Source organism: Bifidobacterium sp. LH_424, assembly GCF_056356895.1.
Window position 1 is genome coordinate 1 of the sequence record NZ_JBKEVC010000005.1, and the last position, 57,671, is coordinate 57,671.

Annotated in this window: 37 protein-coding genes and 2 tRNA genes; 15 read left to right on the forward strand and 24 right to left on the reverse strand. The window is 65.4% G+C overall.

The features are described 5' to 3' along the window. Nucleotides 1–291: 291 nt before the first annotated feature. From AC1AYP_RS05640 to AC1AYP_RS05650, 3 genes are all read right to left on the reverse strand, one after another. The gene (locus AC1AYP_RS05640; RefSeq protein ID WP_476502244.1) at nt 292–936 is read right to left on the reverse strand and encodes an anthranilate synthase component II; all 645 of its coding nucleotides are present in this window, start codon (nt 934–936) and stop codon (nt 292–294) included. Nucleotides 937–1,126: 190 nt separating this feature from the next. Continuing rightward, on the reverse strand, nt 1,127–2,314 hold the full coding sequence (locus AC1AYP_RS05645; protein WP_476547087.1) for a class E sortase: 1,188 nt from the start codon (nt 2,312–2,314) through the stop codon (nt 1,127–1,129). Nucleotides 2,315–2,318: 4 nt separating this feature from the next. Further along, nucleotides 2,319–3,167 carry a DUF881 domain-containing protein gene (locus AC1AYP_RS05650; RefSeq protein ID WP_476502242.1) on the reverse strand — a complete coding sequence of 283 codons (849 nt, stop codon included), beginning with the start codon at nt 3,165–3,167 and terminating at the stop codon, nt 2,319–2,321. Between the two features lie 162 nt (nt 3,168–3,329). Here AC1AYP_RS05650 and crgA point away from each other — a divergent pair, with 162 nt between their 5' ends. Beyond that, the gene (crgA, locus tag AC1AYP_RS05655) at nt 3,330–3,797 is read left to right on the forward strand and encodes a cell division protein CrgA (RefSeq protein WP_476502241.1); all 468 of its coding nucleotides are present in this window, start codon (nt 3,330–3,332) and stop codon (nt 3,795–3,797) included. A gap of 752 nt (nt 3,798–4,549) precedes the next feature. On the opposite strand, the gene AC1AYP_RS05660 is transcribed toward crgA, so the two are convergent. Then, entirely contained in the window at nt 4,550–5,257 is a 708-nt protein-coding gene (locus AC1AYP_RS05660; protein ID WP_476502240.1) for a rhomboid family intramembrane serine protease, read from the reverse strand. Nucleotides 5,258–5,389: 132 nt separating this feature from the next. Between AC1AYP_RS05660 and AC1AYP_RS05665 the strand changes: the two genes are divergently transcribed. Next, nucleotides 5,390–5,629 carry a hypothetical protein gene (locus tag AC1AYP_RS05665; protein WP_476502239.1) on the forward strand — a complete coding sequence of 80 codons (240 nt, stop codon included), beginning with the start codon at nt 5,390–5,392 and terminating at the stop codon, nt 5,627–5,629. A gap of 262 nt (nt 5,630–5,891) precedes the next feature. Here the strand turns inward: AC1AYP_RS05665 and AC1AYP_RS05670 are convergent, their stop codons facing one another. Further along, nucleotides 5,892–8,336 carry a glycogen/starch/alpha-glucan phosphorylase gene (locus AC1AYP_RS05670; protein WP_476502238.1) on the reverse strand — a complete coding sequence of 815 codons (2,445 nt, stop codon included), beginning with the start codon at nt 8,334–8,336 and terminating at the stop codon, nt 5,892–5,894. A gap of 307 nt (nt 8,337–8,643) precedes the next feature. Here AC1AYP_RS05670 and AC1AYP_RS05675 point away from each other — a divergent pair, with 307 nt between their 5' ends. Further along, nucleotides 8,644–9,114, forward strand: coding sequence for a sterol carrier family protein (locus tag AC1AYP_RS05675; protein ID WP_476502237.1), 471 nt, complete (start codon nt 8,644–8,646; stop codon nt 9,112–9,114). A gap of 15 nt (nt 9,115–9,129) precedes the next feature. On the opposite strand, the gene AC1AYP_RS05680 is transcribed toward AC1AYP_RS05675, so the two are convergent. Then, nucleotides 9,130–9,537: a DUF3073 domain-containing protein gene (locus AC1AYP_RS05680; protein WP_476502236.1), complete on the reverse strand. Its 408-nt coding sequence runs from the start codon at nt 9,535–9,537 to the stop codon at nt 9,130–9,132. Nucleotides 9,538–9,722: 185 nt separating this feature from the next. Here AC1AYP_RS05680 and trpS point away from each other — a divergent pair, with 185 nt between their 5' ends. Continuing rightward, a complete protein-coding gene (gene trpS / locus AC1AYP_RS05685) occupies nt 9,723–10,835 on the forward strand; it encodes a tryptophan--tRNA ligase (protein WP_476502235.1) in 1,113 nt (370 codons plus the stop codon). Nucleotides 10,836–11,276: 441 nt separating this feature from the next. Here trpS and AC1AYP_RS05690 read toward each other — a convergent pair whose 3' ends face one another. Next, nucleotides 11,277–12,293 carry a hypothetical protein gene (locus tag AC1AYP_RS05690; RefSeq protein ID WP_476502234.1) on the reverse strand — a complete coding sequence of 339 codons (1,017 nt, stop codon included), beginning with the start codon at nt 12,291–12,293 and terminating at the stop codon, nt 11,277–11,279. A 241-nt stretch (nt 12,294–12,534) separates the two neighbouring features. On the opposite strand from AC1AYP_RS05690, the gene AC1AYP_RS05695 reads away from it, so the two are divergent. Next, complete coding sequence (locus AC1AYP_RS05695; RefSeq protein ID WP_476502233.1) at nt 12,535–14,040, forward strand: amidohydrolase; 1,506 nt, start codon at nt 12,535–12,537, stop codon at nt 14,038–14,040. Between the two features lie 247 nt (nt 14,041–14,287). Here the strand turns inward: AC1AYP_RS05695 and AC1AYP_RS05700 are convergent, their stop codons facing one another. Together AC1AYP_RS05700 and AC1AYP_RS05705 are read right to left on the reverse strand one after the other, a co-directional pair. Beyond that, nucleotides 14,288–15,964 carry a sodium/proline symporter gene (locus AC1AYP_RS05700; RefSeq protein WP_476502232.1) on the reverse strand — a complete coding sequence of 559 codons (1,677 nt, stop codon included), beginning with the start codon at nt 15,962–15,964 and terminating at the stop codon, nt 14,288–14,290. Nucleotides 15,965–16,176: 212 nt separating this feature from the next. Next, nucleotides 16,177–17,985: a threonine/serine exporter family protein gene (locus tag AC1AYP_RS05705; RefSeq protein WP_476547164.1), complete on the reverse strand. Its 1,809-nt coding sequence runs from the start codon at nt 17,983–17,985 to the stop codon at nt 16,177–16,179. Between the two features lie 423 nt (nt 17,986–18,408). Here AC1AYP_RS05705 and AC1AYP_RS05710 point away from each other — a divergent pair, with 423 nt between their 5' ends. Both AC1AYP_RS05710 and AC1AYP_RS05715 read left to right on the forward strand, forming a co-directional pair. After that, nucleotides 18,409–21,165: a phosphoenolpyruvate carboxylase gene (locus tag AC1AYP_RS05710; RefSeq protein ID WP_476547089.1), complete on the forward strand. Its 2,757-nt coding sequence runs from the start codon at nt 18,409–18,411 to the stop codon at nt 21,163–21,165. Nucleotides 21,166–22,056: 891 nt separating this feature from the next. Further along, nucleotides 22,057–23,373, forward strand: a complete 1,317-nt coding sequence (locus AC1AYP_RS05715) for an OFA family MFS transporter (protein WP_476547091.1) — start codon at nt 22,057–22,059, stop codon at nt 23,371–23,373. A gap of 178 nt (nt 23,374–23,551) precedes the next feature. Here AC1AYP_RS05715 and AC1AYP_RS05720 read toward each other — a convergent pair whose 3' ends face one another. Together AC1AYP_RS05720 and ahpC are read right to left on the reverse strand one after the other, a co-directional pair. Beyond that, entirely contained in the window at nt 23,552–25,498 is a 1,947-nt protein-coding gene (locus AC1AYP_RS05720; protein WP_476547093.1) for an FAD-dependent oxidoreductase, read from the reverse strand. A gap of 64 nt (nt 25,499–25,562) precedes the next feature. Further along, nucleotides 25,563–26,126 carry an alkyl hydroperoxide reductase subunit C gene (gene ahpC, locus AC1AYP_RS05725; RefSeq protein ID WP_476512595.1) on the reverse strand — a complete coding sequence of 188 codons (564 nt, stop codon included), beginning with the start codon at nt 26,124–26,126 and terminating at the stop codon, nt 25,563–25,565. Nucleotides 26,127–26,998: 872 nt separating this feature from the next. Here ahpC and AC1AYP_RS05730 point away from each other — a divergent pair. Further along, nucleotides 26,999–27,643 (forward strand): carbonic anhydrase, encoded by a 645-nt coding sequence (locus AC1AYP_RS05730; protein ID WP_476547166.1) that lies wholly within the window; start codon nt 26,999–27,001, stop codon nt 27,641–27,643. A 207-nt stretch (nt 27,644–27,850) separates the two neighbouring features. Further along, entirely contained in the window at nt 27,851–30,601 is a 2,751-nt protein-coding gene (locus tag AC1AYP_RS05735) for an FHA domain-containing protein (RefSeq protein WP_476547095.1), read from the forward strand. 144 nt (nt 30,602–30,745) lie between these two features. Here the strand turns inward: AC1AYP_RS05735 and AC1AYP_RS05740 are convergent, their stop codons facing one another. From AC1AYP_RS05740 to AC1AYP_RS05765, 6 genes are all read right to left on the reverse strand, one after another. Beyond that, nucleotides 30,746–31,882 (reverse strand): ATP-binding protein, encoded by a 1,137-nt coding sequence (locus AC1AYP_RS05740; protein WP_034525585.1) that lies wholly within the window; start codon nt 31,880–31,882, stop codon nt 30,746–30,748. A 332-nt stretch (nt 31,883–32,214) separates the two neighbouring features. Next, on the reverse strand, nt 32,215–33,366 hold the full coding sequence (locus tag AC1AYP_RS05745; protein ID WP_034525589.1) for a glycoside hydrolase family 172 protein: 1,152 nt from the start codon (nt 33,364–33,366) through the stop codon (nt 32,215–32,217). A gap of 122 nt (nt 33,367–33,488) precedes the next feature. Next, entirely contained in the window at nt 33,489–34,367 is an 879-nt protein-coding gene (locus AC1AYP_RS05750) for a carbohydrate ABC transporter permease (protein WP_034525592.1), read from the reverse strand. A gap of 78 nt (nt 34,368–34,445) precedes the next feature. Then, entirely contained in the window at nt 34,446–35,387 is a 942-nt protein-coding gene (locus AC1AYP_RS05755; RefSeq protein WP_034525595.1) for a carbohydrate ABC transporter permease, read from the reverse strand. Between the two features lie 228 nt (nt 35,388–35,615). Then, a complete protein-coding gene (locus tag AC1AYP_RS05760; protein WP_034525599.1) occupies nt 35,616–36,920 on the reverse strand; it encodes an ABC transporter substrate-binding protein in 1,305 nt (434 codons plus the stop codon). A 200-nt stretch (nt 36,921–37,120) separates the two neighbouring features. After that, on the reverse strand, nt 37,121–38,206 hold the full coding sequence (locus AC1AYP_RS05765) for a LacI family DNA-binding transcriptional regulator (RefSeq protein ID WP_084686004.1): 1,086 nt from the start codon (nt 38,204–38,206) through the stop codon (nt 37,121–37,123). A gap of 316 nt (nt 38,207–38,522) precedes the next feature. Between AC1AYP_RS05765 and AC1AYP_RS05770 the strand changes: the two genes are divergently transcribed. Next, nucleotides 38,523–39,857, forward strand: coding sequence for a hemolysin family protein (locus AC1AYP_RS05770; protein ID WP_034525602.1), 1,335 nt, complete (start codon nt 38,523–38,525; stop codon nt 39,855–39,857). A 96-nt stretch (nt 39,858–39,953) separates the two neighbouring features. Continuing rightward, nucleotides 39,954–40,433, forward strand: coding sequence for a Dps family protein (locus AC1AYP_RS05775; RefSeq protein ID WP_476502225.1), 480 nt, complete (start codon nt 39,954–39,956; stop codon nt 40,431–40,433). A 178-nt stretch (nt 40,434–40,611) separates the two neighbouring features. On the opposite strand, the gene AC1AYP_RS05780 is transcribed toward AC1AYP_RS05775, so the two are convergent. Beyond that, complete coding sequence (locus tag AC1AYP_RS05780) at nt 40,612–42,264, reverse strand: peptide ABC transporter substrate-binding protein (protein ID WP_476547099.1); 1,653 nt, start codon at nt 42,262–42,264, stop codon at nt 40,612–40,614. Nucleotides 42,265–42,426: 162 nt separating this feature from the next. After that, on the reverse strand, nt 42,427–43,242 hold the full coding sequence (locus AC1AYP_RS05785; RefSeq protein WP_476547101.1) for a M48 family metallopeptidase: 816 nt from the start codon (nt 43,240–43,242) through the stop codon (nt 42,427–42,429). A 439-nt stretch (nt 43,243–43,681) separates the two neighbouring features. Here AC1AYP_RS05785 and AC1AYP_RS05790 point away from each other — a divergent pair. Next, nucleotides 43,682–43,755: transfer RNA gene (locus AC1AYP_RS05790), tRNA-Ile, on the forward strand. Between the two features lie 80 nt (nt 43,756–43,835). Continuing rightward, nucleotides 43,836–43,911 (forward strand) — tRNA-Ala (locus tag AC1AYP_RS05795). A 541-nt stretch (nt 43,912–44,452) separates the two neighbouring features. Here AC1AYP_RS05795 and gnd read toward each other — a convergent pair. The 3 genes from gnd to AC1AYP_RS05810 all read right to left on the reverse strand — a co-directional run bounded on the left by gnd (nt 44,453) and on the right by AC1AYP_RS05810 (nt 47,437). After that, nucleotides 44,453–45,328, reverse strand: coding sequence for a phosphogluconate dehydrogenase (NAD(+)-dependent, decarboxylating) (gene gnd / locus AC1AYP_RS05800; RefSeq protein ID WP_101622138.1), 876 nt, complete (start codon nt 45,326–45,328; stop codon nt 44,453–44,455). A gap of 151 nt (nt 45,329–45,479) precedes the next feature. Further along, complete coding sequence (locus AC1AYP_RS05805; RefSeq protein WP_476547103.1) at nt 45,480–46,808, reverse strand: GntP family permease; 1,329 nt, start codon at nt 46,806–46,808, stop codon at nt 45,480–45,482. Between the two features lie 101 nt (nt 46,809–46,909). Then, on the reverse strand, nt 46,910–47,437 hold the full coding sequence (locus AC1AYP_RS05810; protein ID WP_034525623.1) for a gluconokinase: 528 nt from the start codon (nt 47,435–47,437) through the stop codon (nt 46,910–46,912). A gap of 307 nt (nt 47,438–47,744) precedes the next feature. On the opposite strand from AC1AYP_RS05810, the gene AC1AYP_RS05815 reads away from it, so the two are divergent. Together AC1AYP_RS05815 and gdhA are read left to right on the forward strand one after the other, a co-directional pair. Beyond that, complete coding sequence (locus AC1AYP_RS05815) at nt 47,745–48,446, forward strand: FadR/GntR family transcriptional regulator (RefSeq protein WP_034525765.1); 702 nt, start codon at nt 47,745–47,747, stop codon at nt 48,444–48,446. Between the two features lie 155 nt (nt 48,447–48,601). After that, nucleotides 48,602–49,948: an NADP-specific glutamate dehydrogenase gene (gene gdhA / locus AC1AYP_RS05820; protein WP_034525626.1), complete on the forward strand. Its 1,347-nt coding sequence runs from the start codon at nt 48,602–48,604 to the stop codon at nt 49,946–49,948. 408 nt (nt 49,949–50,356) lie between these two features. Here gdhA and AC1AYP_RS05825 read toward each other — a convergent pair whose 3' ends face one another. Next, nucleotides 50,357–54,031, reverse strand: coding sequence for an FN3 associated domain-containing protein (locus tag AC1AYP_RS05825; protein WP_476547105.1), 3,675 nt, complete (start codon nt 54,029–54,031; stop codon nt 50,357–50,359). Between the two features lie 197 nt (nt 54,032–54,228). Next, complete coding sequence (gene lacZ / locus AC1AYP_RS05830; RefSeq protein ID WP_476547106.1) at nt 54,229–57,495, reverse strand: beta-galactosidase, LacZ type; 3,267 nt, start codon at nt 57,493–57,495, stop codon at nt 54,229–54,231. Nucleotides 57,496–57,671: the final 176 nt, after the last annotated feature.

Sequence of the window (57,671 nt, forward strand, 5' to 3'; positions counted from 1 at the left end):
GACACCAACGACGAGCCGCATGAAACCATCGTCATAACGACGCCTGCGATTCCCGGACATGAGAAACCGCACCTCCAATCATCGAATCCGAATTACTTCAGTCCAACAATCAGGGTGCGGTTCAGACGAGGGGGCTCCCGGCGAAGCCGGGTGGGGGAGAGACAGCAGCCGCAGGCCGCAGGAAATGGAATCGGCTTCAGCCGATGCAGTATTTCCCGCGGCCTGCGGCCGCTCCTCTACTCTCCCCCAGTCAGCCTTCGGCTGACAGCCCCCTCGTCAGAGGGGGCCTATTTACTTCACTACTTTGGGTTGGAGGCCTTGGGCGTTGGCTACGGCGGTGGTCTGGCCGCAGACGGCGAGCCAGTTGGCGAGCAGACGGTAGCCGTCCTGCGTCATCACCGATTCGGGGTGGAACTGCACGGCGAACATCGGCTTGCCCTTCACGCGGATGCCCTGCACGATGTGGTCGCCCTGCGTCCACGCGGTCACTTCGAGCGTATCCGGCACGGAATCGGGCTCGACGGCGAGCGAATGGTAGCGGGTCGCGGTCATCGGATTCGCGACGCCGGCGAAGATCTCGTCATCGACATGCTCGACGAGGCTCGTCTTGCCGTGCATGATCGTCGGCGCATGGTCGACGGTGGCGCCGTACACCTCGGCGAGCGCCTGCAGACCGAGGCACACGCCGAACATCGGCTTGCCCTGCTTGGCGCACAGTCGAATCATGTCCTCGCTGGCGCCGGAATCGGCGGGGGCGCCGGGGCCGGGGCTGATGAGCACGCCGTCGTAGCCGTCGGTCACGTGCTCGTCGGACGGGTCGATGGCGTCGTTGCGCACCACGTCCACGGTCGCGCCGAGCGTCTTCAGATAGCCGACGATCGTGTAGACGAACGAATCATAGTTATCAATCACCAGAATATGCGCGGAATCGGTCACGATGGCTCCTTTACGGCATCCTCACGGGCGTCCTGTCGCAAGACTCCCGTCGCGGGAAATAGGGACGTACTGACCGCCAGTCTACCGCCGCGCGCGCGACGTGGCCGCGGGCTTCCCGCGCCACGGACGCGACGCGCGCATCGTGCGCGGCCGGCGCGTGGCGACGCCACAGCCGCGCACGAGCGCGACGTCACGACGACACCGCGAAATTGCTCATCTGCTGGAGGAACGGGATGTTGGTGGCCGCCCACGGGAACGTCCACTCGAACAGGGACGCCGCGGCGGCGACGCACAGCAGGCCGAGCAGGACAAGACGGACCGGCAGCACGCCCGGCTGAAGCCGCAGCAGGCCGCCGTAGATGCTCGCGTCGGGGCGCGGGCGGAGGCCGGCGCGGATCGCGGCGCGCGCCGGCCAACGCCACGCGACCGCGGCGGCGATGAACAGGATGAGCCACGCGACGAGCGCGACGATCACGACCGGCTTCATCGAGCCCATGCGCGCGGGCAGCGACATCGCGGTGGTGCTGTTGCTCGCGAACTTCACCTTGCCGGACGAGTCGGTGGTGGCGAGCTCCTGCGGGATGCCGTCGGACACCTTCGCCCAGTACTTGAGTTCGCCCCAGACGATCCAACGATGCGTCGGCGTCGAGTATTTCGGCTCGCAGGTGGTGAGCGTGATCATGCGCTTCGTGGCCTGCTGGCCACTGTTGAACGGGTCGGGGGCGATCACGTAGACGTCTTCGGGCAGCACGATCTTGTACTTCGTGAACGTGTAGACGTACCAGTAGTCCTTCGTGCGCACGACGATTGGATCGCCCTCCTTGAGCTTGTCGACGTCGCCGAGCGGTTCGCCGTAGCCGTTGCGGTGGCCGGCGATCGCGAAGTTGCCGACCTGGCCGGGCAGCTGCGTGTCCTCGTAGTGGCCGAGACCGTGGCGGGCCAGCTGGGCGGCGTCCGTGCCCTCGACCACGTTGCGCTGCCAGCCGGCACCGAAGCGCGGCACGTACAGCTGCGCGATCAGGTCGCCGTAGCTCGCCGACTCAGGCTGCACGGGGGCGTCGCCCTGCTGCGCCTGCGCGATCTTCGTGTCGTTTCCGCTTGCGGACGGGTCGGACCAGGAGACCTTCTGACGGGTCTCGACCTGCGTGCGTTCCGCCTCGACGCCGGTCCACCACATCTGCCACACGATGTAGAGCGCGCAGATCGCGGCGAGCGTGATGAGGATCTCGGCGAGGATGCCGACCGCCTGCCAGACGGGGCCGTTGCGGCGGGAGGGGGGTGTCGCGGTTGCGGGATTCGCCGCGGCGCCGGGGGGCATCGGTACCGGTGGCATGCCTGCGTTGCGTGAGGCGCGTCCGTGCTGTGCGCTGTGCTTCATCTGGTCATTCCCCTTCCGTCGCGGATTGGCCGGCCGTGGAGCCGGCCGCCGACTGCGTATCGTTCGTGGTATCGGTGGTATCGGTGGCGTCCGTGGTATCGGTGCCGCTGCCCTTGGTGACGGCCGCGTACTTGAGCGGCTGCAGCAGGGACGGCGTCTCGTCGAACGTGAGGCTCTTCTTGCGCTCCACCTTCCAACCGAGGCCGAACGCGCTCACGTACTGCTTGTAGATGGCGATCGCCGGCGACTCGTCAAGTGCCTCGATGAGCTGGTCCGGATCGCCGATCGCCGAGATCGTGAACGGCGGCGAATACTTCTTGCCGTGCAGCGAGACCACGTTGCCGGAGCAGATGACCGCCGAATTGAACAGCATGCGCTGGTCCATGAACTGCATCGAATCGGCTCCGCCCGCCCACAGGGCGTTGATGACCGCCTCGAGATCCTGCTGATGGATCACGTACTTGTCGATGTCGCTGCTGGAACCGGACGAATCGACCGCCTGCTCCCACATCGGCGAATCGTTGAGCGTGACGGTGATGCCGGGGCCCTCCACCTTCGGCAACGTCGTGCCGGTGCCGGAATCCTCGCTGGTGGACGGGGTGTCGCTGTTCTTCGCGGTGAGCTCGGTGAGCGTGCTCACGTCGGAGCTGAGCTTCTTCACGTCGGCGGACAGGCCGTCGACCTCCTTGACGCGCTGTTCGACGAGCTGCGCCGTATCCGAATTGACGACGGTCGTGCGGTTCGCGCGCAGATTCGTCGCGAACAGGTAGCCGGTGAGCGCCACGACGACCATGATGGTGACGCTGCCCCACAGGGAACGTTTCGCGATATGCTTGCCGCCATGTCTGGCCATACGCGCGCCTTTCGTCTGTGTTCCGGCTGTTCCCGGTCATTCCGGCTGTTCCGGCTGTTCCGGCCATGGCTCCACCCGGATTTCACCAGATTGCGAACGTCATGGCGGGCATTGTTCGCCGCTTTCGAGTGTAGCCACTATTATGACTCCTAGCCTATTGAAATGGAGACTACGCTGATGGCTGACGAAGAGCTCAACGAGAACGACGCGAAGGACCAGAAGGACTGGCAGTCCGAGACCGCAACGACTGCGGACACGAAGGCGGACACGAAGGCCAAGTCCGATTCCTCCGATGATTCCACCGACAACGGGTTCACCGTGGACATGGATCAGGTCGAGGCCGTCCTGAACGCCACCGCCGACAAGTCGGCCATGACGCCGCAGATGAAGCGCATGATGGCCCGCCAGGAGGAGAACACGAAGCGCGTCGAGGAGACGATCAAGGGCACCAAGTCGAACCCGCGCTGGTTCGTGCCGCTGTTCTGCATCCTCATGGTGATCGGCCTCGTGTGGGTCGTCTGCTACTACCTGACCAGCAACTACCCGATCCCGAACATCGGCGCCTGGAACCTGCTCATCGGCTTCGTGATCATCATGATCGGCTTCCTCATGACCATGTGGTGGCGCTGAGCGCAGAGCGACGCGCGCCCAGCGTGCTCGTGCCCGAAGGGGGTGTGGCCATTGGCCACACCCCCTTCGTCATATCTCCGCGCCCCCTCAGGGGAAGCTGCACATGCCCCGATACGCCGTCCCCCTGCGCCCCCTTCAGGGGGAGCTGTCCGGCTTCGCCGGACTGAGGGGGTTCGGGGCCGAGGGACTGGGGACTGAGGTACTCGCCTCCCTCTGACGAGGGAGGTGTCAGCCGCAGGCTGACGGAGGGAGAGACCCCGCGCCGCGGTGGACGACTGTGGATAACGGATGTGGAAAGTTGTCCACAGTTATCCACAGGACCTCAGATATTGGAAATACTGGGATTGCGGACGATGTTCACGGAGTTATCCACAGGTTATCCACAGTTGTGCACAACTTATCCACTGGTTATCCACCGAAATCCACAGGTTATCCACCGTGCAGCGTCCACACGCATCCACAACGGCGTAATCCACGGTGGAAAGCAACGTTGTGGATAACTTCGGACGCACGTTGTCCACAGCGCACAATCGTTGCAAAATCAACGATTACGCGACTTATCCACGGGATATATCCACTGTTGTCCACCAGTTATCAACTGGTTATCCCCAAGTTATCCACACTCTTTTCCACATTTGTGGAAAACTACATATGTGTGATTACCCACCGAATCACCCACATATAGGGAATACGGGAATCACCGATAGACAATCACCGCTCACCACATCACCGCACTCACCACATCACCGCACTCACCACATCGGCGCGCACAGCAGCATGACCGCGACCAGAAGCACGACCATCGCACCGCCGTAGAGCCACATGCGCTGGGTGAAGGAGCGACGCCGCAGCGCCGGAATACCGGCGACGAGCAGCCAGGTGAGCACGCCGCCGACCACGAACCCGCCGACGTGCGCCTGCCATGCGATGCCGCCGACCACGAACGGCAGCAGGAAGTTGACCGCCATCCAGATCATCATCGAACGGATGTCCTCACCGACGCGACGGTATACGACCAACACGGCCGCGAACAAACCGAACAACGCACCGGACGCGCCATAGGCGGCGGTCATCCAGTCGCCGGTCACGCGCGACCAGACGAGCATGCCGACGGCGCCGCCGAACCCGGAGATCAGATAGAGCGCGAGGAAGCGCCAATGGCCCATCAGCCGTTCGAGCATCGGGCCGACGGACCAGAGCGCGATCATGTTGAACAGGATGTGCATGAGGTTCGGCGCATGCAGGAACATCGACGTGAGAATCGTCCACGGCTTGGCGAGCATCGTCAGCGGCATCACCATGCCCGCGCCGACGAACGTCTGGAACGCGGCAGGCGCGACGAGACGCAACAGCATCTCGACCGCCCACACGGCCACGCACAGGCCGATGATCGACCACGTGACGACGGGCCCGCCGTTCCTCCACTCGTACTGGATCTGCCGTTTCGTCGGGAAGCTCATACGCATGCTGCCATCGTAGCGGGCGGGGAGAATCCCGGTGTCGTTCCACCCAATCCACACATAAGCACGCCTATGATGGGTTGCAGGGTTGGCTTGGACGGACAGGCCGACGAGAATGGGAAAGGAGCCGTCATGGAGAACAAGTCTTCGAACGGTTGGAAGTTCTTTGCGCTGCTGTTCGGTGCGTTGCTCGCAGGTCTGGTCGGCCTGTACATCTACAAGCAGCAGAACCCGGATTACGATCCGTGGGAGGAACCGTGGGAGAACAGCTCCTCTCCGGTCGATCTGGGCCTGAACAAGGGCAAGGACAAGGACGAGGAGGCCGATGAGGCTCCCGCCGAGGACGCTCCGGAAGCCGCTGCCGAGGCCTGAGTTCTTTTTCTTCGAGCGGGCGCGTGCGGCCGTGACGCGCGCCTGTGAACCACGTGAGCAACATGAAAGCCCCGCAACCTGACGAAGGTTGCGGGGCTTTCATGTTCATTGGCTTGAGCCGGCCAGCTGGCCCCTTCGGATGAGGGGGCTGTCCGCGCAAGCGGACTGGGGGCGACGACGGAACCACGTTGCGTTCGGCGCTGTCTACCCCTCAGTCCGCCTGCGGCGGCCAGCTCCCCTGCAAGGGGAGCCAAGGAAAAGGTCAGGCGAGGGGGCCGGTCTTCCAGATGCGCTCCAAGTAATCCTCGATGGAGCGGTCCGAGCTGAAGAAGCCGGAGTTCGCGACGTTGAGGATGGCCTTGCGGTTCCAGTCGAGCTGGTGGGTGTACAGCTCCTCGATCTGGGCCTGGATGTTGGCGTAGGAGGAGAAGTCCGCGAGCGTCATGAACCAGTCCTTGGTCAGCCAGTCGGAGACGAGCGGCGCGTAGGCGTTGCGGTCGCCCTCGGAGAAGGTGCCGCCGGCGACGAGGTCGATGGCCTGCTTGAGTCGCGGATCGGCCTCGTAGTACTTGGCCGGATCGTAACCGGACGCGTAGAGGGACTCGACCTCCTCGACGTTCATGCCGAAGAGGAAGAAGTTCTCGGCGCCGACGCGTTCGCGGATCTCGACGTTCGCGCCGTCGAGGGTGCCGACGGTGAGCGCGCCGTTGAGGGCGAACTTCATGTTGCCGGTGCCGGAGGCCTCCTTGCCGGCCTGGGAGATCTGCTCGTCGAGCTCGGTGGCCGGGATGAGGTTCTGGGCCATCTCGATGTTGTAGTTCGGGAGCATGTGGACGGCCAGCTTGCCCTTGACGTCCGGATCGTTGTTGACGACGCGGGAGACGTTGTTGATGAGCTGGATCGTCATCTTGGCCAGGTAGTAGCCCGGGGCGGCCTTGGCGCCGAAGAACACGGTGCGCGGCAGCACGTCGTCGGCGTTGATGGTGCCGTTCTTGATGCCCGCGTAGCGGGAGATGACGGCGAGGATCTTCAGGCTCTGACGCTTGTACTCGTGCAGGCGCTTGACCATCGTGTTGAACATGGTGTTCTCGTCGATGTCGATGCCGTAGTGGTCCTTGGCGAAGCCGACGAAGGAGTGCTTGTTGGCCTGCTTGACGGCGGCGAACTTCTTGACGAACTCGTCGTCCTGGGCGAGCGGGGCGAGGCCCTGCAGCAGCTCGAGGTCGGACAGCCACTTGTCGGTGCCGAGGCCCTCGGTGATGAGGTCGGACAGCGCCGGGTTGGCGAGCTTGATGAAGCGGCGCGGGGTGACGCCGTTGGTCACGTTGGTGAACTTGTCCGGGTAGGCGTCGGAGAAGTTCTTCAGCGTGACGTCCTTGAGCAGCTGGGAGTGCAGCTCGGCCACGCCGTTGACGTGGGAGCCGCCGTAGGTGGCGAGGTAGGCCATGCGCACGGCGTCGCCGGTGTAGATCGCCATGTCGTTGATGGTGTTCTCGGCCACGCCCTTGTCCTTGAGCTCGGCCTTGAACTGGTCGCTGATCTTCTCGATGATCTCGAGGTGGCGCGGCAGCAGCTCGCCGATCAGGCTGGACGGCCAGACCTCGAGGGCCTCCGGCAGCAGCGTGTGGCAGGTGTAGTTGAAGGTCTTCTGCGTGATGGACCACGCGGTGTCCCAGTCGTAGTCGTACTCATCGATGAGGATGCGCATGAGCTCGGGGATGCCGATCACCGGGTGGGTGTCGTTGAGCTGGAACGTGATCTTGTTCGGGAAGGTGGTCAGGTCCGGCTTGGCCTCGCCCGGGTAGAAGACGCGGATCGCGTCGTGCAGGGAGGCGGACACGAAGAAGTACTGCTGCTCGAGGCGCAGCTCCTTGCCGACCTTGGTGGAATCCTCCGGGTAGAGGATCTTGGAGATGTTCTCGGCCTTGACCTTCGGCTCGACGGCCTCCATGTACTCGGAGCGGTTGAAGGCGAGCAGGTCGAACTCGTCGTAGCTGCGGGCGGTCCACAGGCGCAGCGTGTTCACGCGCTGGGACTTGTAGCCGGGCACCAGGTAGTCGACCGGCACGGCGCGCACGGACCAGGCCGGCTTCCACACCTTCTTGCCGTTCTCCTCGACGACCTCGCCGCCGAAGGAGACCTTCTGGTCGCGGTTGTAGTCGATGTGACCCCACGGCTCCTCGTTGGAGAGCCAGTAGTCCGGGGTCTCCACCTGCTTGCCGTTCTCGTCGAACTGCTGCTTGAAGATGCCGTAACGGTACTGGATGCCGTAGCCGAAGGCCGGCACGCCCAGGGAGGCGAGGGAGTCGATGAAGCAGGCGGCGAGACGGCCGAGGCCGCCGTTGCCGAGGCCCGGCTCGTATTCGGCGTCGACGATGTCCTTCGGCTGGAAGCCGAGGGCCTCGACGGCCTCGTCGAACTGGCCGGTCAGGCCGGCGTTGAGCAGCGCGTTCTCCAGCTGCTTGCCCATGAGGAACTCGGCGGACAGGTAGCCGACGGCCTTGGTGTTGCCGTTGACGGTGTCGGCCTGCGTGGTGAACCAGGCGTCCTGCAGATGGTTGCGGACGGCCTTGGCGGCGGCCACGTACACGTCGGCGGCGGTGGCCTGCTCGACGGTGACGCCCTGCGCGTACTTCAGTTGTTCACGAATCTCGTCGGCGAACTGCTCGGCCGTGACAGGAGATTTCGGAGCGGTAATCTCGGTCATAGTATTCTCGTTTTCCTTCCGGGGAGGGACTTCCCTGACCATCATAAGGCGCGCCGCGTGGCTCACCCCCAACACATACATGAACAGTGCGTTACATTCGCACGGCATCGTGCATACGTTTTCATCGGTCAACAATCGTCACTCTACTACGTAGCCCCAACGAGACCGGCGACGCGCGTGTTCGTCGCGACACGTCGTCACGCGCGAGGACGCAGCCCGCGCAATCGTCGCGTCGCATCATCCGCCATCGCCGCTCCCCGCCGCGGCCGCACGGGCGGCGCGGCAGGGGTCGCGGCACAATGGCGGTATGGCAGTGATTCTGGAGAAGGATATGGCGCGCGGACGACGCGCGTTCGACGAGTGGCGCGACGCGGCGACCGCGATGATGCGGGAGGCAGGCGTCGCCGCCGACAATGCGGATGCGCGCGCGGCGGGGGACGCCGCCGCGACGCGCGACGCGAGGCTGGCGATCGCGCCGCGACTGGCGCGGCCCACGATGGCGATGGCCGTGCGCTACTCGCTGTTCCTGCTGGAACGCAAGGCCCCCGGGCCGGGCGTGGAGGTGCGTGTGGCGCCGTGGGGCGCGGTGAAGATCCTCGCCGGGCCGGAATCCGATCCGCATAATCTCACGCCGCCGGACGTAGTCGAACTCGACCCGGACGTGTGGCTGCGCGTCGCGACCGGCGTGACCACGTGGGCGGAGGAAAAGGACGCCGGCCGCATTAGCGCGGTCGGCGAACGGGATGATCTGGGATGGCTGCTGCCGCTGGAGGCGTGAGCTCGGACCCTGCGCTCAGGCCTTCTTGGGCTTGAGCGCGCTGGGGACGGGCATCGGGATCGGCTTGTGCGGAGCCATCGGCTTCGGCGCGGCCGGCTTGGCCGACGTCTTCGGGAATTCACCGCTGGTCGCCTTCGCGGCAGCCTCGGCGGCCCACTTGGCGTACTCGTCGAGGTCGTCCTCGGCGGGGGCGGCGGACTTGCCGGCGGCGTCATCCGCGTCGTGGGCGGAATCACCCGAAGCGACGTCCGCATAGTGGTCATCGTAATGATCGTCGAGATCGGCGAACGGGTCGACCGAACCGGTGCCCGGCTCCTGGCCGCTCAACTCCTTGGCAAGCTCGTCGTAATCGGTGTCGGTTGTCAGATACTTGAGCTTACGGGCAATTTTCTGCTGCTTGGCTTTCTGACGTCCGCGGCCCATGTGACCCCCTGAAAATAATGCTTGCTATCGATTCATCAACTAAGAAGAGTACCACTTGTTTTCCGATGCGGGCTTGTCGGCTCGCGCTTTTACGATAAAAGCGATATTTTGCACGGTTTTGACACAACCCGCGACGGCGACACGCGCCCGATCGGGCTGCCTCCATCAATCAAAGGACGATGAGCATGACGGACGAAACGCAGGCGCAGACCACCGAACCGCAGGTCACGGCGGCCGGCAACGAGATGAGCGCGAGCTTCCTGGCGGCGAAGAAGCGCTCCGACGCGACGCTCGCCAAGCTCGAGGCCGACCCGGGCAAGTTCACGATGCTCACCGGCGACCGCCCGACCGGCCGCCTGCACCTCGGCCACTACTTCGGCTCCATCCGCGAGCGCGTGGCCATGCAGAACAAGGGTGTGCACTCGAACATCATCATCGCCGACTACCAGGTAATCACCGACCGCGACACCACCGAGCACATTCAGGACAACGTCCTCAACCTCGTGCTCGACTACATGGCCGCCGGCATCGACCCGAAGAAGACGATGATCTACGCGCACTCCGCCGTGCCGGCCGAGAACCAGCTGCTGCTGCCGTTCCTCTCCCTCGTCACCGAGGCCGAGCTGCACCGCAACCCGACCGTCAAGTCGGAGATGGAGGCCTCCGGCCACGCGCTGACCGGCCTGCTGCTCACCTACCCGGTACACCAGGCGTGCGACATCCTCTTCTGCAAGGCGAACGTCGTGCCGATCGGCAAGGACAACCTGCCGCACATCGAGATCACGCGCACGATCGCCCGCCGCTTCAACGAGCGCTACGCGAAGAAGCATCCGGTGTTCCCGGAGCCGGCCGCGATCCTGTCCGACGCCCCGGAGATCCCGGGCCTCGACGGCCGCAAGATGAGCAAGTCCTACGGCAACTCGATCATGCTGGGCGCCACCGCGGCCGAGACCGCGAAGCTCATCAAGAAGAGCAAGACCGACGCCGAGCGCACCATCACCTTCGACCCGGTCAACCGCCCGGAGGTCTCCGCGCTGCTCACCACCGCGGGCCTCGTCACCGGCCGCGACCCGAAGGACATCGCCGCCGAGATCGGCTCCGCCGGCGCCGGCGCGCTCAAGGCATACGTCACCGAGTCCGTGAACGAATTCCTCGCCCCGCACCGCGAGCGCCGCGAAGAGCTCGCCAAGGACATGGACTACATCCGCGACGTGCTGCACGACGGCAACAAGCGCGCCAACGAAATCGCCAACGCCACCCTCGACGAGGTGCGCGAGGCAATGGGCATGAAATACTGAGCCGCGGATCGCAGACGCGAACGAGCACAGCAAACGGTATGGGACCCCGCTCCGCGCGGGGTCCCATACTATTCCGAGCCGAGAATGGACGACGACCGGGGCAGGACCACAGTGAGCCGGTGCATGACGAGCGCGCGACGGATGCGTGACGATTGCAGGACGGAAAACGGCCGCCTAGGCGCCTAACCCAGCTACGAGGGGTACATTACGTGGCGACCGGGAGGCTATCTCCGTTTCGAGGGGTATCGCCTTCGCTCGCACCCTTCTATATCGGAGGTTTTTGGGCGTATTCGACGTGGATTGGCACCGGTGCGGCACCCCTCGCAACGAAGATAGGTGTCCGGACGGCCACTGGAGTACCCCTTCGAATGGAGATACGCCGTTACGCCACCGGCAGCACAGGAACGACGGCCGTACGGACTCCGACCGTACGGGTTACGGCTACGCGATGGCATCCAACTCGTCGGCCCCGCCGCCATACGCGACATCGTCGGGCTCGATGGGCATCAGCGGGCGGAATCCCAGACGTTCGTACAGCGGCTTCCGACGCATCGATCTGGCATCGCAGATCTGCATGATGGTTTTGCGCCTCGTCAGACGGATGGTCTTGCCGGTGACCTCCCGCATATGCCTCGCGACCCTTTCGGCAAGCCGCTCCTCATCATCCGCATCCCCGATGTCCAATTTGGTCACCTGCACGTACCTCCATCCGGCGTCCTCGATCAGCTGTCGCCTCGTCATATCGTTGAGCCACTGCCCCGCATGATGTGCTCCCTCATATTCGATGCAGATCTTGAACTCGGGGTAGGCGAGATCGAGATATATCGGACGCCCCTTGATGGATACGGGGTAATTCACCTGAGGAACATCCAGACCATACCGCGGCATCACCAGTCTCGTCCGCGTCTCCATCGAGGAGTCCGTGCCGCTTCTCGCCAACCGCAGCGCACGCCTGCAGTTCGCGTATCCCCGGAACAGACGTCCGCTGCCGCCTTCCTCCGCCATGGCCTGCGCGTATGACCGGGCACCATCCAGATAGGCGATCAGCTCCTCCATCGTCGTCCGGCGGAGACGACGGTCGCGGCGCATCATCGAATCGGCGAGCACGATCAGCTCCTCCAGATCCAGGTAAGCGGCGAACATCGCCCACGTGCAGGCCGGTGATACGCATGGGAAACGCCGGTCGACGAGCACCGTGTCCAACGGGAACCGCCAGACCACCGCGGCGACGCCGTCGACCCGGTATTTCCGATTCGCATGGGGCACGGCGACCATGATGCGCCGTTTGAGTCTTGCGCAGCCAGCCGGCAGCCGCGGCATCTCGATCGATTCGAGCTCCAAGGCGGTCGTCAGCGCGTAGGGCGGCCGCCAGCCGCTGCGCCGCTGCAGCTCGGCGCAATCTCTCATTCTTCGGTACTTCAGTTCGGCCAATGCCGTCAACGCCATCGATTCACTCATCACCGTCACCTTCCCGTTCAACGGATTCCTGACGGCTCCCAGCACGCCGTCGTGCCCGCGGAGCCTCCAGTCTATGCGGCAGCCCCGGTTCCCGATCATTGCCCCGTCCGACCGGTTGACGATCGTGGAGAACCCGGTGGATGACGGGAAGCGATCCGCCCTTGCGATGGTTCATCTCATTGCGTGCCCATGGGTCGGATAGTGGGTGTGCGCGCTCACAATCCGGTGGCATGATGGCGTCATGAGCACATCGCTGAACATCCTCAACGCACGCGTCCCCGGCGGCGACGAGCGCGTGGACCTCGTCGTCCGCGACGGGAAGATCACGGCCGCCGGCCACGCCGTCGCACGGCCGGACACCGACGCGACCATCGACGCATCCGACCTGTGGGTCATCCCGGGACTCGTCGACTGCCACACGCATTTCACGCAATGGTCGAAGACGCTCGGCCGCCTCGACCTCATCGACGCGAAGTCCGCCGCCGAGGCGATGGCGATGCTGCGCGCGCATCTCGACGCTCGCCGCGCGGCCGGCACGCTCGACCCGGACGCGTTCGTGGTGGGCATGCGGTTCCGCCACTCGCTGTGGGCCGACGACGAACAGCCCACGCTCGCCGCGATCGACGCGGCTGCCGGCGAACAGCCGGTGGCGCTGTCGAGCGCGGACATGCACTGCGGATGGGTGAATTCGGCGGCCGCGCGCCGTCTCGGCGTGCACGCGGACGCGAAGACCGGACTCGTCGGCGAGCTCGAATGGTTCGACGCGTACACGAAGTTCGACAAGGCGCCGGGCGCGGCCGAGGAGACCGATCGGCTGCTGCGCGAGGCGGAGAAGGATGCCGCAGGCAAGGGCGTGACCGGAATCCGCGACTACGAGATGGCGGAGAACATCGACACGTGGACCGCGCGCTTCGCCGCCGGCATCGACGGCCTGCGCGTGAAGGCGGGTGTTTATCCGGAGCGTCTGGAGGCCGCGATCCGCGCCGGCTGGCGCACCGGCAAGCCGCTGCCCGGCAGCCGCGGGCTCGGCGAGGTCGGCGCGATGAAGCTCATCTCCGACGGTTCACTCAACACGCGTTCCGCCTACTGTTCCACGCCGTATTCGGGCATCACGCCGGTCACGTACGGCACGCTCAGCTACACGCCGAGCCAGATCGCGCGCTACATGCGACTCGCCACCGAGAACGGCTTCCGCATCGCCTGCCACGCGATCGGCGACGAGGCGAACGCGATCGTGCTCGACGCGGCGGAGCTCACGCACGCACGCGGGTCGATCGAACACGCGCAGATGCTGCGCCGCGAGGACATCCCGCGTCTGGCCGCGCTCGGCCTCGAAGCGAGCGTCCAGCCGCAGCATGCGATGGACGACCGCGACGTGATCGGCCGGTTCTGGGCGAATCCGGCCGGCGTCCCGTACGCGTTCCGCTCGCTGCACGCGGCGGGAACGCGGCTGCGTCTGGGCTCCGATGCGCCGGTAGCGCCGCTCGACCCGTGGATGGCGATTTCGGCGGCCGTGTTCGCGACGGAGAGTTCCGCGCGCGAACCGTTCCAGCCGGAGCAGCGTCTGCCGCTGCGCGTCGCGCTCGCGGCGTCCACTGAGGTCGGTCGCGGGTACCTGCGTTCCGGCGATGATGCGGATTTCGTGCTGTTGGACGCCGATCCGTACGCGATGGAGACGCCGGAAGCGATGCGCGCGATGCGAACCCACGTCGCGATGACGTTCCTCGCCGGACGACGGACGTATTGAGGGAGTTCAGCCTTGCCTCCCTCTGACGAGGGAAGTAGGCACCTGATTTCTTGGCCCCCTCTGACGAGGGGGCTGTCGAACGCAGTGAGACTGGGGGAGAGATAGCCGGAACGTAACGTCGACGATATCTCTCCCCCACCCGGCTACGCCGGGAGCCCCCTCGTCAGAGGGGGCCGAAAGGGCCGAGGCTACTTGCCGGCGACGCAACGACTCGCCTGCGGCGAGGCGATTTCCTGCCGTCGCTCGGCTATCGCCTCTCTCCGGCCGAGTCGGTGGACAGCACACCGTGCTGTCCACTCACCTCTTCGGCCATGGCCTCCATCGGCTCGTCGACGAGGACGGAGCCGGAGGGGAGAGTGCCGGGGAGCGGGTCGTCCATGTAGTGGTCGAACTCATAGAGCATCCGGTCGTTCGGCTTCTCGGCGACGAGCGAGAACACGACGATGCACAGCAGCGAGACGAGGAACGCGGGCAGCAGCTCGTAGATCGCGAACACGCCGCCCAACGGCTTGATGAGATTATGCCAGATGAACACGGTGGCGGTGCCGGAGACCATGCCGGCGACGGCGCCCACCTTGTTCGCGCGGCGCCAGTACAGCGCGCACAGCATGAGCGGGCCGAACGAGGCGCCGAGGCCGGCCCACGCGTAGGAGACGACCTGGAAAATCGAGGAGTTCTGGTCGTAGGCGACGAGGCAGCCGAACAGGAACATGAGGACCAACGTGATGCGCGCGACGATCATCACCTGGCGGTCGGTGGCCTTCTTGTGGAACAGGCCGCGGAAGATGTTCTCACCCATAGCGGAGGCGCCGATGATCATGTACGAAGAGCTGGAGCTCATCGACGCGGCGAAGATGCCGGAGACGACCACGCCGCACACGAAGCTCGGCAGCAGCGTCTGCGCAAGCACGATGAAGATGGTTTCCGCATCGGTGCCGGTGAGCAGGTGCGTCGGCATCATCGCACGGCCGACGAGGCCGATGCACACGGCGCTGGCGAGCGACAGCACGCACCAGGAGGTGGCGATGATACGCGACTTGCGCACCTCCTCGGCGTCACGGATCGACAGGAAGCGCACGAGCACCTGCGGCATGCCGAAGTAGCCGAGACCCCACGCGAGCATCGAGACGATCGTGATGATGCCGTAATCGGTCGGAGCGCCGAACACGGCCTTGCCGGCTTCGACGATCTGCTTACCGGTCTCGGGGTCGAGCGTCGGGGAGGCGACCTGCGTGCCGGAAAGGAAGCCGGGGATCGCGCGCAGGAACGCGACGGTCTCGCCGATGCCGCCAGCGGAGGCGACCGTGCCGACGAACACGACGGCGAGCGCGAAGAACATGAGCAGGCCCTGGATAAAGTCGGTCATCACGACGGACAGGTAGCCGCCGACGATCGTGTACACGAACACGACGAGCGCGCCGAGCACCATCATCAGGTGGTAGTCGAAGCCGAACAGGGCGCTGAACAGTTTGCCGACGGTCACGAAGCAGCTGCCCACGTACACGCAGAAGAAGACGAGGATGATGATCGCGGAGATCGTCGAGATGACGCCCTTCGTGTCGTGGAAGCGCTTGGCGAAGAAGTCGGGGATGGTGATCGCGTCGCCGGCGACGACCGAGTAGCGGCGCAGTCGGCGGGCGACGATCTTCCAGTTGAGGTAGGTGCCGATGGCGAGGCCGAGCGCGGTCCACAGCGGGTCGGCGGCGCCGGTGAAGTAGGCGAGGCCGGGCAGGCCCATGAGCAGCCAGCCGGACATGTCGGAGGCTTCGGCGGAGAGTGCCGTGAGCCACGGCCCGACGCCGCGGCCGCCCGCGAAGTACTCCTTGGAGGAGGAGTTGGACCGCTTGGAGTAGATGAATCCGATGGACAGCATGGCCGCGAAGTAGATGACCATGGCCAGCAGAATCCAGAAATCGTTCGCCACGCTAACCGCCTTATCCGAAATATCCACGACTTCGCACGCCGCGCAGACGCGTGACGCCTGCGCGCGATGGCCGTGGGGTTTCTCTCTCTGGGAATTCCTAGTGCTTTCGCCGACCTTCCCCGAAAGTGCGGACAATCCCACGAATACGTCTCGCATGCTGAGCGAAAACCATAGAAAAGGCCCCCTCTGACGAGGGGGCTGAGCAAAGGAAATCAGATGTCGTAGCGCCAGGACTTGTCGGTGATGACGCGGGCCATCGCGAGGCCGATCGGCAGACAGATGATCACCATGAACGCCTTGAACGCCCAGTCGAGCGCGGTCAATGTGTCGAACGAGCCGAGGTGGAACATGGCCTGGTACATGTACAGGCCGGGCACCATGATCACGATCGACGGCACGGTCAGGCAGATGCGCGGGTAGCCGAAGTGCGGCGCGAGCCAGCCCTTGCGCACGGACGAGCGCCATGCGGTGGCAAGCAGGCCGGCGACGAGGGCGCCGATGAACGCGCCCGCCTCGGCCGGCACGCCCATGTCGACGATCTCGAGGCGCAGCGTATCGGTGATGGCGCCGATGATCGCGGCGACGAAGCACATGCGCTGCGGCGAGTTGAACATCACGGAGAAGCCCCAGACCCCGAGGAACGCGAACACGAATCGCAGCGCGCCGTTCACCCACACGTTGAGGCCGAGCGGCTCGAATCCGGTCGGGTTGAGGTGCACGATCGAGGCGACCATCCAGCCGGCGAGCGTGGCCATCAGCACGATGCACAGGAAGTACGTGAGGCGTTGGATGCCGGATGGGAAGTCGATCTTCGCCATGTCGAGGCCGCTGGTGATGAGCGGGAATCCGGGGATGACGAACAGCATCGCGCCGATGTACGCGGTGTCGTGCTGCAGGGCGATCGGATCGAACAGGCCGATGAGGCGCAGCGTGCCGGTGCAGACGAGCGCGGCGAGCGCGACGCAGACGAACGTGACGAAGAACTGGTTGAGGTGGTGCTTGAACAGGCGGCGGCGCAGCCAGTGGCCGAGTCCGGCGCCGAAGAACGCGCCGACCATGTCGTAGGGGCCGCCGCCGAGCAGGAACACGAAGGACGCGCAGGCGATCGCGGAGGCGAGTCCGGCGAAGGCGGGCGAGTAGAGCGGCTTGCGGTGCTCGATCATGTCGAGACGGTGGTGCGCCTGCCGCACGGTGATGCCGCGGCCGCCGTTGCCGTTCGCCGCGGATGCGCCGCCGATGTGGTCGAAGTGTTCGGCGTATTCCTTCGGCGGCTTGCGGTCGGACAGTTTCGGCTTGCGGCGTTGTTGCGGCTCCTGCGCTCCCCCGCGATCCGCCGCGCCGTCCTGTTCCGCCTTCCGCTCCGCTTTCCGTTCCGCTTCACGGGCCTGTTCGTCGGCGGCGCGCGCGGCGAGCGACTGGGTCATCGCGGACTGAGACCAGTCGTCCTCGTGCACGTGCAGCTGGTGGGCGCGCGGGTCGCCGGGATCGCTGTGGCGGTTGGCCTCCTCCAGCGCGTCGAGCACGGCGTCCTGACCGGGGCGGGAAACGGTACGTTCCTCACGCTCCTCGCGCCTCTCCTCCTTCTCCTCCTTGCGCAACTGCTTGGAGAGGTCGGCGGAGACCTGCGAGGCGTCCTTCGCGTCGAGATGCTGCATGAGGCCCTGCGAGACCTCGGGCTGCACGTGGTACATGCTCTCCTCGCCGAGGTTCACGCTGAACCAGTCGGCGAAATGCTCGAGCAGCCAGATGCGTTCGGTGTTCACGCCGGTGCTTGGCAGGTCGATGACCTCGGTGATGCGGTCCTTGCCGTCCGTGCACGCGGCCTCGATGTCGGTGAGGTTGACGTCGGCGCGCACGTGCACGCCGAGCGGGTACGCGATGCGATGCATCATCTCGCGCACGCGGAACGATCCGGTGCCGGCCGACAGGTCGAGCAGGCCGACGCGCACGATCACGCTGGCCTTCGCGGCGATGCCCGCCTCGGCGATGGGCTTGTCCCAATCGCGTTCGATGTCCTCCATATCCAACGGGATGGAGTGGGTGTGGAAATGCTGGACGGCGATCGCGCCGTGCTCATGGCTGTTTCTGATGTCGGCATGCCCCCGGACCGGCGGCTCGCCGTCCTGATGCTGGCTCTGTTCTTGGCTCTCACTCACGGTGTCCATTACTACCGCGCAGTCTCCCCGCAATCATCGGAGACCATCTTTTTGCCCACATACCGGACATTTCGGCGTCACGATTCGACAAACGCACGAAATCCACCCACAATTTCGCGCGAAAAATGGGATTCGTAACGTAAACGGCGATTACCCGTGGCTACAATGGCGACCACAACCAAACGCTGCGCAGGGCTGTGGGCTCGCAACGGCCGATCTCAACAACCATGGAGGAGCCATGGACGATCGGCAGACCGAGCAACCCTCAACGCGGCAGAAGGAGGTCTGATGACAGATAACGATCAGCAGATCACGCCCGCCGACGCGACGATAGTCTCGACCGGCACCGGAACCAAGGGTCCCGAAGAGCGTCAGCTGCCTGAATCACTCGCCAGCGATATGGATCTGTGTCTGCGCATTCTGCGCGACGTGCTCGGCGAGTTCGATCCCGAACTGCTCGCCACGTTCGACGAAGTGCGCCAGTACGCGGTCGAGGCCAGCGCCGAACACTTCGAAGGCGTCATGGTCGATCCCGACCCGGATCACGACGGACTGAAGAAGGCCGTGGACGTCATCGACAAGATGAAGCTCCACGACGCCCAGCTGCTGGCCCGCGCGTTCGCCACCTACTTCCACCTCGCGAACCTGTGCGAGGAGGACTACCGCGTCTCCGTGCTGCACGCGCGTGAGGCCAAGGTGACCGAGGACAGCGCCGTGGACCCGATCAACGAGCTTACCGTCGCCTACCACCAGCTCATCAACGAGATGGGCCCGGCGAAGGCGAAGGAACTGCTCGACCGACTCGAGTTCCACCCGGTGTTCACCGCGCACCCGACCGAGGCCCGCCGCAAGGCCGTCGAAGGCAAAATCCGCCGCATCTCCGAACTGCTCACCGCGCACAAGACGCTCGGCGGCTCGGACAAGAAGGAGAACAGCCGCCGCCTCTACAACGAGATCGACGCGCTGTTCCGTACCTCGCCGATCGCGCTGAAGAAGCCGACCCCGGTCGAGGAGGCGGACACGATCCTCGACATCTTCGACAACACGCTGTTCCACACGATTCCGCAGGTCTACCGTCGTTTCGACGACTGGGTGCTGGGCGACAAGGCCGGACTCGTCGAGCCCGTCTGCCCCGCGTTCTTCCACCCGGGCAGCTGGATCGGCTCCGACCGCGACGGCAACCCGAACGTCACCGCCAAGGTGAGCCGTCAGGTGGCCCGCAAGTTCTCCGACCACGTGCTCGCCGCCCTTGAGGAGGCCACCCGCACCGTGGGCCGCAACCTCACGATGGAAGCGGAGACCACGCCGCCGAGCTCCGAGCTCAAGGTGCTGTGGAGCCACCAGAAGGAGATGAGCGAGAGGCTCACCGACAAGGCCGCGCTGATCTCCACCAAGGAGCTGCACCGCGCCGTCATGCTGGTGATCGCCGACCGCCTGCACTACACGATCGAGCGCGACGCCGACCTCATGTACCACACGTGCGAGGACTACATCGCCGATCTGAAGACGGTCCAGAAGTCGCTGGCCGACGCGGGCGCCAAGCGCTCCGCCTACGGCCCGCTGCAGGACCTCATCTGGCAGGCCGAGACCTTCGGCTTCCACATGGTCGAGATGGAGTTCCGTCAGCACTCCGTCGTGCATTCGCGCGCTCTCGCGGACATCCGCGAGCACGGCCTGCACGGCGAGCGCGGCGATCTGCAGCCGATGACCCAGGAGGTGCTCGACACCTTCCGCGCCCTCGGTTCCATCCAGAAGCGCAACGGCACGAAGGCCGCCCGCCGCTACATCATCTCGTTCACGAAGAGCGCCCAGAACATCAAGGACGTCTACGAGCTGAACCGTCTCGCCTTCGCGCATCCGGAGGACGTGCCGACCATCGACGTGATCCCGCTGTTCGAGCAGCTCGAGGATCTCCAGAACTCGGTGGACGTGCTCGAGGACATGATCAAGATCCCCGAAGTGCAGGCTCGTCTCAAGGCCACCGGCAACAAACTCGAGGTCATGCTCGGCTACTCCGACTCCTCGAAGGACGCCGGCCCGACCTCCGCGACGCTGGCCCTGCACTCCGCGCAGGAGCGCATCGCCAAGTGGGCGAAGTCGCACGACATCGACCTGACCCTGTTCCATGGCCGCGGCGGCGCCGTCGGTCGTGGCGGCGGCCCCGCCAACCGTGCGGTGCTCGCCCAGCCGGTCGGTTCCGTCAAGTGCCGCTTCAAGCTCACCGAACAGGGCGAGGTCATCTTCGCCCGCTACGGCAACCCGGTGCTGGCCATCCGCCACGTCGAGTCCGTCGCGGCGGCGACCCTGCTCCAGTCCGCGCCGAGCGTCGAGAAGCGCAACACGGACATGACCGTCAAGTACGCGGAGATGGCGCACGAGCTCGACGAGGCGGCGCACAACCGCTTCCTCGACCTGCTGCACACGCCCGATTTCGCGCAGTGGTTCTCCACCGTGACGCCGCTGACCGAGATCGGCCTGCTGCCGATCGGCTCCCGCCCGGCCAAGCGTGGCCTCGGCGCGAAGTCGCTCGACGACCTGCGCACGATTCCGTGGATCTTCTCCTGGGCCCAGGCCCGCATCAACCTGGCCGCTTGGTACGGCCTCGGCACCGCGTGCGAGAAGTTCGGCGATCTGGAGACGATGCGCCAGGCCTACGAGGAGTGGCCGCTGTTCTCCACGTTCATCGACAACATCGAGATGTCGCTCGCCAAGACCGACGAGCGCATCGCGAAGATGTACCTGGCGCTGGACGACCGCACCGATCTGCCGGAGAAGGTCATGCACGAGATGGAGCTCACCCGCAAGTGGGTGCTCGCCATCGTCGGCGACAAGTGGCCGCTCCAGCACCGTCACGTGCTCGGCCAGGCCATCCGAATCCGTTCCCCCTACGTGGACGCGCTGTCCGTCACCCAGGTGCTCGCGCTGCGTTCGCTGCGTAAGAAGGTGGACAAGGAAGAGCTCTCGAAGAGCCAGCAGGCCGAGTTCATCTATCTCATCCTCTGCACCGTGTCCGGCGTCGCCGCCGGCCTGCAGAACACGGGCTGACGTTTGCGGTCGGTTGTTGCAGCTCGCGCTGCAACAACCGGTTTGGAAGCCCAGTGGGCTTCCAAACCCGCAAACGTAGGCGGTGATTTGCGCTTGTGCGCTTCGCGCGCGCAAATCACCGCCAATACAGCAAGGGACCGCGACTCAGCGGTCCCTTTCCTTTTCCCATCACCGCGGCGAAGCCGCGAATCAACACAGTCTCGCCGAAGGCGAGTCCACACAACCGCCCCGCCGGCGGGGGCTCCCGGCGAAGCCGGGTGGGGGTGGTCCAGACGGGTGATCCGGACGGGCAATCCGGGCGGGGCCTGCACACCGGCGACGCGAACCACCCCCAGTCAGCCTTCGGCTGCCAGCCCCCGCCAGCGGGGGCGCTCCCCGGGCGCGTTGTCAGGTGCCTCCACTTCAATGCCAGCCCCAGCCGGCGGGGGCGTTTCCGGCACCGCGCCCTCACCATCCACGCCCGCACCGCCAGCCCCGCCGGCGGGGGCGTTTTCCGAGTCCGCATCACGACACGGCCACCCTTGCGAAAGCGTGTGAACTTTCTCACGCCGAATACCACCACCCTTCCGCGAGCCACGGTATGAATCCTCGTTATAGTGCTTTTTGTCGGCGTCGACAGGGGGCAAGAACGCCGGCGAAACATACATCGTGGATGTTCGATTGAACATCGGGGATTCGATGTGTATGATGCGCACGTTTGCATGCCATGTGAGTCATGGCTATGCGAGTGGACCGCGCATCATCGCACGATCATCGTGCACGCGGCTGTTCCGCACGACCGTTCCGCACGGCCGTTCCACGTGACCGTTCCGCGCGGAACGGCTCGGCGATCATCCACCCTCTGCACATGCCGGCAGGCCATCGTATCCGATTACGAAAGGAACCTCGCACATGGCGAAGATCACCGCGAACCGTTGGACCAGCGCGATCGCACCTGCACTGCTCATCCACATCCCGATCGGCACCGTCTACTGCTGGAGCGTGTTCAAGCAGCTCATCGCCGACCAGATGCACGTCGCACCCGCTTCCGTTGAATGGGCGTTCTCGCTCGCCATCTTCTTCCTCGGCATGTCCGCCGCGTTCGCCGGGCCGATGGTGGAGAAGGACATCCGCAAGTCGGCGCTCGTCTCGATGATCTGCTTCGTGGCCGGATTCGCGGGCACGGGCGCGAGCATCGCGCTGGGCTTCCTGCCGGGCGTGTTCATCTGCTATGGCGCGATCATGGGCGTGGGACTCGGCGTCGGCTATCTGACGCCGGTCAAGAACCTGATGCTCTGGTTCGCGGACAACAAGGGTCTCGCCACGGGCATCGCGGTCGCCGGGTTCGGTCTTGCCAAGGCGATCGGCAGCCCGCTCATGGAGGTTCTGATTGGCACGGTCGGCCTCGTGAACATGTTCTATGTGCTGGCTGTGGTCTATGCGGTGATGATGTTCGCCGGATTCCTGCTCATCCGCCGTCCGGCCGGTTGGACGTACGATCCGGCCACCTCGCATGTGAGCCGCCGTTCGATTCTCGGCAAGCCCGTGTTCTGGGGCATCTGGATCGCGTTCTACCTCAACATCACCTGCGGTCTGGCGCTCATCAGCCAGGAGAAGGACATCCTGCACGACGTGCTGGCCGCGCTGCCCCGTTACTCCTCGCTGAGTCCGAGCGCGTTCGCCGCGGCCTCCGCGGGCATCATCGGACTGGTGCTGGCCGTCGACTCCGTGTTCAATACGGCAGGCCGCGTGGGCTTCTCCACGCTTTCCGACCACCTGAAGCGCCGCGAGAGCGTGTATCAGGTGCTCTTCGTCATGTCGATTGCCGTCTGCCTGCTGCAGATCGCGATTAACAGCATCGATGACGCCCTGCTGTGGGCGGTGCTCGCCATGCTGTTCCTCGTCAACGCGGGCTACGGCGGCGGATTCTCCACGCTGCCGGTGCTGCTCGACCAGCACTTCGGCACGAAGACCGTCTCCACCACGCATGGGCTCACCCTCAGCGCATGGGCGTTCGCCGGCTTGTCCGGCAACCAGCTGGCCTCGTTCGTGGTGACGCACGCCCCCAATCAGGCGCACCGCTACGCCGCGCTGATTCCGGTGCTCACCGCGCTGTACGCGGTGGCGCTGGCAAGCGTCACCCTGGTCAAGGCCTCCGGCAAGCGCGTTCCGGCCCGCGCCACAGCCCCGTCCCCGACGCCCACCCCCGCCATCGGCAAGGCCGCCTGAGACGGGTCTCCGGTTCACGATTTCGACACGCAAAGAATTGTGAACCGGAGTTTTGTTCGTTTGCACATGACAAAGCCCGGAATCATGCCGAAAACCGATTCCGGGCTTGTGCGGTTATGGGCGGGTCCGGTTCACGATTCCCGGACGGCGGAAATCGTGAACCGGAGGCTGAAAGCCGTCAGGCGCCCAGCAGGTCGAGCATCTGGGCGATGTTCTTCTTGCCGAACTCGACCTTCTGCTCGCCGCCCTTGTCGATGACGATGCAGGGCACGCTCATCGCGCCGTACTGGTCGCGCAGCTCCGGGAAGTGCGAGACGTCGTAGGCCTCGGCACGCACGAGCGGGTTCAGCGAGGCGATGCGCTGCGAGGCGAGCACCGTCTCCGGGCACATCGTGCAGGTGAGCGACACGAGGATCATCACGTCGGTCAGCGCATCGATCGCCGCGGCACGCGCCTTGAGGTCGTCGTCGAGCGGCTGGCCGGGGCCGGCCGCGTTGTACAGGCCCAGCACGAACGAGTTGAACTCGTGGCCGGACGGCACGCCATGGAAGGCGAGACCGGTGAAAACAAGTTTTCCGTCACCGGCCACGCAGATGCGCACGGCCGGACGGGCGACCGGCATCACGCCGGCCGGGTCGAACTCGGCGCGCCCCGAATCGTCGAGCGTGCCGTACACCGGCAGCACGGCACCGTCACCGGAACCATCACCGGAACCGCCCGCCGAAGCGACGATCTCCAACGGCTCGCCGACGACCAGACCGGTCAGCGCCGACGCGCCGTCCACCGCCGTGACGAGACCCGCGGCGTCCACGGCCACCGAATTCAGCTTGCCGCCGGACAGCGCGACCATCTCACCCACGAATCCCTGCAATTCCGCGGAAAGCGGGGTGTCGTCGAGTTCCAGCGCCAACGTGACCGGACGCGCCATGCGACCGAACACGACACCGAGCTGCTGCTTGATCGCGGCGGAGAACAGCTCGCCCGGCTTGCGCTGCGACGCGGCCTTCGCGGCGGCCGCGTCGGCGCTGCGCTTGACGGGCGCGGGCGCGGGCGACGTGCCGGCGGCACCGGCACCCGACGCGGCCGACGTAGCCGCGGCGGCCTCCGCCTTCTCGTAGGCGGAGGCGGTCGGCCGCGGCGGGACGAGGCCAGTCCGCTCGCTCGCCGACTTCGCGTACCGTTCCAGCTCGACGGCCGCGATCGCGCCGTCGGCGGTCGCGGTGACCACCTGACGCAGGTTCTTCACACGCAGATCGCCGGCCGCGTACACGCCCGGCACGGACGTTTCGAGATAATCGTGCGTGACGACGTAGCCGTGATCGTCGAGCTCGACGACGCCCCTCACCAGATCGGTGGCGGGCACGTAGCCGGCAAACACGAACACGCCGAACGTGCCGCCGTCGGCCGGTTTCCACGTTTCAGTCTCGCCGGAGTCGCGGTCGGCGATCGTCGCCTCGCGCAGGCCACCCTGACCGGCGGTGACGCCCTTCAATTCGACGCCGTAGCGCACGTCGATCTTCGGATTGTTCTTCGCCTCGGCGGCGACCGACGCGTCGCAGGTGAAATCGTCCTCGCGCACGAGCACGGTGACCTTGCTCGCGTACTTCGTGAGGAACACGGACTCCTCGGCCGCGGCGAACCCGCCGCCGACCACGAGCACCTCCTTGCCGGTGAAGAACTCGCCGTCGCAGGTGGCGCAGTAGGCGACGCCACGGCCCGCATACTCACGCTCGCCCTCGAAGCCGAGCTTGCGCGGGGAGGCGCCGGTGGCGATGAGGATGCCGAAGGTCTTCAGGTCGCCGCGCGTGGTGTGCACGGTCTTGACGTCGCCCTCGACGTCGAGGCCGGTCGCTTCGGCGGAGAGGAATTCGGCGCCGAAATCCTTCGCCTGGCTCTTCATGGTCTGGGTGAGCGCGCGGCCGGTCGTGCGGCCCACACCCGGATAGTTCACGACCTCGTTGGTGATGGTGATCTGGCCGCCGAAATCGTCCTTCTCGAGCACGAGCACGCGATATCGGGCGCGCGCGAGGTACAGGCCGGCGGTGAGGCCGGCCGGGCCGCCGCCGATGACGACGACGTCGTAGAGGTCGTTCCGGGTGGATTGTTGCGATGATTGTTGCTTCATGAAAGCTCCTTACAGACACAATGAGCCCCCTCTGTCGAGGGAGCTCAGCATTGTCATGATTCGATCACAGCTGGCCGACGAGGTCGAGGCTCGGCTCGATGGTCTCCTCGCCCGGGGTCCAGTTGGCCGGGCAGACCTGATCGCCATGCTCGGAGACGAACTGGGAGGCCTGGACACGGCGCAGCAGCTCGTCGGCGTTGCGGCCCACGTTGGAGGAGGTGACCTCGTAGGCCACGACGCGCCCTTCCGGGTTCACGATGAAGTCGCCGCGCTCGGCCATGCCGTCGGCCTCGTTGTAGGTGTCGAGGTCGCGGGCGAGCAGGGCGGTCGGGTCGGCGAGCATCGGGTACTGGATCTTCGCGATCTTCTCGCTGGCGTCGTGCCACGCCTTGTGCACGAAGTGGGTGTCGCAGGACACGGAGTAGATCTCGCAGCCGATCTTCTTGAACTCGTCGTACTTGTTGGCGAGATCCTCAAGCTCGGTCGGGCACACGAAGGTGAAGTCGGCCGGGTAGAAGAAGAACACGGACCAGTGGCCGAGCACGTCGTCCTTGGTCACTTCCTTGAACTCGCCGTTCTGGAAGGCCTGGACCTTGAAGTCGGTGATTTCATGCTGCAGAAGAGTCATCATCGTTCCTTTCCGTATTCGCACCCGGCCCGCGCGTGATTCGCGCGGCACCGGTACGCCATGCGCGCTATGTGCAACCTCCCCCATCGTATCCCGGAACACCCCGCACCAGACCCACGGCTCGCGCAGAGCGATGTATGAACAACATCACACCGGGGCGAGAATGTGAGGGATAGGTGAGTAAGGCGGGGAAGAGGGCTCGGTTGGGGAACAACGAGCACGGGGACAATACAGGTCGGTCCGGGTGGATACGGGGAGGCGAAACGATGAAGACGGATTCGGCACGAAGTTGGCGCAAGCCTGCATGGTTTCGACCTCAACCTGCACGGTTCGGCATGGAAAGTGCATGATTCAGCCCCCTACCTGCATGATTCCGACCCGAACCTGCATGATTCCACCTGCAACCTGTGGACATACCCCGGCAAGAGCCCCCGCCTCCAGGCTTCCGCATCCACCGAAAACCTTGGTTTTCCAATACGTGCCATTCCAAAGCGCGGCGGCTCTTCAGGCCCACACCATGCAGGTTCGCGTCTACTTCCTACAGGTTCGCTCGTCAACCATGCAGGTACGCCCCTCGGTTATGCAGGTTCACCCCTCGGTCATGCAGGTTCACCCCTCAACCGTGCAGGTTCCTCCCCTCTTCTCTCCGCTCCCCTCCCACCCGCGCACAAGCCTTTCGGCCCGCGCACCTTCTACACTGGAATCCGGCGGATCGTGGCCGCGATCCGCAACGCACACTCCGAGGAGCGCACATGTCCGAGCAATACGAGCCGTATGAGCAGTACGAAGCATTCAGCGAACCATCCGAACCGTCCGAACCGTTCGAATCCCACGACACCCCCGAGGCGAAGGCGAACGCCGCGTGGAGCCGTCTGCTGCAGGGCAACCGCCGCTTCGCCGAAGGCACGGCCCAGCATCCGTGGCAGGACCGCGAGACCCGCGAACGCCTGCTCGACGGTCAGCATCCGGACGCGGCCGTGCTCTCCTGCTCCGATTCGCGCGTGCCTCCGGAGATCATCTTCGACCAAGGTCTCGGCGACCTGTTCGACATCCGCACGGCCGGCGAGGTGCTCGACGACGCGGTCATCGCCTCGCTCGAATACGCGGTCGAACACTTGGGCGTAAGCCTCATCGTCGTGCTCGGCCACGAGGGCTGCGGCGCGGTGAAGGCGGCCGTGGACGGCGTCGCCGAACTCGCGAATCGTTTCGACGACTGCGGCTGCTTCGACGTGCCGGAGGGCGCGGCCCGCGACGAGGCGCACGCCGACCATCTGGAGGCGATGCTCGCCGCGCAGGATTCGCCGATCGTGCGCGAAGTGGGCGCGTCGGTCGCGCAGGCGATGGACGCCGATCTGGAGGATGCCGCCGATTTCGAACGCGCGCACGTGGCCCGCACGATCGAGCTGCTGGCCGACGACAGCGAGATGATCCGTCTTGCACTGGCCGAGGGACGTCTGATAATCGCCGGCGCCCGCTATGTGATGCACGACGGCCTGGTCGAAGTGCTGTCGTTCTAGCCGCCCGCGCGCTCCGCCGTCGCCCCGGGCGCGTCGCCGTTTGGCGGACATGCCCGGCACGCGTGAAACGCGGCCGGAGTACATTGTGATAGACATCGCGGCCACGTGCGACGCATCGTCACATGACGCATCGTCGCGCAACGCCGCCGAGAAGAAGATTCCCCAGGACCACCGAGAGACACCTGTCAGAGAGAAGAAGTCACGGCCATGCCTTTGCCCTCACTCACCGTATACGTCGGTTCCGTCGGCCACGCCATCAATCCCACGCGCGCGTCGGTCATCGGACGCGCCGCCGATTGCGACGTGATCGTCGGCGACCCGCACGTCTCCCATCATCACGCCCGACTCACGCCGACCGCCGACGGCTGGCTGCTGGAGGATCTGGGCAGCGCGAACGGCCTGTCGGTCAACGGCGTGCGCGTCACGCAGATCCTGATCGCCAACACGACGACGGTGATGCTGGCGGAGAACGTCGGCATCATCTGCGCGGTGGCGCCGCAGGCCGCGACACCGCAGGCCGCGCAGGTCCCGCAGACACCCGTTGCACCGCGTTCCGCAGCGACGGCACCCGCGGCACCGACCGCCCCCGCGCCGGTCTCCCAGCCGTCCCGCCCCGCACAGTCAGCGCGACCGACGCCGCCGGTACGCCCGACACCGCCGAGCAACGCCGCCGTCCCGCCGTCTGCCCCGGCGGCACCCGCGGCACCCGCGGCACCCGTTCCGGCACAGCGTCAGCCGGTGCCGCCGCAACGCCCTGCGGCACCGACGCGCCCCGCGGCCCCCGCGGCACCGACCGCTCCCGCGCAGCCCACATCCCGCGGTTCCGCGTTCCCCGGCATCGCGAAATCCCTGCCGACGCCGCCCACGCCCGGCAGCCCGTCCGCGCCGACGCCGGGCGCGAACATCCCCGAACCGTCCTCCCCGACCGGCCTCTACGGCACGGTTATGGCGGGCAGCACGCAGGCGCAACGACTCGAATCGCAACTGAAACCGTCGCGCGTGCTCGGCGATTTCGACCCGAAACGCGACCAGAACGGCGTGATCGGCCGCATCTCCTCCTGCACGATCCGCGTGAACGACTTCCTCGTCTCCCGCAAACACTGCGCGCTCGAGGCGACGCCGAACGGCATCCTCCTGACCGATCTCAACTCGGCGAACGGCACGTATGTGAACGGCCGCCGCGTCGCCAAGATCTGGTTGGAGGAAGGCGACGTGGTCACGGTCGGCAACACCGATCTGACCGTGCACGAGGGCGTATTGCAGGACCGCGCGCCGCTCGGCGGCACCGACGCGGTCATCGCGGAGAACATCGGACTGACCGTCGGCAAGGGCGTGCGCCTGCTCGACGGCATCGACGCCGTGTTCGCGAAGGGCACGCTCACCGCCGTGATCGGACCGTCCGGCGCCGGCAAGTCGACGTTCACGTCGATCGTCGCCGGCCTCAACTCCCCCACCGAAGGCCACGTGCTGTTCGACGGCTACGACGTGCACCAGAACATCGAACTGCTGCGCAGCCGTATCGGCTTCGTGCCGCAGGACGACGTCGTGCACCGCAAGCTCACCGTCGACGCGGCGCTCGAATACGCGGCGAAACTGCGTCTGCCCGGATCGTCGAAGTCGGAACGCGCCGAGATCATCGACAACGTGCTCGCCGAACTGGAGCTCACGGAACGCCGCCACAACCGCATCGACCGGCTGTCCGGCGGCCAGCGCAAACGCGTGTCCACCGCGATCGAGCTGCTCACCGGGCCGGAACTGCTCATCCTCGACGAGCCGACATCCGGCCTCGACCCGTCGCTCGACCAGACGGTGATGAAGATGCTGCGCCAGCTCGCCGACGCGGGGCGCGTCGTGCTCGTCGTCACCCATTCGCTCACCTACGTGGAGAAGTACTGCGACAACGTGCTCATGCTCGCGCCCGGCGGCCATCCCGCGTTCTTCGGCACACCGGCGGAGATGCGTCAGGCGTTCGGCGACAAGGATTGGGCGGACATCTTCAACGACGTGACCGAATCGCCGACGCAGGTGTATTCGATCCGCGACACGCATCAGCGCACGATCGAGGCGCGCAAGCAGGTCAAGCAACATACGAGCCATGAGAAACCGGCGAAGGTGTTCCGGTTGAAGCAGATGGCCACGCTGGTCACGCGCCAGCTGCATCTCATCGTCGCCGATCCGGGACTACTGGTCTTCCTGCTGTTGCTGCCGCTGCTGCTCGGCCTGCTCTCGCTCGTCGTGCCCGGCTCGCACGGATTGGGCGAGCCGGACTTCAAGGATGCGGCCACCGAGCCGAGCCAGCTGCTCGCGCTCGTGATCCTCGGCGCGTGCTTCATGGGTTCGGCGCTGTCGGTGCGCGACATCGTCTCCGAACGCGCGATCTACGACCGTGAACGTGCGGTGGGATTGTCACCGAGCTCGTACACGCTGTCGAAGCTCATCGTGATGGCGTTGCAGACGCTGCTGCAGGCGGCGATCCTCACGGCGGCGGTGAGCATCGGCAAGCCGCGGCCGGAGAGCGGCGTGATCACCGATTCGGGCGTGCCCGAGCTGGTGCTCGTCGTGTGGCTGACCGCGTGGGCGTCGGCGATGCTCGGCGAGGTGGGTTCGGCGCTCGTCAAATCGGGCGAGCAGACGATGCCGCTGCTCGTGATCCTCGTGATGGCGCAGCTCGTGTTCTCCGGCGGCATGATCCCGGTGACCGACCGTGACGGCCTCGAACAGGCCTCGATGGTGTTCCCGGGCCGTTGGGGCTTCTCGGCGGCCGCGGCGGACATCGGCCTCAACAAGCTGCTGTACGGCCCGACCAAGGTGCCGACGTTCAAGAAGGACGACCTGTGGAAGAACACGCCGGACCAGTTCTGGTTCGACATCGCGATCCTCGTGGTGATGGTGGTCGTGTTCACGATCGTGCTGCGCGTGCTCGTCAGCAACGTCGTCGCCAAGATGCGCCGCCGGTAGCGAAACATGACGCATGACGCGGCTGCGGGTCGGTGGATGACGCGTGACGCCCCATCCATCGACCCGCGTCGTCCGCGAGTGCGCACGCGCACGCTGCTGGTATGATTCGTCGTCCTCCGGAAACCGATCTCACCGCCATCGATATCATCGGACAGCGAGATATTCGCCGAGATGCGGTACGGCGAATTCGACCTTTCCATGGCCCGCCGAACGAATCAGCTTGTCCTTGATGAGTATCGCACGATACTTGCCAACCCAGCTCCGGCTTCGATGTACCCTCTGCGCGATGTCGGAGACACGCGTGGGTTCGGGCGCGTCCTGAGCCATGGCGTTCAGGAACAGCCGCTCCGCCTCGGAGGTTCCGTCCAGCGCGGGGGCGCAGACGGCATCGTCGAAGGCGAGCAATGCGTCCTTCACGCCTGAGTCCACATCATGCGCGGTGATGGCGTCCGATCCCCGGCGTTCCGCGGATTGCCACATGTAGTAACCGATTAGCTGCACCATGTACGGATAACCGTCGGATTGCTGCGCGGCGCAAAGCGCATCCTCCTCACTGATGGTTTTGCCGGAATCGGCGACGGTCTCCAAGAACGCGTTTTTCACATCCACAAGCGGCACGTTATCGAGTTCACGCCTCAATGCACGGCGCAGGAATGTGGTCACCTCGTTGTCAAGCAGTTCGTTGACCATATACGGCAATCCCGCGAAGACTATCGCCACGCCTTTTTTGTCGGCGTCCGGGATATCGCTTTCATCGGCGTCGGCGATGACATGCTGTATCGCCGTCGCTATGGCGACCACGTCGCCATGGGAAGCGGCCTGGGTCTCATCGATGGTGATGAGGACCCCCTTCCCCTTACCGATTTTCCGGCTTCCCAAACGGGTGTTGATGGCATTGCGCAACGTCAGCGGATTGGCCACAGCGGAGAGATGCGCCTGCCCCAAACTTGCGGTGGCCACACCGGGTATGCCGATGGACGGACTGATTGTGGCTTGGTCGAACCGTATTCCCGTCGGGGAGAGCGTCTGCACCAGCCGCGAGACCAGTCCTTCGGATGCGGTTTCCCCTATGGTCTCCCAATGTTGGGCTCTGGCGATACGGCGGAACTCGGTGAGCATGACGGTTTTGCCGAACCCGCGTTGTCCGGTGATCAGCATGATGCGTCCGGGAGCCCCGGCACCATTCGCCAAGGCCTCCGAAAAATCCTCGATGATGGATTGGCGTCCGATGAGAATCGGCGGCATCTTACCGGCCGTGGGCTTGAACGGGTTGACCGCCATGCGACTCCTCCCCCTGCAATCGTCAGGTGCGCTCCGAAAGACTGGAGGGCACCTTGAACATCAAATCACACCGTTATGCACCAATGTACACGAATGTACACCATTATATACCGATGTACACCGATGTACACCACAGCACGCCGATGCAGTCCGCCAGCATTACCCACCAGCACAGCCTGCGCCACACCCCGCCGATGATGCCGCCGTCACCCCGCCGTCCACCCCGGAACGACCTTGCGGTCCGCACGCCGTTTCATATGAAACAAAACAGTGCACGGACCGCAAGGAGGAAGGGAAGAGGAAAAAGGGGAAGAGAAAACGGGAGAGGTCCGTCACCGCGGCCGGCGGAACGCGCGGTCCCCGATAGGCGGGAACGGCTTGTGCGGCTCGGCCTGATACCAGTAGGCGACGGTGGCCACGTCGTCCTGCCGTTCGAAGTTGCCCGCCTCCTCGGTGCCGATCTGCTGCCATTCGACGCGAAGGTTCTTCTCGAAGTACATCGGATCGGGCAGATGCCAGCGGTACAGCCCGCGCGTCACCGGCGTGGCGGTGTCCCAGTAGCGGCTTTCGCGCCCGGCGAGGTTCTGCGAGTAGAACGGGAATCCGAGGTAGGGGCCGGTGAACGTCTTCTCGTACATGCGGCCGTTCTCGTCGAAGTCGGCGAAACTCCAGGCGCCGCCGAAGTAGTCCTCGGCGCCGGTGCTGCACCACGTGGGGTATTCACCGTCGTCGTCGATGTAGAACTTGAACTCGCCTTCGCCCCACCAGCGGCTTTCCAGCGCGGTGAGCGCCAGGTACGTGCCGACGTACGTTCCGTGGCCCTCGACGCCGTCGAGCACGACGTAGTCGCGGCCGAGTTCGGTGACGCGCTCGCGGCGCCATTGCGCATGGAAGCGCATCGCGTCGGCGGGCAACGCGTCGTATTCGGTGTAGTCGATCTGGTAGAAGAACGCGGGCACGTCCTCGTTGTGGTCGCTGCGCAGCACGATACGCGCATGCTCGAACGGCATCGAGAAGTAGCAGTTGAAGCCGCGGTTCGGGTTCACCATGACGGGGATCGAGTTGATGGTGCACGACTGCGCGTGGCCGCAGCAGAAGAAGTCGCCGATCGGGCACTGCACCGAGGGCGTCTCCTCGCCGTCCCAGTAGAACTCGAGGATGAGGTTGCGCAGCACGTCCGGTCCGGTGGGGGAGGTCTTGTCGGTCACGGTCATCCAGATGTGGCGGATGACGCCCGGCCCGTCGACGTCCATCAGAGTGACGGATTCGCCGGCCTTCACCGTGCGGATGCAGGGGCTGCCCTTGCGCGAGGGGCCGAGGGCGCTGGCGGCCGTGGCGGCCTGCCCTTTGCCGCCGTGCGGGTTTTCGGCGTTGATGCATCGCGTGCGGCCCTGGGACCGCATGGTCACGGCGTCAAGCGCGCCCTGACCGAATCCGAGGCTCGCCCCGAGGTCTGCGGCGGGATTCCCGTTTGCGTTGAACATGGTCGTTCACTTCCTTCCGTAAGGCGCCGCGTCCCGCCCCGTGCGCCGCGTTGCGCGTATTCCCAGGCAGATCACGGAACGGGACGTGGCGTATGTTGGTGTGTTGCTGTTTGGATGATGCGTCACTTCACGGCGCCGGCGGTGATGCCCTGCGAAAGCTTGCGCTGGAAGATGATGAAGAAGATGATGGTCGGGACGATGCTGAGCAGCGAGGCGGACGCCAGGGTGGTGGCCTCCATCGTGTGCTGGCCCTGCAGCGTGGCGAGCGCCAGCGGGATGGTCTGCACGTCGTCGCCCATGAGGAACGCCATCGGGATCATGTACTCATTCCAGGTCCACACGAAGAAGAACACGAACAGCACGCTGATGGTCGGCCAGGAGATCGGCAGCACCACCTTGCGCAGCACCTGCCAGCGGGAGGCGCCGTCGATGGCGGCCGCCTCGAGGATGGCCTGTGGGAACGTGCCGTACACGCTGGAAAGCAGGTAGGTGCCGTACGCGCTCTGGATGATGGTGAAGATGATGATGATCGCGAGCCTGGTGTTGTACAGGCCTGCGGCCTTGAACATCGTGTACAGCGGGTAGAGGAGCGCCTCCTGCGGCATCATGTTCGCGAGCATGATGGCGAGCACGATCCACGTGTTGCCCTTGACCTTGCCGATGCCCAGCGCGAAGGAGTTGAGCACGGAAAGCACCACGGCGGCGACGGCCACCACGAGCGAGATGATCAGGGAGTTGAGGAACTTCAGCGGGAACTTGGTGGTGGTCCAGAAGGATACGATGCCTTCCATCGTGAAGGTCTTCGGCAGGCTCAACGGGCCGGTGGCGTTGTAGTCGGCCTGCGTCTTGAATGCGTTGACGGTGAGCACCAGCAGCGGGAACAGCACGATGAGCGCGGCGACGATAAGCAGGACCAGCGTCACCCAGTCCCCTGCGGAGCGTACGTGCTGCGTTTTGCGGGATGCCCTTTTTGCCGCGGCGGCGGTCATTGATTGCGTCATGGTTCAACCCTCGGTTTCAGTCGTTTCGATCGTTCGATCGTTTCGGTATGTCGTTTCGGTGCGCGGTCGGCGCGGATGTCAGACCAGGTTCTTCTCGACGCGCTTCTGGATGATGGTGAACACCACGGAGAAGACGATGATCACGGCGGTCAGCGCGGTGGAGATGGCGGCGCCGTAGCCGACCTGCTGCACCTGGAAGAACTGGTTGTACGAGTAGTAGGACGGCACGGTGGTCGCGGTGCCTGGGCCGCCCTTGGTGAGCAGGTAGACCGGCGCGAAGGTCTTCAGCGCACCGATGGTGGCGGTGAGGATGACCACGAGCAGTTCGGGGATGATGGACGGCAGGGTGACGACGCGGAACTTCTGCCACCAGTTGGCGCCGTCGAGGCTGGCGGCCTCGTACAGTTCCGGGTCGACGCGCTGCAGGCCGGACATGAAGATGACGATCGGGTAGCCGAGCTGGATCCACACGAGGATGAACATGAGCACGGGCAGGGCGCTGTCGGGGCTGCCAAGCCAGTTGTGGGTCAGGGAGCCGAGTCCGACCTGTTCGAGGAGCGCGTTGACGGCGCCGTCCTCCGGGCGGAAGATCCAGCCCATGATGATTGCGGCGACGGCGACCGGCAACAGCTGCGGCAGGTAGAACAGGGCTCGCAGGAAGGACGCGGTCTTGCCGCCGAACTTCTTCTGGATGACGTCGGTGAGCAGGGAGGAGATGAACAGGCCGAGGATGGTCGGGATGACCACGATGGCCACGATGATCCAGAACGAGTTGAGGAAGGAGATCCAGAACGTGGAATCCTTGAAGAGGCGCTGCCAGTTCTGCAGTCCGATGAACCGGACCGGGCCGACGCCGCGCCAGCGGGTGAAGCTCAGGTAGATGTTCCAGACGAACGGGACGATGACGATGATGGTCAGGCCCAGGATGCCGGGGATGAGGTAGGGCACGAATCGTGAGGATTTGTTGCCGGGAAGTCGTGACAGCGATTCGTGATGAGCATGCTTGCGGTTGCCTGCCATTGCTCTCTACTCCTTATGTGCGATAACGATATGCGGTCGATGCGGTGACGACGACGTTGAGGCGCGGTGTCTTGGTGGATGCGAATGGAATGGACGGGGGAGAGAAGGAGCGGCGGGGTGCGGGAAGGGGCGCACGCACCCCGCCACGGGTGGTCCGGCCGATGGGCTGGACTGGCCGATGGGTCCGGACGTCCGGACCGGATAAGGACCGGACGTCCGGGCTTGGACTCAGTTGGCGAAGCCCATCTCCTCGACGCCGGAGTCGTACTTGGAGTGGATGTCCTTGAGCACGGCGGAGGCGTCCTTGGTGCCGTTCACGAGCTCCTGGAAGGAGGCCGGGATGGCGTCGGTGAGGCTGGAGGCGGCGTAGTCGGGGTAGTAGCTGAGCTTGCTCTTGCTGGCGTAGGAGTCGTACTCCTCGATCATGGCCTTGCTCTTCTCGTCGGTGATCTTGTCGGGGTCGGCGGCGACGGGGATGCCGCCGGCGTTGCCGAGGAAGTTCTGGACGTCATCGGAGAGCACGTAGTTGATGAACTTGGCGGCGAGGTCCTTGTGCTTGGAGCGCTCGGGGATGACCAGCAGGTTGCCTGCGCAGCCGACGGCGTACTCGGAGTCGGGCATGACGGCGGCGGTCCAGTCGAAGTTCTTGATCTGCTTGGCGAAACGGCCCTGGTTCCAGGTGCCGGTCTGGTAGATCGGGTACTCGCCCTTGATGAACGCCTGGGTGGTGTCCTCGGCCTTCATGCCGGTCGCGTTCTTGGAGATGAAGCCCTTGTCGAGCCAGTCGCTGATGGTGCTGGTGGCGCCGGTGAGGGTCTTAGAGTTCCAGTTCACGTCGCCCTTGTACAGGTGCCAGGCGTCCATGAACTTGGCGTCGGCGTTCTTGGAGACCAGCTGCCACCACAGCCACATGACGCCGTATTCCTGGGCGTCGGCGGCGATCGGGGTCACGCCGGCGTCGACGAACTTCTGGCAGGCGTCGACGAACTCGTCGTAGGTGGTCGGGATCTCGATGCCGTACTTGGCGAACAGGTCCTTGTTGTAGTAGACGCGCTGGAACTCGGCGTAGCTGGACATGCCGTACCAGGTGTCGCCGCCCATGATGCCGTTCTCGTCGTACTTGGCGGTTTCGGCGTTGGAGCCTGTGACCTTCTTGTCCCAGCCGTACTGGTCGACGTAGTCGCCGAGGTCGGTGAGCAGGCCCATGGTGGAGAGCACGCCGGCGGAACCGTTGCCGCGGTTGGATTCCATGAGGTCGGGGGCCTCGTCGGAGTTGAGGAACTGGCTGCCGTTCTGCGCGATCTGGGTGAAGGACTTGCGCTCGAACTTGATGGTGACGCCGGTCTCCTTCTTGAACATTTCGGCGGCCTTCTTCCACGCCTGGGTCTGGCCGGCGCCCTCCTCCTCGTAGTACCAGAAGGACAGGCTGTCCGGGGTGCCCTCGTCCTGCGCGGTGTCGCTGCCGCACGCCGCCAGCGCGGTCACGGACATGGCCGCCACGGCCAGTGCTGCGAGGCCTCGTTTGATGTTCATGGGATTCTCCTTTTCCTTTGGTTATTGCTTGCGCAACAGCTGCATCTCGTAATCGAATCGTTTCGATTAGAGGGACGGATACCGGGCTCCTTTCATGTCCGATATCGTGGCGGCCGGCCCTGCGGCCGGGAGATCGCGGTGTTTATCGAATCGTTTCGATTACCGTGATGGCGAGAGTGCGGCATGTTCCTTCATCGGCATCACGCCACGCTTTCTACAAGGGAAGTCTTCGAATAGGGGGAGGGGACCGCAAGTCCCACGGAATCGGCCGGGCCCACCGTGAGGACCGAGCCATGCTCCTGGACCTGCGGGAGCACGAATTCGCTGGCATCGGCGATGTCGGCGCCGCCCTCGACCGCGGACACCAGCAGTCCGACGGCCTTGGAGCACAGCAGTCGCGGCATCAGGGGAATCTCGGTGACCGGACGGACCACCAGGTCGTTCTCGAAGAACGTGCCGACCGACAGCACGGAGATGTCGGAGGGGATATCCATGCCACGCTCGACCAGCTCCTGCATCACCATGTTGAGCACGGTGGCGCTGGCCTGGTTGACAATCGCGGTGGGACGGGGGTCCATGGCCATCAGATCGCGGACGAACGCGGCGGCGTCGAAACGGTCCGCCTCGTTCCTTCCGGACTCGACGACGCGCATGCCGAGCTCGGCGGCGCGGTCGAGCATGCGCTGGCGCAGCGTGACCACGTAACCGGAACGGCGGGCATAGTCGCGTTCGTTGTCGCGCAACAGCGCCACGGTACGGTGGCCGTGCTCATACAGGTAGTCCATCGCCAGTGCGGCCGCGGCGTCGAAATCGACGTCCACGCACGCGCAGTCGCCGCGATGCGTGGGATAGCCGATGGCGACGCACGGCTTGCCGTACGAATCCGCCTGCATGACGCGGTCGTCGTCCTCGACGATGTCGAGCAGGACCACGCCGTCGACCATGTTGCTGCGGGTCACGCGTTGGATGTCGTCCACCGCGTCCTCGCCCGTGAGCAACAGCACGTCGTAACCGGCGTTCTTTGCCTGCCATGCGGTGTGGAGGAAGTACGCGTTGTACTTGGCCTCGTTGATGTCGCCGCGAATCGGCTCGCTCACCGCCAGGATCTGGTTGCGGCGTCCGCGCATCTTCTGCGCAGACGCGTCCGGGGTGTACTTCAGCTCCCGGATCGCTTCCATCACCTTACTGGCGGTCTTCTCCGAAATCGCGCGCTTGCCCGACAGCACGTAGGACACGGTGCTGACCGAGACCCCGGCGGCACGAGCCACATCCTTGATTCCAGCCATCATCGCCTCCTTCCACGGTCGCGCAATCGCATTGACGGCACTGTCTTCGATGATATTCCTCATCGAACCCGCTCGCAGCCAGCCCCGCGGCCATGTCGCCATGTCCGGCGCGCCTTGCGCCGATCATGGTCGATTGCGGTCGCTCACGGATCCGTCTACGTCGCTCCGTTCCGACAATCACTGTCGAAACGTTTCGCAAATACTATACGTCGAATCGTTTCGACTTGTCAATCGCACGACACGCCGCAACGGGCGAGAGCACCCCGGCGAGGCCGCCCTTCCCGCTTTGGCGTGCCACTCCCTTAGAGTGGGTGGCATGTCACTTGGCCTGAACATCCTGCTGATTTTCGTGTTCCTGCTGCTCGGTTCGATCTTCTCCGGCACCGAGCTGGCGCTGGTGAGCCTGCGCGGCTCCCAGATCGACCAGATGGAGCAGGAGGACGCCCGCGGCGCCCGCGTGGCCAAGATCGCCCGCGACCCGAACACGTTCCTGTCCACCGTGCAGATCGGCGTGACCCTGTGCGGCTTCCTGTCCGCGTCGTTCGGCGAATCGTCGATCTCCCCGTACATCACGCCGGTCGTGGAGGGCTGGGGCGTGCCCGCGCACATCGCCGCGCCGCTGACCACGATCAGCCTCACGCTCATCATCTCCTACTGCTCGATTGTGATTTCGGAGATGGTGCCGAAGCGCATCGCCATGCAGCGCACGGAGGAGATCGCACGCGCCGTAGTGCCCGCGATCGACATCTTCGCGAAGGTGTGCAGCCCGATCATCTGGCTCATCGGCAAGAACACGAACGGTCTGGTGCGCCTGCTCGGCTTCGACCCGAACGAGACCGAATCCGAGGTGAGCGACGACGAGCTGCGCGTGCTCGTCAATTCGAACACGAACCTGAGCAAGGACGAACGCACGATCCTCGACGACGTGTTCGACGCGTCGGAGACGATCGTCGCCGAGGTGATGCGCCCGCGCGCCGACGTCGTGTTCATCGACGGCGCGATGCCGATCGGAGACGCCGCCGCGTATGTGCGTGAGATGCCGTATTCGCGATACCCGGTCACCGGCAAGGATTTCGACGACGTGCTCGGTTTCGTGCACGTGCGCGACCTGCTCGACGTGCGCGATCCGGAGGCGACGACCGTGGCCGACGTGACGCGCGAGGGCATCTCCCTGCCGGGCACGTCGAAGCTGCTGCCGAGCCTCGAACTGCTGCGCAAGCGCGGCATCCATCTGGCCGTCGTCATCGACGAGTACGGCGGCACGGACGGTATCGTCACGCTCGAGGACATGACCGAGGAGCTTGTCGGCGACATCCGCGACGAATACGATCTGCCCGACGAGCCGGGCGGCGCGCGACGCAACCGTCGCGACGCGTTCGTCAACGGCGTGGCGACGATCGAGGGCGGCATGACGCTCGAGGATTTCGAGGACCTGACCGGCATCGAACTGGAGGACGGCCCGTACGAGACGGTGGCCGGGTACTTCCTCGCGCACACCGGCAAGATGGGCGAGGTCGGCGACGTGCTGCACGCCGACGGCTACAACATGGTCGTCACCAAGATCGACGGCCGCCGCATCGACACGATCGAAGTGCGCAAGGCCGGCGCCCCGGACCACGCCGAGACGCCGGGGCCTGCGCAGCCGAAGTGAAGCCGTCCATCCGTTGACGGTAGACTTGGGGGACGGGTTCCTTACGGGAGATTCCCACAAGGAACGTCCCTCATCAGGAAAGGAAGGACACCCACCATGACACTCGCATTCATCGTCCCGGGTCTTGACGAAGCGACCTCGGAGAAGGCCATCGCCATTCTGCAGAACCGCCTCAGCCAGGAGCAGGAGGCGGCGCTCGTCCTCAAGCACGCGCATTGGAACGTGACCGGCCCGAACTTCATCGCCGTGCACGAGATGCTCGACCCGCAGGTCGAGGTCGTGCTCGCGCAGGCGGACGAGACCGCCGAGCGCATCGCCACGCTGGGCGGTACTCCGGACGGCCGCGCCGACGCGATCACGCGCAACCGCACGTGGAAGCCGTTCGACATCGAGGGCCGCGCCGGCACCGAGGAGTACCTCAAGGCGCTCATCGAGTACTACGACGCGTTCATCGCCGACGACCGCAAGGCCATCGCCGAACTGGACGAGCTCGACCTCGTGAGCTCCAACATCATCCAGGACCACGTGCAGGAGCTCGAGAAGTTCCAGTGGTTCATGCGCTCCCACCTCGCGTGAGACCGCACCACACGTAGCACCACGTAGCGCCACGTAAGACGCCGAGCGGCGGAACATACGGAGACTCATCCCCGTATGTTCCGCCGTTCATTCGTTCTGGGCACCTGTCCCCAGCGTCCCGCAGTCCGGAGCAATGGGCGAATTCCCGGACTACGGGACGCTTACATAGGAGCCCGACTTACTCCTTCACCAGATTCTGGTACTCGGGCAGGCCCATGTAGTTGAACTTCACGTTCTTGACGCCCTTGGACGCGCCCGCGGAGACGTTGCCATACCACAGCGGAATCACCGGCAGATCCTTGAGCAGCAGCTCCTCGGCCTGGTGGTAGTACTTGACCGAGCCGTCGAGCGTGGTCTGCTTCGCGGCCTCATCGATCAGCGAGTCGAACTCGGAGCTCTTGTAGTCGCCGTTGTTGAGCCCCTTGCCGTCGGCGGCAGAGGAATCATACGCCTGCACGAGGTAGCCCTCCGGATGCGGGTAGTCGGACTGGAGGCCCTGCGTGAACGCGGCGTCGATCGTGCGGTCGTGCACGGCACCGGAGAAGTCCTTCTGCGTGGGGAACGGGTACGACTTCGCGTCGATGCCGAGCGCGTTCTTGATCGAGTTGACGATCGCGTCCACCCACTGCTTCGAGCCGGAGTCGGACGCGTAGGCGAGGCGGAACGTGCCGTCCCACGGCGAGATCGCGTCGGCCTTCGCCCACAGCTCCTTCGCCTTCGCGGCGTCGTAGGAGAGCACGTCGGAGCCGGAAAGCGACTTCGAGTAGCCGGCGATCGAGGGCGCGGTGAAGTCGGTGGCGACGGTGGCGGTGCCGCGCAGGACCTTGTCGACGATGCGGTCGCGGTTCACCGCGTACGAGATCGCGGCGCGGCGCAGACGGCCCTCTTCGCCGGTGAAGTGCTTGAGGTTCGAGGGGATCGTGAACGCCTTGAATCCGGGGCCCGCCTTGCTGAACGACTGGATCGAATCCTCGTTCTTGTACGTGGCGAGCGCGCTGTTGGGGATCGAGTCGAGCACGTCGAGGTTGCCGGCGGTGAGGTCGGCGTACGCGGATTCGAGGTTCGTGTACAGCTTGTACGTGACGCCGCCGTTCTGCGCCTTGCGCGGGCCGGTGTACTTCGGGTTCGGCGTGAGCTTGATCTCGCTGTCGTGACGCCACGACGCGAACTGGTACGGGCCGTTGCCGACCGGCTTCTCGCCGAACGCCTTGATGTCCTTGTACGCGCTGGAGGGCAGCGGCAGGAACGCCACGTCGCCCACCTTGTAGTCGAACGACGAGTCAGGCGCGGCGAGCGTGACCTGCAGGGTACGGTCGTCGATCACCTTGAGGCCTTCGAGCTGCGCGTTCTTGTCGCCGTGCTCGTCCTGCAGCTTGTCGTAGCCCTTGATCGTCGCGAAGATCGCGGCGCCCATCTGGCCGTTGGCGGCGTTCGCGGCGAACGACCACGACTTCGCGTACGTCTCGGCGGTGATCTTCTCGCCGTCGGAGAATTCGAGGCCGTCGCGCAGCTTGATCGTGTACTGGGAGGCGTCGTCGTTCGGCGTGATCGACTCGGCATCCGCGTAGATCAGCTTGCCGGTGTCGCTGAACGTGACGAGGCCTTCGAACAGCTGCGTCACGACCTTCCAGCCGGCGAGGTCGTTCGTGTCGGACGGGATGAGCCCGCTCGCTGGTTCGACGTCGTTGACGACGACCACCTGCTTGCCGTCGGTCTGTTCGACGGTGTTCGCATCCGTGTCGCCCGTCGCGCCGCAGCCGGACAGCGCGAGCGCGAGTCCGAGCGTCGCGGCGAGCGCGGCGGTGATGCGTTTCGTGAGTCCTGTGCGCATGATGGTCCTCTTCCGTTGCTTCCGTTGGTTGCGATATCTCGTGGTCGTTCGTGATATCTCGAATCGACATGTGCGATGACATATCACCATACAATCGCCACGGACATTACGCTTTCGGAAGGGAAACACGCCAGCGTCGTCATCGACGTTGCCGATGACGGGCTACAGCACCGCGCGACGGTTGAGCTCGCGGCGCAACGCGCGCCATCCCGGCAGATACGCGTCCATGCGCGCGCGGAAGCGCGGCCCATGGCCATGCTCCCACAGGTGCGTCAGTTCGTGGACGAGCACGTATTCGAGGAATCGCGGCTCCATCAGCCCCAGCTGCAGATTGATGCGGATGCGGCCGGTCTTTGGCGTGCACGACCCCCATCGCGACGTCATCAGCCGCAGCGTGACGTGCGTGGGACGTTTGCCGACGATCGGTGCCCACTTGTCGAGCAGCGCCGGCAGCTGCGATTCGATCGCGGCCGCCGCCTCGCGACGACGTTCGTCCGTCCACTCGAACGCGGGTGCCACGGCGGGGGGATTCTGGGCGTTCGGAGCATACGGTCGGTCCGTGCCACCGACCACTCCATCGGCGTCGTCGAACAGCGGCTGCTGCGACGCGAACGACGCATCGTCGAGACCCTCCAACGGTACGTCGACGGCATCCGCCGCACCGCGGGCCGCCATCTCTTCGACCACGAGACGACGCGACTGGGCGATGCGCGCCTGCTGTTCGACGATCCAGTCGCGGCGCTCACGCACGAAATCGCGGATGCGGCGCTCAGCCATACGCATCGGCGCAGACACCTCGACCGCCCCGGTCGGTGGTTTCACGCGCAGATACAGGTTCCGGATGCGCTTGCGCGTCACCGCCACCTCGAGACCATCGACCTCGATGACACGGACGGAAGAAGCGGAACGCGGAACGGCAGCGCGCGGAACGGCGGAAGGACGCGGCGCAGCAGCGGAAGGACGACGGCGATACGGCATACCGCCATTGTCCCGCAAAGACGGACAAGGCCGCACAGCCCAACGGGCCGCCGGGAGCCTGTCCGCAATTGCGGACAGGCTCCCGGCATAGCCGGGTGGGGGAGAGCTAGCTGGGGAGGTGACGTCACGGCGGAACGTCACGTTCCGGTATCTCTCCCTCAGTCCGCCTGCGGCGGACAGCTCCCTCGCCAGAGGGGAGCCCAGCCCCTACTCCACCTCAAGTCGTGCCGCATTCCATCCTCGACAGTCACGGCTCGCTCCGGGGTCTGCCACGGAAAAACGTTGCAAACCCCGGAGTGAATCGTCGAAAGGGTGGAGCGAACCGCACGAACCGCAAACGGCGGAAACAAGCCGCGACACGCCGAAGAGCGGACGGTTTTGACACAACCAGAATCACATGTAATATATCTACTCGTTGCGCTGCTGAAGCGCGATGGACGGGCCCGTAGCTCAGGTGGTTAGAGCGCATCCCTGATAAGGATGAGGTCGGAGGTTCAAGTCCTCCCGGGCCCACAGGAAAAACCAGCGGCCATGTTTGAGCCGCTCTTTTTTTCTATCCGGACAAGTTCAGATTCGTTGTGCACGACCCATTCGGGGCATTGGCGCAGCTGGTAGCGCATCTGCTTTGCAAGCAGAGGGTCACCGGTTCGAACCCGGTATGCTCCACCATCGCAACGAACGGATTGCCGAACGAAAAACCCTTGGAATCAAATCGATTCCAAGGGTTTTTCGTTACTCGCGCATCCGCGCCCCTACTGATGCGCGACGGGCTATAGGCCAAATTACGTGTCTGGTGATTTAGTCGTTTGCGCCCCCTTCAGGGGGAGCTGGCGGCCGAAGGCCGACTGAGGGGGTAGCTGGTCGCGTATACCCGGCGCATACCCCCTCAGTCCGGCTGCGCCGGACAGCTCCCCCTAAAGGGGGCGCAAATCACCAGTCCGCTCCCACGCGGGGCGCAAACCACCGGTCCACACCCAGCGCGCGGCACGAGACAGGCGTGATCAGGCGCGGCGCTCGCGCCAGATCGTCAGACTGATGCCGGCGGCGGCGAGCAGGAGCATGGTACCGGTCAGACCGGTGACCATGCCGCCGGTGCGCTGAATGACATCCACCGTACACCGACGAAACGCCCGGAACAGCTCTCACCGGAAATGGGAAAACCGTCTCGGGCGTCTCGTGTTGGTTGAAGGAAAGGAGAGAGAACCGAACGTCAGGCCTTGGTGACGTGGCCGCCAAACTGGGCGCGCATCGTGGAGACGACGCGCAGCGTGTCGTCGCCGCCGCCGCGCGAGGTCTGGCGGGCGTACAGCGCGGCCGCGGTGGCCGGAGTGGGCACACCGAGTTCGAGCGCCGCCTCGATCATCCACTTGGCTTCGCCGGATTCGTTGGCGACCGGCGGCATGGATTCCAGCGTCGGGTCGGTCTTGAACGCGTTGGCGAGCAGGTCGAGCAGCCAGGACCCGACGACCGAGCCGTCCTTCCAGGAGGTCATCACGGCGGCCGGATCGGCGATGAGCTCGGAACGCACCATCGTGGCGAAGCCTTCGCCGAACGCCTGCATCATGCCGTATTCGACGCCGTTGTGCACCATCTTCGCGAAATGGCCGCCGCCGACCGGGCCGGCGAGCACAAGGCCGTACTCGCTGTCCGGCTTGAGGGTCTCGTAGATCGGGCGCATGAACTCGAAGTCTTCCTGGGAGCCGCCGACCATGAGCGCGTAGCCGCGGTCGATGCCCCACACGCCGCCGGAGACGCCGCAGTCCATGAACCGGATGCCGAGCTCCCCGAGCTGCTTGGCGTGACGGGCGTCGTCCACGTAGCGGGTGTTGCCGCCGTCGACGATCATGTCGCCGGCGTCGAGCAGCGAGGCGAGACGGTCGATGGTGTCGTCGGTGGGCTTGCCGGCGGGGACCATGACCCACACGACGCGCGGGGCGTCGAGCGCGGCGACGAGCGCTTCGAGCGAGTCGACGTCGCGGCCCGATTCGGGGGACATGTCGTAGCCGACGACCTGGTGGCCGCCTGCGGCGAGACGCTTGGCCATGTTGCCGCCCATGCGGCCGAGTCCGATCATTCCGATCTGCATTTCAGTGTCCTTTCACAGCGATGTGGGTGCGATGTGGGTGCGATGTGGATATTTGACGTTTCCAGGGGATTGGAGGCGATGCGAGGGTTCGACAGATTTCGAGAGATGGGCCGGCCCGAAGCGGTTTCCCCGGACGGACCGGCCCGGGACGTCATAGGACGAGGGAGAGGAGCATGACGCAGGCGAGGCCGACGACGGAGAGCACGGTCTCCATCAGGGACCAGGTCTTCAGCGTCTGCGAGACGGACATGCCGAAGTACTCCTTGACGAGCCAGAAGCCGGCGTCGTTAAGGTGGGAGAAGAACACGGAGCCGGCGCCGATGGCGAGCACGAGCAGCGCCAGGTGGGTCGGGCTCATGCCCTGCGCGAGCGGCACCATGATGCCGGAGGCGGTCACGGTCGCGACGGTCGCGGAACCGGTGGCGAGACGGATGAGCACGGCGACCAGCCAGCCTGCGATGAGCGGGTTCATCGCGGATTCGGTGATGCCGTTGGCGATCACGTCGCCGATGCCGGAGTCGACGAGGGTCTGCTTGAAACCGCCGCCGGCGGCCACGATGAACACGATGCCGGCCACGGAGGCGAAGGACTTGCCGACTTCGCCGTTGATGAACTCGCGGGTGCGGCCCTGCATGAAGCCGAGCAGGACCATCGCGACGACGGCGGTGATGAACAGGGCGGTGAGCGGGGTGCCGATGAAGACGAGCACGCGGCCCCAAAGGGTCTTGTTCTGGCCGGTCAGGTCGACGACGGAGGCGGCGAGCATGAGGATGACCGGCAGGATGATGACGGTCATCGCCTGGGCGAAGGAGGGGCGCTTGGACTCGTCCTTGACGGCTTCCTTCTCGGCCGCCTGCTCGGGCGCCTGGATCGGCACCCACTTGGCCATGATGCGGCCCATCAGCGGGCCGGAGATGATGACGGTCGGGATGGCGACGAGCAGGCCGAGGCCGAGGGTGACGCCGAGGTTCGCGTTGAGTGCGGAGATCGCGACCAGCGGGCCGGGGTGCGGCGGCACGAACGCGTGCAGCGTGGACAGGCCGGCGAGCGCGGGGATGCCGATGAGGATGACGGGCATCTTGGCGCGGCGTGCGGCGAACAGGACCACCGGGATGAGGATGACGACGCCGACCTCGAAGAACATCGGGATGCCGACGATGAATGCGATGAGCGCCATGGCCCACGGCAGCAGCTGCAGCGGCGTCTTCGCCATGATGGTGTCGACGATCACGTCGGCGCCGCCGGAGGCGAACAGCAGCGTGCCGATGATCGAGCCGAAGGCGATGAGCAGACCGACGTTGGAGACGGTCGAGCCGACGCCGGAGGTGAAGCTGTCCCATGATTCGTCGAACGGAACGCCGGCGCACACGGCCATGACGAACGAGCCGACCATGAGCGAGATGAACGGATGGACCTTGGCCACGGCGATGAGCAGCACGATGGCCGCGATGCCGACGATGGCCGCGATGATGAGATTCATTGGTGGTTCCTTACAGTCGTTGGAAGGATCTCTGTGTTCGGTCTCCCACTTGGGGGAGCTGGCAGCCTGAGGCTGGGAGAATAAGTGGGGGAGCGGCGGCCTCAGGCGGCGACCGGGACCTTGCTGTCCTGGTAGGCCTTGACGGCGGCGACGGCCTGCTCGACGACTTCGTCAATGGTGCCGTCGACGGGGACGACGACGCCGTTCTCATCCGGTCCGAGCGGCTGCAGGTCGGCGAACTGGCTGGCAAGCAGCGACGGCGGCATGAAGTGGTCCTTGCGGGCGGACAGACGGCTGTAGATCAGCTCCTCGGAGCCGGCGAGGTGCACGAAGAACACGTCGACATTCTCGCTGAGCAGGTCACGGTAGGCGCGCTTCAGGGCGGAGCTGGAGACGACGGTGTTCTGGTCGAGGGCCTCGCGGGCGACCATCCACGTGTTGATGACGCGCAGCCAGGGCCAGCGGTCCTCGTCGGTCAGCGGATGTCCGGCGCTCATCTTGTCGATGTTGGCCTGCGGATGGAAATCATCGCCTTCGGCCATGGTGTAGCCGAGCCGGTCGCGGATCGCCTCCGCCACAGTGGATTTGCCGCATCCGGCGACGCCCATCACGACGACATGAATGCTCATTTGCGAATCTCCTTCGGTTCCTTCACCGGACCGTTGCGGCCGGTGCTCAACTGCCTTGTTGATTTGTTGGTATGACTATATCCTGTTTTAATCATACTTGTCAAGTCAAAAGTACTACCTTTTTGGAAAAACTTGGATCATTCCCGAAATTGGTATGATGAAGGCGTCATATCACGCGAACAGGCAGCATCGAAAAACGCCATCATCACGGCATCAAGGAGACATCGTGAGCGACAGCACCCCGGTATCCGCCGCCGGTACCACCACGAGCAACGACCGCGGCACCACGGACGCCCCCGCACTCAACCTGACCTTGGGCACGCCGAGCGAACTGCTGCATCAGGCCATCACCGACGAACTCGCCGTCGACATCCTCGAAGGGCGCTGGAATCCCGGCGAACCGCTCACGCTGGAAGCCATCCAGGACCGTTTCTCCACGTCACGCACCGTCGCGCGCGAAGTCGCCAAATATCTGGAATCGATGAACGCCGTGACCGTGCGCCGCCGCGTCGGCCTCGTCCCGAGGCCGGTCGCGGAATGGGCGGCGCTCAACACGCAGGTCATCCGCTGGAAGCTCATGTCGACGCGGCGCAAGGAGCAGCTGCGCGCGCTCACCGAACTGCGCCTCGCCATCGAACCGGCGGCGGCGGCCGCAGCCGCACGCAACGCGGCGATGGAGGCGAAGGCGATGTTCCCCGTGATGGCGGGGGAACTGCGCAAACTCGGCGAGACGGGCGACCTCGCCGACTTCCACGACCTCGACGTGCGGTTCCACTCGGCACTGCTGCTCAACAGCGGCAACGAACTGTTCGCCGGCATGGCGGACATCATCGGCATCGTGCTCAAGGGCCGCGTCGAGCTGCACATGTACCCGCAACGGCCCGAACCGGCCGCGCTCGACGCGCATGACGCCGTCGCCGAGGCGGTGTGGCGCGGCGAGCCGGACCGTGCGCGCGAGGCGATGCACGCCATCGTCGACGAGGTCGCCGAGGCGCTCGACCTCACGTGAGCGGCGGATGGTCCGATGTCACGCGGCCGGGGGTATCGCGACGCCGCGATGTCCATCTGATGGCGAATCTCACCCTCACCTCTTGAGCGATTCCTCGTTGCGCGCCTACAATCGGAATCGTCTATTGATGGTCCAACCCAAAGGGGAGTTTCACTATGCTCACGAATGAGTACGTCAAGCGCGTCTACGCGCAGGTCGAGCAGCGCGACGGCGATCAGCCGGAGTTCCTGCAGGCCGTGCAGGAGGTCTTCGAAAGCCTGCAGCCGGTCGTCGAGAAGCATCCGGAATACGAGAAGGCGGGCGTGCTCGAGCGCATCGTCGAGCCGGAGCGCGTGGTCAAGTTCCGCGTCGCCTGGACCGACGACGAGGGCAAGGTGCAGGTCAACCGCGGCTACCGCGTGCAGTTCAACTCCGCGATCGGCCCGTACAAGGGCGGCCTGCGCTTCCACCCGACCGTGAACGAGGGCGTCATCAAGTTCCTCGGCTTCGAGCAGATCCTCAAGAACTCACTGACCACGCTGCCGATGGGCGGTGGCAAGGGCGGCTCCGACTTCGACCCGAAGGGCAAGTCCGACGCCGAGGTCATGCGCTTCTGCCAGGCGTTCATGACCGAACTGTGCCGCCACATCGGCCAGTTCACCGACGTGCCGGCCGGCGACATCAACGTGGGCGCGCGCGAGATCGGCTACCTGTTCGGCCAGTACAAGCGCATCCGCGACGAGTACTCCGGCGTGCTCACCGGCAAGGGCCTGGAGTTCGGCGGCTCGCTCGCCCGCACCGAGGCCACCGGCTACGGCGTGTGCTACTACACGGCCGAGGCGCTGCGCGTGCTCAAGGGCGATTCGTTCGCGGGCAAGACCGTCGTGATCTCCGGTTCCGGCAACGTCGCCATCTACGCGACCGAGAAGGCCGAGCAGCTGGGCGCGAAGGTCGTCACCGTGTCCGACTCCAACGGCTACGTCGTCGATCCGGACGGCATCAAGGTGGACGTCGTCAAGCAGATCAAGGAGGTCGAGCGCGGCCGCATCAAGGAGTACGCCGAGCGCGTGCCGGGCGCCGAATACCACGAGGGCTGCTCGGACGTGTGGACCGTGCCGTGCGACATCGCGCTGCCGTGCGCCACGCAGAACGAGATCGACGAGGCCTCGGCTGAGGCGCTCGTCGCCGGCGGCTGCAAGGTCGTGTGCGAGGGCGCGAACATGCCGTCCACGCCGGAGGCCATCGCCGTGTACCAGAAGAACGGCCTGCTGTACGGCCCCGCCAAGGCCGCGAACGCGGGCGGTGTGGCCGTCTCCGGCCTGGAGATGAGCCAGAACAGCTACCGCCTGAACTGGACGTTCGACGAGGTGGACGCGAAGCTCAAGTCCATCATGGAATCGATCGTCGCCGAGTCGCTGAAGGCCGCCAAGGAGTACGGCCACGAGGGCGATCTGATGCTCGGCGCCAACGCCGCCGGCTTCGTCAAGGTCGCCAACGCCATGGTCGCCCAGGGCGTGCTGTGACGGCCTGAACGCCCACAGCCCAGCCCATTGGCTCCCTCTGACGAGGGGGCTGTCAGCCATAGGCTGACTGGGGGAGAGAAGAGGAGCGGCCGCAGGCCGCGGGAACATCGTATCGGCCATAGGCCGGTCCCGTTTCCTGCGGCCTGCGGCCGCTGTCTCTCCCCCACCCGGCTTCGCCGGGAGCCCCCTCGTCAGAGGGGGCCAAGACGGAGACTTCTCGGCTCTGCCTACGGTTCGCTCCGTCAATAGCGCGGAACGGCCCATGACTTTATCGGCGAGAACCCCTTGCTCCCCCTTTCAGGGGGAGCTGTCGGCCGAAGGCCGGCTGAGGGGGTCAAGCCCAAGACCGTCGGAATCCGACCAGGCACGACGCCGTCGGTCCTGGATACGCCGCAATCGTTCGCGTCGTCAGTCGCGACGACGTGCGCGGCGCAAGACGGTCAACGCGGCGGCGGCACCGAGCAGGGCGACGGAGCCCAGCAACGCGGCGACCACCGGGGCACCGGTCCGCGACAGACCGGACGACTGCGCGCTGGCGGAACCGGACGCACCCGAACCGGCTGCCTGCGTACCCGAACCGGACGCGCCGTCACCGCTCCCGGTTCCCGGCTGGCTACCGGTTCCATCGCCGGAACCCGGCTTATCGCCCGAACCATCCCCGCTCCCCGGCTTGTCGCCGGAATCCTTGACCAGCGCGGCCCGTGCCTCGGTCAGCGCCGCGAGCGCGTCGTCGGCGTCCTGCTGGGAGGCTTCGGCGTCACCGGCCACGCCGGTCGCCTTCTCCAACGCCTCGGCAAGCGCGGCCCAGCTCGTCTTCGTGTAGTCGGATTCGACCAGCGTACCAGCCTTGATTTCGCCGTTGATCTCGTCGATTTTCGCCCGCAGCGCCGTGACGTCGGCGGCGACGCGCAACGCGCCGGCGGCGGTGTCCAACGCGTCCGTGGCGGACCGGATATCGGCGGCGGAGGCATCGGACTTGGCGGCGACCTCGCGAGCGGCCTTCAGAGCGGACTCGAACGCGGCCCACGTGCCGGCCGTGTACTGGCCTTGGACCGTGTTCTTGTAGTGGTCGATGGCGGCGCGCAGCTCGGCGCGGGGCGCCTGCTCCTGCGTGGATTCGAGGCCTGCGACCGCCAGCCAGGAGACCATGGCCGCATCGCCATCGCCGCCGTAGGAGGCGGTGAGCGTCACGGTGCCGTCGCCGACGGCGTAGGCGTCGCTCGTGTAGGCGAGCTTGGTGTCGTAGCCCTTGCCCACGTGCAGCGCGTCGCCGCCGTTGAGCGCCACGGTCGTGTTCTTGCCGTCCGCGGCGGTGTAGTTCAGTGTGAGCTTCATCGAGCGTGGACCGGTCCACAGCTCCTTGAATCCGACGGAGAACCGGTAGGTGCCGGCCTTGACGGGCAGCGTGTAGACGATGTCCTTCTTGGAGCCGCCCTTCTCGCCGCCGAGCACGGTGTTGTACTTGTCGGTCTCGGAGCCGACGGAGTAGACGGACACGTCGCCGATGTTGGCGCCCCACGAACCTTCACCGGAACCGGCTGCATACTGCCGGTCCGCGGCGTCGTTGCGCAGCGTGGGCACGGACCCCTTCACCGCGTCGTAGGCGGCGGAATCCTTGCCTGCCATGCCGGAGTCGATGTAGTAGACCAGATCGTCCGGTACGACCTCGAGGTGGTAGGTCACGGTACCGTCGTAGCCGTCCACCGTACCCTGCACGTCGAGGGAGTCGAACGCCTTGGGGGCGTTCGCCGTATCCTCCGCGCCCGGAATCTTCCAGTCGACCGCCGCGTTGACCGTCCTGCCGCCCACGGATTCGAACGCAAGGGTCTTCGGCAACGCCGAGGCCATGTCCGTTCCGGCGACCATCGCGCCGGATAGGTCGGTGGAGAGGAGCGTCTTCGGATCGTCGGTGCTGTGAATCGTGTACGTACGCGTGATGACGCCGCTGGCCGCCTTGCCGGGCGCGACGGCAATCGCCTTCAGCGTGTACTTGCCCTTGGCGAGCGCGATGGGACCGGTGTACTTGGTGCCGGTCTTCTCGGTGGGTTCACTGCCGTCCAGCGTGTAGTAGATGGTGCTGCCCTCCGCGGCCGCGAGGGTCACGTCCTGCGTGGTGTAGACGCCGGAGGCGAGTGACGCTTCAGGCAGTGCGGTGATGGCTTTGCCGAGGCGGTTGGCGTACACCTGCACTTCGATGAGCCCGTTCTCCCAGTTGGCGGTCGAGTTGCCGTTGTGGTCGTTGACGACGCTGGTCACTTCGATCTGTACGTACCGGTACCTGCCGCTCACCTTGTCGCTGGTGAAGGCGACCTGGGTGTTGGCGGTGTTGTCGAACAGCGTGGTCCAGTTCGCGTCGTCGGCGTCCGCCTTGGAGGCGATGGGATCGTTGCTGCCTTTGAGGATGTAGCCATAGCGCGATTCCGATCCGTTGGCGGTGGCGAACGTGGTGTCGATGCGGGAGAGGTCCCTGACCTCGCCGAGGTCGACGGTCCATGTGTACGGGACTTTGTCCTGCGCGTAGAATTCGACGCCCTTGTCCCAGAAGCCGGTCATCTCGTACTTGCCGTCATTGGCCTTGCCTGCGGCGGCGGCTTCGGCGGTGGATGCGCCGGCCTGGGGCACGCCGGCGTCGGCGTACACGGGCCGGTTCTGGGAGACGAGGTCGATGTTCGGCAGTTCGATGCTGCCGGTGGTCTTGTCCAATCGCCAGCCGGGCGCGTACTGCATCGACAGCGCGCCGTCCTTGGACAGGCTCAGCGGCAGCCAGATGTAGGTGGAAGATCCGAGCTTCTTGGAATTCCAGCGGTCACCCAGGTAGATGTAGCTGGTCTTGCCGTTCTCGGTGACGGCCATGATGCTGGTGGGCTGGCTGTAGAAGGTGGAGCTGTTGCCGATGAGGTGCTGTTCGCTCCACGCGTTCGGATCGGTGATGTCGGTGCTCGTGTAGTAGCGGGCCTGGTTGGGGTACCAGCCGGACTGGGTGGAGATAATGAGGTAGTAGGTGCCGTTGATGTTGGTGATGGCGGGCGCTTCGAGCCGCGCACCTTGGAACATGCGGTAGCTCATCGTCTCCTTGGTGTCGGTCGCGTCGGTGAACGCCACGTCGGTGAGGTCGTCGGAGAGCTGATGGATGCGCATGCTCATGTGATCCTCGGCATCGATGAGGTACGCCTTCTTGCCATCCTGGAAGAGGGTCATGTCGCGGGAGCCGTAACCGTATTTGCCGACGCCGTACATCGGCGATTCGACGGCGTTGCCGTCGGCGTCGTAGTCGAGGGAGAAGCCGTCGTCGGTGATGGCGTGCGCCTTGAGCTGGTCCCAGACCTGGTCGACGGTCTTGCCGGGGTTCGCTTCCCTGACGGCCACGTAGTCGGCGTCGCTGATCTGGATGGTGCCGGCGGAGCCGGAGACGGAACGCCAGTTGCGGTACTTGGCCGCGGTGCCGGCGCCCGGGCGCCAGTGGCCCTGGAACGTGTACGGGCCTTCGACCTTGTCGGCCGTGGCGACGGCGATCTGGCTGGAGGCGTATCCGGTGGCGTCCTCCCAATGGCCGTACAGCACATACTTGCCGGCCGCGTTTTTCAGCAGCTTGGGGCGTTCGAGCTTGATGTCGGTCAGGCCGCCGGACGCCGCCTTGGTGGTGGCGCTGTGCTCGGTCAGGATCGAACCGACCTTGGTCCAGTTGAGCAGATCGGTGGATTCGTAGAGGCTGACGGCGAGGAAGTTGGCGGAATTGTGCGATTTGTCTTCGCCGACCCAATAGTATTTGCCGCCGTCCTGCAGGAATCCGCCGCCGTGCGCCTGGATGGGGTTGCCGTCGGTGTCATACCAGGTCTCGCCGACCGGGACGCCGTCGTATGTGGTGGTTTTCGCGGACTTCGCGGACTTCGCAGTGGCGGCGGTCGCGGTCGCGGCGGTCGCGGCGATGCCGTCCGCGGTGGTGTTCTGCGCCGCCAGTGAAACGGGCGCGCCGGCGGCGGCCATCGAGACCGCGGCCACGAGCGCGACGCAGGAAGTCGTCACCTTGTGCAGCAGTCGTTTCGCGGTGCGCAAGCCCTCTTCGGTGATGGCTTTGCGATTCATATGAGCTCCTTCGCTGTCATCGTCCAACCATCAATGGTAACGCAACCATTGAGGCCCGCCCATGCTAACACCGCCAGCCGACGGCCCGGCGGAACATGGCAAACCATGGCAAAACGACAGCAACAAAGATATGAGGCCGGCCACAGGCCGTCCGCAATTATGGCCCCCTCTGACGAGGGGGCCAAGGTGAGACTTGCCTACAGCAGCTGCAGCGTCACGTCGAGCTTGAGCGGGCGGTCCGACGGAATCTGGAACTCGGGATGGACCGGGGCTCCCCAGGTATCGTCGCCGCCGACGCCCATCTGGGCGGCGAGCAGACGCAGGTACGTGTTGCGGACCGGCGGCAGCTCGTCGGGGTGCATGGCCTCCTCGAGCATCAGCGAGCTGTACGGCAGCAGGCTCACCGCGAACGGCGAGGCCTCGCCTGCCGAAACGCGCATGCCGTGCCCGTACTCGTCGGTGATCTCCGCCCAGCGCACCTGCTCGTGATTGCCGGTCTCCTGCGGCACGAGGTAGGGCGCGAAGTCCTCCTCGGCCGTGCGCGAGTACACGCCGAGCTTCGCGCCGTGCAGACGGTCGGCGTACGTCTCCTCGGGTCCGAGCCCGTAGAACCTCAGCCGGTCGTACTGCGCGGGCAGCTTCCATTCGAGTCCGAACGCGGGCAGCGTCGCCGCGCCGGCCTCGCCCGGGTATTCGACCGTCAGATGCACGCGCAGATGGCCGTCCACGTCGTAGCGCACGACGACCGGCGTGTGCGCGGCGTCGGCGAGTTCGTAGTCGTAGCGTGCGGTCAGGCCGTGACCGTCGGCCGTCGGTTCCACCGACGTGCCGGTCACGCGCGCGTACCGGCCGGCCGCGAACCACTGTGCGCGGTCGAGTCCGGAACCGTTGCCGCGATCGTTGTCGACGAGCGCGCGGAACGTCGTCAATGCGGGACGGCGGATGACCATCTCGCGTCCGTCGCGACGGAACGACACGATGCCGCCCTGCGTCTTCGACAGGATAATCTCGTCGCGATCGTCGTGGATGCCGGCGTTGAAGCCGTCGGCGGCGACGGTCGCGCGCGTCGCGGCGCCGCGGCCGCGGCCGCAGCCGCACGCGTCGCCGGAACCCGCGCCGTCCACGGACACGACGGCCGTGTGCTGCCCGAACGTGAGCTCGTAGCCGGCCGGCGCCCAGTCGGTGGGCGCGGCGAGCCGCTGGTCGACCTCATACGTGACCTCGTAGCGTCCGCCGGCCGCGCAACCGCAACCGCAACCGCAATCACCAGCACCAGCCCCGGCACCGGCCACGTCCACCAGATCGGTGATCGCCGGGAACCCGACCGCCTCGCGGCGCGTCTCGCCGGCCGGCACGTCGAAGCGGTAGTCGGCGTGCCAGCGTTCGACGCCGTCGATGAGCACGCGCGCGGTGAACACATAACCGGCGGTGGACACGAACAGGTTGTCGTTCGTGACCGTCACGCCGTGCGCGTCCGGCACGAGCCTGACGTTCGCGTAGCACTGCTTGACTTCGGCGGCCTTGGGGGAGGGGGTGCGGTCGGCGAACACGATGCCGTCGCCGCTGAACTCGTAGTCGTTCGGACGATCGTCGAAGTCGCCGCCGTAGGCGAGGTGCTCGGTGCCATCGGGGAGCCTCTGGACGAGCGCCTGGTCGACGAAGTCCCAGATGAATCCGCCCTGATACTTCGGGTGCTTCTCGAGCGCCGTGTACAGGTGCAGGCCGCCGGTGGAGTTGCCCATCGAATGCGAGTATTCGCAGGAGATGTACGGCTTGGCGTCGTCTCCGAGGTATAGTTCCTCGATCTCGGCGGGCTTCGCGTACATGCGGCTCATCACGTCGGAGACGTCGTTGTATTCCTGCTGCCAGAACACGCCCTCGTAGTGGACCGGGCGATGCGGGTCGTTCGCATGCACGAAGTCGTACATGGAACGGAACACGTCGCCGCCGAACGACTCGTTGCCGAGCGACCAGATGACGACGCTCGGATGGTTGTAGTCGCGGCGCATCATGCTGCGCGTGCGGTCCACGCAGGCCTCGCGCCATTCGTCGCGGCTCGCGGGCACGGCGAGTTCGGGCGTGAGCACGTCGCCGGGGGAGGTCCAGCTGCCGTGCGTCTCGAGGTTCGTCTCGTCGATCACGTAGATGCCGTATTCGTCGCACAGTTCGTACCAGCGGCTCTCGTTCGGGTAGTGCGAGGTGCGCACGGCGTTGATGTTGTGGCGCTTGAAGAAGCGGATGTCGGCGATCATGTCCGATTCGGGCACGGTGCGGCCGGTGCGTGCGTCGAATTCGTGACGGTTGACGCCCTTGAACACGATGCGCTTGCCGTTGAGCTTCATCAGTCCGTCCTCGATGGCGAAGCGGCGGAATCCGATGCGCTGCGGCACGGCCTCGACGAGCGTGCCGTCCGCGCCGGCGACGACGAGTTCCAGCGTGTAGAGGGCTGGATCCTCGGCGCTCCACGGGTTCACCTGGCCGACGTTCGCGTGCCACGTGACCGTGCCCTGCGCGACGGCGGGGGCGGTCACGTCGACGGGGGTTGTCACGTCGGCGACGGTCTTCGTCTCGCCCCACACGACGACGCCGTCCGCGTCGCGCAGCGCGAGATCGACGGTCGCGCCGGCGAGGTCAGCGTCGCAGCCGGCGAGCGTCGCGACGACGTCGAGCACGCCCTCGCCGGTCGAGGCGTCATAGTCGGCGTCGACCTTAAGGTCGGCGACATGGACGCGCGGATGCACGGCGAGTTCGACACTGCGGAAGATGCCGTGCAGACGCCAGAAGTCCTGATCCTCCAGCCAGCTCGCGGATGTGAACTCGAAGCAGGCGACGGCGAGCGTGTTCGCGCCTTCGCGGATGATTCCGGTGACGTCGAACTCGCTCGGGGTGAAGGAGTCCTCGGCGTAGCCGACGAACGTGCCGTTGAGCCACACGGCGATCGCGGTGGCGGCGCCGTGGAAGGTGAGGGTGACGGTGCGTCCGTCGCGGATCGCGGCGGCGGTCTTCAGAGCGGGGGCGAACACGCGGCGGTACAGGGCGACGTGGTTGTGTTCGGGGATGCCGGGCGCGACCGGGGCCTCATGGCCGGACCACGGGTACTGCTGGTTCACGTACTGGTGCTTGAGGAATCCCTTGACTTCGAGCGCGGAGGGCACGTCGATGGGGGAGAATGCGGAGTCGTCGTAGGCGGGCTGGGCGAAGGCGGCTTCGGCGAGCGTGCTCTTGCCGTAGCCGGCGAGGTCCACGAGTTCGACCTTCCACGTGCCGTCGAGGCTCTGCCTGAGGTCGGACGCCTCGCCCGCGGCTGGGACGTGGTCGTAGGCGCGGTGGCTGGAGTGGGCGGCGAGACGGTTGACGGCGAACGTGCGCGGGTCGGTGAGCCATGCCGGATCGAAGCGGTCGGCGGCGACCGGTTGCGCGGATGATTGCCCGCCTGTCCATCCGGCTGTGGTGAGACTGGTCATAATCATTGCCTTTCTGCTGGTCCCGATGGTGCGCCGATGCTTGATTGTTGTGCACCACGACTTCGTGATTTCCCACCGGGATAAATCGTTTACTAAATTTACCGTCGCCAATACGATAACGCAACCACGACACGCGCCCACTCCGACGGCAGGGCATTTCAATCACCGCACTACCA

Bases quoted from the DNA above. Each gene is read 5' to 3' on its own strand.
- AC1AYP_RS05705 (WP_476547164.1), bottom strand. From the start codon at position 17,985: ATGGAGGACATCGAACGCGATTGGGACAAGCCCATCGCCGAGGCGGGC.
- AC1AYP_RS05665 (WP_476502239.1), top strand. From the start codon at position 5,390: ATGGAGAACAAGTCTTCGAACGGTTGGAAGTTCTTTGCGCTGCTGTTC.
- crgA (WP_476502241.1), top strand. From the start codon at position 3,330: ATGGAGACTACGCTGATGGCTGACGAAGAGCTCAACGAGAACGACGCG.
- AC1AYP_RS05745 (WP_034525589.1), bottom strand. From the start codon at position 33,366: ATGTTCAACGCAAACGGGAATCCCGCCGCAGACCTCGGGGCGAGCCTC.
- AC1AYP_RS05765 (WP_084686004.1), bottom strand. From the start codon at position 38,206: ATGGCTGGAATCAAGGATGTGGCTCGTGCCGCCGGGGTCTCGGTCAGC.
- AC1AYP_RS05750 (WP_034525592.1), bottom strand. From the start codon at position 34,367: ATGACGCAATCAATGACCGCCGCCGCGGCAAAAAGGGCATCCCGCAAA.
- AC1AYP_RS05710 (WP_476547089.1), top strand. From the start codon at position 18,409: ATGACAGATAACGATCAGCAGATCACGCCCGCCGACGCGACGATAGTC.
- trpS (WP_476502235.1), top strand. From the start codon at position 9,723: ATGACGGACGAAACGCAGGCGCAGACCACCGAACCGCAGGTCACGGCG.
- AC1AYP_RS05670 (WP_476502238.1), bottom strand. From the start codon at position 8,336: ATGACCGAGATTACCGCTCCGAAATCTCCTGTCACGGCCGAGCAGTTC.
- gdhA (WP_034525626.1), top strand. From the start codon at position 48,602: ATGCTCACGAATGAGTACGTCAAGCGCGTCTACGCGCAGGTCGAGCAG.
- AC1AYP_RS05720 (WP_476547093.1), bottom strand. From the start codon at position 25,498: ATGAAGCAACAATCATCGCAACAATCCACCCGGAACGACCTCTACGAC.
- AC1AYP_RS05735 (WP_476547095.1), top strand. From the start codon at position 27,851: ATGCCTTTGCCCTCACTCACCGTATACGTCGGTTCCGTCGGCCACGCC.
- AC1AYP_RS05650 (WP_476502242.1), bottom strand. From the start codon at position 3,167: ATGGCCAGACATGGCGGCAAGCATATCGCGAAACGTTCCCTGTGGGGC.
- AC1AYP_RS05775 (WP_476502225.1), top strand. From the start codon at position 39,954: ATGACACTCGCATTCATCGTCCCGGGTCTTGACGAAGCGACCTCGGAG.
- AC1AYP_RS05810 (WP_034525623.1), bottom strand. From the start codon at position 47,437: ATGAGCATTCATGTCGTCGTGATGGGCGTCGCCGGATGCGGCAAATCC.
- gnd (WP_101622138.1), bottom strand. From the start codon at position 45,328: ATGCAGATCGGAATGATCGGACTCGGCCGCATGGGCGGCAACATGGCC.
- AC1AYP_RS05760 (WP_034525599.1), bottom strand. From the start codon at position 36,920: ATGAACATCAAACGAGGCCTCGCAGCACTGGCCGTGGCGGCCATGTCC.
- AC1AYP_RS05740 (WP_034525585.1), bottom strand. From the start codon at position 31,882: ATGGCGGTCAACCCGTTCAAGCCCACGGCCGGTAAGATGCCGCCGATT.
- lacZ (WP_476547106.1), bottom strand. From the start codon at position 57,495: ATGACCAGTCTCACCACAGCCGGATGGACAGGCGGGCAATCATCCGCG.
- AC1AYP_RS05780 (WP_476547099.1), bottom strand. From the start codon at position 42,264: ATGCGCACAGGACTCACGAAACGCATCACCGCCGCGCTCGCCGCGACG.
- AC1AYP_RS05785 (WP_476547101.1), bottom strand. From the start codon at position 43,242: ATGCCGTATCGCCGTCGTCCTTCCGCTGCTGCGCCGCGTCCTTCCGCC.
- AC1AYP_RS05715 (WP_476547091.1), top strand. From the start codon at position 22,057: ATGGCGAAGATCACCGCGAACCGTTGGACCAGCGCGATCGCACCTGCA.
- AC1AYP_RS05805 (WP_476547103.1), bottom strand. From the start codon at position 46,808: ATGAATCTCATCATCGCGGCCATCGTCGGCATCGCGGCCATCGTGCTG.
- ahpC (WP_476512595.1), bottom strand. From the start codon at position 26,126: ATGACTCTTCTGCAGCATGAAATCACCGACTTCAAGGTCCAGGCCTTC.
- AC1AYP_RS05675 (WP_476502237.1), top strand. From the start codon at position 8,644: ATGGCAGTGATTCTGGAGAAGGATATGGCGCGCGGACGACGCGCGTTC.
- AC1AYP_RS05645 (WP_476547087.1), bottom strand. From the start codon at position 2,314: ATGAAGCACAGCGCACAGCACGGACGCGCCTCACGCAACGCAGGCATG.
- AC1AYP_RS05755 (WP_034525595.1), bottom strand. From the start codon at position 35,387: ATGGCAGGCAACCGCAAGCATGCTCATCACGAATCGCTGTCACGACTT.
- AC1AYP_RS05690 (WP_476502234.1), bottom strand. From the start codon at position 12,293: ATGAGTGAATCGATGGCGTTGACGGCATTGGCCGAACTGAAGTACCGA.
- AC1AYP_RS05680 (WP_476502236.1), bottom strand. From the start codon at position 9,537: ATGGGCCGCGGACGTCAGAAAGCCAAGCAGCAGAAAATTGCCCGTAAG.
- AC1AYP_RS05695 (WP_476502233.1), top strand. From the start codon at position 12,535: ATGAGCACATCGCTGAACATCCTCAACGCACGCGTCCCCGGCGGCGAC.
- AC1AYP_RS05825 (WP_476547105.1), bottom strand. From the start codon at position 54,031: ATGAATCGCAAAGCCATCACCGAAGAGGGCTTGCGCACCGCGAAACGA.
- AC1AYP_RS05770 (WP_034525602.1), top strand. From the start codon at position 38,523: ATGTCACTTGGCCTGAACATCCTGCTGATTTTCGTGTTCCTGCTGCTC.
- AC1AYP_RS05660 (WP_476502240.1), bottom strand. From the start codon at position 5,257: ATGAGCTTCCCGACGAAACGGCAGATCCAGTACGAGTGGAGGAACGGC.